At 40.6% G+C, this 57,671-nt stretch carries 45 protein-coding genes, 1 other RNA gene and 1 pseudogene (1 of these 47 running past the window's edge); 44 read left to right on the top strand and 3 right to left on the bottom strand.

Features of this window, described 5'->3' with window-relative positions; genetic code table 11:
• From G610_RS0116895 to smpB, 6 genes and pseudogenes are all read left to right on the top strand, one after another.
• A protein-coding gene (locus G610_RS0116895) for a hypothetical protein (protein WP_026525711.1) crosses the window boundary here: on the top strand, positions 1–514 show its 3' portion. Its footprint begins 371 nt before the window's first position; only the last 514 of its 885 coding nucleotides appear in the window; its start codon lies beyond the left edge, outside the window; the stop codon is at positions 512–514.
• Positions 515–657: 143 nt separating this feature from the next.
• Positions 658–2,205: a 2,3-bisphosphoglycerate-independent phosphoglycerate mutase gene (gpmI, locus tag G610_RS0116890; RefSeq protein WP_026525710.1), complete on the top strand. Its 1,548-nt coding sequence runs from the start codon at positions 658–660 to the stop codon at positions 2,203–2,205.
• Between the two features lie 88 nt (positions 2,206–2,293).
• Positions 2,294–4,102 (top strand): glycoside hydrolase, encoded by a 1,809-nt coding sequence (locus G610_RS21455; RefSeq protein WP_051198085.1) that lies wholly within the window; start codon positions 2,294–2,296, stop codon positions 4,100–4,102.
• Between the two features lie 58 nt (positions 4,103–4,160).
• On the top strand, positions 4,161–4,403 hold the full coding sequence (gene secG, locus G610_RS0116880; RefSeq protein WP_026494752.1) for a preprotein translocase subunit SecG: 243 nt from the start codon (positions 4,161–4,163) through the stop codon (positions 4,401–4,403).
• A gap of 107 nt (positions 4,404–4,510) precedes the next feature.
• Positions 4,511–6,478 (top strand): annotated as a pseudogene (gene rnr / locus G610_RS0116875) (ribonuclease R); the annotation flags it as partial.
• Positions 6,479–6,977: 499 nt separating this feature from the next.
• A complete protein-coding gene (gene smpB, locus G610_RS0116870; RefSeq protein ID WP_026525708.1) occupies positions 6,978–7,442 on the top strand; it encodes an SsrA-binding protein SmpB in 465 nt (154 codons plus the stop codon).
• Here the strand turns inward: smpB and G610_RS0116865 are convergent.
• Positions 7,435–9,282: a DUF6020 family protein gene (locus tag G610_RS0116865; RefSeq protein ID WP_026525707.1), complete on the bottom strand. Its 1,848-nt coding sequence runs from the start codon at positions 9,280–9,282 to the stop codon at positions 7,435–7,437. The two genes, smpB and G610_RS0116865, sit on opposite strands and share 8 nt — an antisense overlap.
• A gap of 176 nt (positions 9,283–9,458) precedes the next feature.
• Here G610_RS0116865 and ssrA point away from each other — a divergent pair.
• The 4 genes from ssrA (at position 9,459) to G610_RS0116850 (ending at position 12,471) form a co-directional block, all read left to right on the top strand.
• Positions 9,459–9,809: a transfer-messenger RNA gene (ssrA, locus tag G610_RS22820) on the top strand.
• 382 nt (positions 9,810–10,191) lie between these two features.
• A complete protein-coding gene (locus tag G610_RS0116860; protein WP_026525706.1) occupies positions 10,192–11,061 on the top strand; it encodes a hypothetical protein in 870 nt (289 codons plus the stop codon).
• 20 nt (positions 11,062–11,081) lie between these two features.
• Entirely contained in the window at positions 11,082–11,897 is an 816-nt protein-coding gene (gene proB, locus G610_RS0116855) for a glutamate 5-kinase (protein ID WP_026525705.1), read from the top strand.
• Positions 11,898–11,901: 4 nt separating this feature from the next.
• On the top strand, positions 11,902–12,471 hold the full coding sequence (locus G610_RS0116850; protein ID WP_026525704.1) for a GNAT family N-acetyltransferase: 570 nt from the start codon (positions 11,902–11,904) through the stop codon (positions 12,469–12,471).
• A 35-nt stretch (positions 12,472–12,506) separates the two neighbouring features.
• On the opposite strand, the gene G610_RS0116845 is transcribed toward G610_RS0116850, so the two are convergent.
• A complete protein-coding gene (locus tag G610_RS0116845) occupies positions 12,507–13,085 on the bottom strand; it encodes a hypothetical protein (RefSeq protein ID WP_026525703.1) in 579 nt (192 codons plus the stop codon).
• A gap of 160 nt (positions 13,086–13,245) precedes the next feature.
• Between G610_RS0116845 and G610_RS0116840 the strand changes: the two genes are divergently transcribed.
• The 17 genes from G610_RS0116840 to G610_RS0116760 all read left to right on the top strand — a co-directional run bounded on the left by G610_RS0116840 (position 13,246) and on the right by G610_RS0116760 (position 35,189).
• Entirely contained in the window at positions 13,246–16,104 is a 2,859-nt protein-coding gene (locus G610_RS0116840) for an FtsK/SpoIIIE family DNA translocase (RefSeq protein WP_026525702.1), read from the top strand.
• Positions 16,105–16,145: 41 nt separating this feature from the next.
• Positions 16,146–17,822, top strand: coding sequence for a formate--tetrahydrofolate ligase (locus tag G610_RS0116835; RefSeq protein WP_026525701.1), 1,677 nt, complete (start codon positions 16,146–16,148; stop codon positions 17,820–17,822).
• A 67-nt stretch (positions 17,823–17,889) separates the two neighbouring features.
• The gene (gene folD, locus G610_RS0116830; protein WP_026525700.1) at positions 17,890–18,756 is read left to right on the top strand and encodes a bifunctional methylenetetrahydrofolate dehydrogenase/methenyltetrahydrofolate cyclohydrolase FolD; all 867 of its coding nucleotides are present in this window, start codon (positions 17,890–17,892) and stop codon (positions 18,754–18,756) included.
• Positions 18,757–20,211, top strand: a complete 1,455-nt coding sequence (locus tag G610_RS0116825) for a chitobiase/beta-hexosaminidase C-terminal domain-containing protein (protein ID WP_026525699.1) — start codon at positions 18,757–18,759, stop codon at positions 20,209–20,211. It begins immediately after the preceding gene.
• A 100-nt stretch (positions 20,212–20,311) separates the two neighbouring features.
• Complete coding sequence (locus tag G610_RS0116820) at positions 20,312–21,187, top strand: sulfide/dihydroorotate dehydrogenase-like FAD/NAD-binding protein (RefSeq protein WP_026525698.1); 876 nt, start codon at positions 20,312–20,314, stop codon at positions 21,185–21,187.
• 44 nt (positions 21,188–21,231) lie between these two features.
• Entirely contained in the window at positions 21,232–22,623 is a 1,392-nt protein-coding gene (gene gltA / locus G610_RS0116815) for an NADPH-dependent glutamate synthase (protein ID WP_026525697.1), read from the top strand.
• A gap of 10 nt (positions 22,624–22,633) precedes the next feature.
• A complete protein-coding gene (locus G610_RS0116810; RefSeq protein WP_026525696.1) occupies positions 22,634–23,122 on the top strand; it encodes a hypothetical protein in 489 nt (162 codons plus the stop codon).
• Positions 23,122–23,601: a 23S rRNA (pseudouridine(1915)-N(3))-methyltransferase RlmH gene (rlmH, locus tag G610_RS0116805; RefSeq protein WP_026525695.1), complete on the top strand. Its 480-nt coding sequence runs from the start codon at positions 23,122–23,124 to the stop codon at positions 23,599–23,601. Before G610_RS0116810 ends, rlmH begins: the two co-directional genes overlap by 1 nt.
• Complete coding sequence (locus G610_RS0116800; protein ID WP_026525694.1) at positions 23,598–24,626, top strand: PhoH family protein; 1,029 nt, start codon at positions 23,598–23,600, stop codon at positions 24,624–24,626. Before rlmH ends, G610_RS0116800 begins: the two co-directional genes overlap by 4 nt.
• Positions 24,627–24,631: 5 nt before the next feature.
• Positions 24,632–25,909: a hypothetical protein gene (locus tag G610_RS0116795; protein ID WP_026525693.1), complete on the top strand. Its 1,278-nt coding sequence runs from the start codon at positions 24,632–24,634 to the stop codon at positions 25,907–25,909.
• Entirely contained in the window at positions 25,893–26,396 is a 504-nt protein-coding gene (gene ybeY / locus G610_RS0116790; protein WP_026525692.1) for an rRNA maturation RNase YbeY, read from the top strand. The genes G610_RS0116795 and ybeY overlap by 17 nt, the downstream gene beginning before the upstream one ends.
• Before the next feature lie 22 nt (positions 26,397–26,418).
• On the top strand, positions 26,419–28,035 hold the full coding sequence (locus tag G610_RS0116785) for a hypothetical protein (RefSeq protein ID WP_026525691.1): 1,617 nt from the start codon (positions 26,419–26,421) through the stop codon (positions 28,033–28,035).
• Positions 28,036–28,100: 65 nt separating this feature from the next.
• Complete coding sequence (locus G610_RS0116780; RefSeq protein ID WP_026525690.1) at positions 28,101–29,342, top strand: aminoacetone oxidase family FAD-binding enzyme; 1,242 nt, start codon at positions 28,101–28,103, stop codon at positions 29,340–29,342.
• Positions 29,339–31,672, top strand: coding sequence for a 5-formyltetrahydrofolate cyclo-ligase (locus G610_RS21450; RefSeq protein WP_081667573.1), 2,334 nt, complete (start codon positions 29,339–29,341; stop codon positions 31,670–31,672). Before G610_RS0116780 ends, G610_RS21450 begins: the two co-directional genes overlap by 4 nt.
• The gene (locus tag G610_RS0116770; protein ID WP_035797866.1) at positions 31,665–32,936 is read left to right on the top strand and encodes a glutamate-5-semialdehyde dehydrogenase; all 1,272 of its coding nucleotides are present in this window, start codon (positions 31,665–31,667) and stop codon (positions 32,934–32,936) included. Before G610_RS21450 ends, G610_RS0116770 begins: the two co-directional genes overlap by 8 nt.
• A 6-nt stretch (positions 32,937–32,942) precedes the next feature.
• On the top strand, positions 32,943–34,025 hold the full coding sequence (locus G610_RS22450; RefSeq protein ID WP_051198084.1) for a class II aldolase/adducin family protein: 1,083 nt from the start codon (positions 32,943–32,945) through the stop codon (positions 34,023–34,025).
• Between the two features lie 96 nt (positions 34,026–34,121).
• Positions 34,122–35,189 (top strand): lactonase family protein, encoded by a 1,068-nt coding sequence (locus G610_RS0116760; protein WP_026525688.1) that lies wholly within the window; start codon positions 34,122–34,124, stop codon positions 35,187–35,189.
• Positions 35,190–35,274: 85 nt separating this feature from the next.
• On the opposite strand, the gene aroC is transcribed toward G610_RS0116760, so the two are convergent.
• The gene (gene aroC, locus G610_RS0116755) at positions 35,275–36,375 is read right to left on the bottom strand and encodes a chorismate synthase (protein WP_026525687.1); all 1,101 of its coding nucleotides are present in this window, start codon (positions 36,373–36,375) and stop codon (positions 35,275–35,277) included.
• A gap of 203 nt (positions 36,376–36,578) precedes the next feature.
• Here aroC and G610_RS22445 point away from each other — a divergent pair, with 203 nt between their 5' ends.
• The 17 genes from G610_RS22445 to G610_RS21435 all read left to right on the top strand — a co-directional run.
• Entirely contained in the window at positions 36,579–37,670 is a 1,092-nt protein-coding gene (locus G610_RS22445) for a M15 family metallopeptidase (RefSeq protein WP_196809864.1), read from the top strand.
• A 67-nt stretch (positions 37,671–37,737) separates the two neighbouring features.
• Entirely contained in the window at positions 37,738–38,919 is a 1,182-nt protein-coding gene (tgt, locus tag G610_RS0116745) for a tRNA guanosine(34) transglycosylase Tgt (protein ID WP_026525686.1), read from the top strand.
• 79 nt (positions 38,920–38,998) lie between these two features.
• Positions 38,999–39,358, top strand: a complete 360-nt coding sequence (gene yajC, locus G610_RS0116740) for a preprotein translocase subunit YajC (protein ID WP_242829673.1) — start codon at positions 38,999–39,001, stop codon at positions 39,356–39,358.
• Between the two features lie 129 nt (positions 39,359–39,487).
• On the top strand, positions 39,488–40,588 hold the full coding sequence (gene leuB / locus G610_RS0116735; RefSeq protein WP_026525684.1) for a 3-isopropylmalate dehydrogenase: 1,101 nt from the start codon (positions 39,488–39,490) through the stop codon (positions 40,586–40,588).
• Positions 40,569–42,212 carry a glycosyltransferase family 39 protein gene (locus tag G610_RS0116730; protein WP_026525683.1) on the top strand — a complete coding sequence of 548 codons (1,644 nt, stop codon included), beginning with the start codon at positions 40,569–40,571 and terminating at the stop codon, positions 42,210–42,212. Before leuB ends, G610_RS0116730 begins: the two co-directional genes overlap by 20 nt.
• 49 nt (positions 42,213–42,261) lie before the next feature.
• Positions 42,262–43,926: a dihydroxy-acid dehydratase gene (ilvD, locus tag G610_RS0116725; protein ID WP_026525682.1), complete on the top strand. Its 1,665-nt coding sequence runs from the start codon at positions 42,262–42,264 to the stop codon at positions 43,924–43,926.
• 40 nt (positions 43,927–43,966) lie between these two features.
• The gene (gene ilvB, locus G610_RS0116720; protein ID WP_026525681.1) at positions 43,967–45,652 is read left to right on the top strand and encodes a biosynthetic-type acetolactate synthase large subunit; all 1,686 of its coding nucleotides are present in this window, start codon (positions 43,967–43,969) and stop codon (positions 45,650–45,652) included.
• Positions 45,653–45,673: 21 nt separating this feature from the next.
• Positions 45,674–47,167 carry a L,D-transpeptidase gene (locus tag G610_RS0116715; protein ID WP_035797865.1) on the top strand — a complete coding sequence of 498 codons (1,494 nt, stop codon included), beginning with the start codon at positions 45,674–45,676 and terminating at the stop codon, positions 47,165–47,167.
• Between the two features lie 191 nt (positions 47,168–47,358).
• Positions 47,359–48,441 carry a 3-phosphoserine/phosphohydroxythreonine transaminase gene (gene serC, locus G610_RS0116710; RefSeq protein ID WP_026494722.1) on the top strand — a complete coding sequence of 361 codons (1,083 nt, stop codon included), beginning with the start codon at positions 47,359–47,361 and terminating at the stop codon, positions 48,439–48,441.
• Positions 48,442–48,512: 71 nt separating this feature from the next.
• Complete coding sequence (locus tag G610_RS0116705) at positions 48,513–49,682, top strand: phosphoglycerate dehydrogenase (RefSeq protein ID WP_026525679.1); 1,170 nt, start codon at positions 48,513–48,515, stop codon at positions 49,680–49,682.
• Between the two features lie 8 nt (positions 49,683–49,690).
• Positions 49,691–50,926 (top strand): DUF1015 domain-containing protein, encoded by a 1,236-nt coding sequence (locus G610_RS0116700; RefSeq protein ID WP_026525678.1) that lies wholly within the window; start codon positions 49,691–49,693, stop codon positions 50,924–50,926.
• Between the two features lie 209 nt (positions 50,927–51,135).
• Entirely contained in the window at positions 51,136–51,795 is a 660-nt protein-coding gene (locus G610_RS0116695; RefSeq protein WP_026525677.1) for a hypothetical protein, read from the top strand.
• Positions 51,796–52,000: 205 nt separating this feature from the next.
• Entirely contained in the window at positions 52,001–53,449 is a 1,449-nt protein-coding gene (locus G610_RS0116690) for an aminotransferase class I/II-fold pyridoxal phosphate-dependent enzyme (RefSeq protein WP_026525676.1), read from the top strand.
• Positions 53,450–53,942: 493 nt separating this feature from the next.
• Positions 53,943–54,179, top strand: a complete 237-nt coding sequence (locus G610_RS0116675) for a hypothetical protein (RefSeq protein ID WP_026525675.1) — start codon at positions 53,943–53,945, stop codon at positions 54,177–54,179.
• Positions 54,180–54,601: 422 nt separating this feature from the next.
• A complete protein-coding gene (locus G610_RS0116670) occupies positions 54,602–55,567 on the top strand; it encodes a hypothetical protein (RefSeq protein WP_026525674.1) in 966 nt (321 codons plus the stop codon).
• Between the two features lie 127 nt (positions 55,568–55,694).
• On the top strand, positions 55,695–57,290 hold the full coding sequence (locus G610_RS0116665; protein WP_026525673.1) for an AAA family ATPase: 1,596 nt from the start codon (positions 55,695–55,697) through the stop codon (positions 57,288–57,290).
• Positions 57,291–57,440: 150 nt separating this feature from the next.
• A partial coding sequence (locus tag G610_RS21435; RefSeq protein WP_035797864.1) for a hypothetical protein occupies positions 57,441–57,671 on the top strand: 231 nt, incomplete at its 3' end.

Raw genomic sequence — 57,671 nt, 5'->3', positions numbered from 1 at the left:
AGTATTTGCTTTTTCAGAGCTTATGAGAACCGACATTGAGATTAGAAATGCTTATGACCATTCCATGATGGCTGGAATGCCCCAGAAGATGAGCAGACAGAAAAAGTATAAGCTTATCACAGATTTTCTTAGTAATGACGAGCTTTATGGTGAGCTGTCTGATATGCTGGTTCTTACTGCAATAGCGGTATTGCTTGATGAAGAGGATAATGCCACTTCGAAAACAAGGAAAACTATCATGGATAAGTTGTCCTATTTTGCTGATAGCACTATTGATGGTGAGCTTTTGGCAGAGGATAAGGGGCTTTATATGCTTTCCTATAGGACTATAATTGATGCACTTAATATGGTTTTGCAGAAGGATAAGGAAAAAAGAGAAGGCGGAGATTCCAATCTGATAAAAGTTATCGAATATAATGTTATCGATAACAGAAAGCATATGTCTGATGAAGAGATAAAAGAGATTCAGGACAGAATTACAAAATATGAAAATAAGCTAAAGAGTTTTGAATGATTTTTATGTTTTTTTAATGAGGCCAAAGCTACATAAAAGGGCTATTTCACTTGATAAATAAGCGGTTTATCAGTATACTACTTTGTGGAAACAGTTAAATTGCAAATTTAATATAATTTATTATTTATATGGAGGCATAAAATATGCAGGGTTCTAAACCAACAGTTTTACTTATTATGGACGGATTCGGAATTAACGACAATCCGGAAGGCAACGCCATTGCAATGGCTAATACACCGGTTCTTGACGGTCTTATGAAGGAGTATCCTTGTGTAAGAGGTAACGCCAGCGGACTTGCAGTAGGTCTTCCCGATGGTCAGATGGGTAACTCCGAAGTAGGTCATATGAATATGGGTGCAGGACGCATCGTTTATCAGGAGCTTACAAGAATCACAAAGTCAATCGAGGATGGCGATTTCTTCACTAACGAAGGACTTATGGCTGCAATCGATAACTGTAAGAAAAATGATTCAGCTCTTCACATGTATGGTCTTGTAAGTGATGGTGGTGTACACAGCCACATTACACATATCTACGGACTTCTTGAGCTTGCTAAGAGAAACGGTCTTTCAAAGGTATATGTTCACTGCTTCCTTGATGGACGTGACACACCTCCGGAATCTGGTATCGATTTCGTTCAGCAGCTCGAGGATAAGATGAAGGAGCTTGGCGTTGGCGAAGTAGCTTCTATTTCCGGAAGATACTATGCAATGGACAGAGATAACAACTATGATCGTGTGAAGATCGCTTATGATGCACTTACAAAGGGTGAGGGCAACAAGGCTGACAGCGCACACGAGTGCATGGTTCAGACATACAAAGATGGCAAGACAGATGAGTTCGTTATTCCTACAGTTATCATGAAGGATGGCGCTCCTGTTGCTACAATCAAGGACAATGATTCAATCATTTTCTTCAACTTCCGTCCTGACAGAGCAAGAGAGATCACTCACTGCTTCTGTGATGATGAATTTGATAAGTTCGACAGAGGAGCACGCATCAAGACTACTTATGTATGCTTCACAGATTATGATCCGCTTATCCCTAACAAGGAAATCGCATTCAAAAAGGTTCTTCTTACAAATACCTTCGGTGAGTGGCTTGCAGCTAAGGGCATGAAGCAGGCTCGTATCGCTGAGACAGAGAAATATGCGCACGTTACATTTTTCTTCAACGGTGGTGTTGAGGAACCCAACGAAGGCGAGGACAGAATCCTTGTAAACAGTCCTAAGGATGTTGCAACATATGATCTTAAGCCTCAGATGAGCGCACCTGAAGTTTGCGAGAAGGTTCTTGAAGCTATTAACTCAGATAAATATGATGTTGTAGTTACCAACTTCGCTAATCCTGACATGGTTGGTCATACAGGTGTTATTCCTGCAGCAGTTAAGGCTGTTGAGACAGTTGATGAGTGCGTTGGTAAGATCGTAGAAGCAGTTAAGGCTAAGAACGGAACAATGTTCATCTGCGCTGATCACGGTAATGCAGATATGATGATCGATTACGAGACAGGCGAGCCTTGGACTGCTCACACAACCAATCCTGTTCCTTTCATACTGGTTAACTATGATCCTGCTTATACTCTTAAGGAGAATGGCTGCCTTGCAGATATCATTCCTACTCTTATCGAGTGCATGGGTTATGAGAAGCCTGCTGAGATGACAGGAGAATCACTTCTTATCAAAAAATAAAACGTAATAAAAATTAAGGCGTGTGAAACAGACAACTGTGTGGATTTTCCGCACAGTTGTTTTTTCACTGCATGTATGGGGATTAGGTATGAAAAAAACAATAAGCTGCCTTTTAGCGGCGGTGATATTTTCTGTTGCTCTTGGGTGTTGCGGCACGAGGACAGATAATATTGATGATCAGAATTCCGGGGAAGTAACTGGTGATGCTACGAATTCTGATAACACAGATGGTGCTAGTGATGAATATAGCGTAAATGAAGGCGAAGGGGAGACCTCTATGAATAAAGAACCGGACAGAAATATTAAAGTGTCTCTGGAAGAACATTCTGTTTTCAATGATACCAATGAAGACGGATATGGAGAATTTCAGGGCTTTGGTACATCCCTTTGCTGGTGGGCCAACAGATTAGGCTACAGTGAAAAGCTGACAGACGCTGCTGCAAAGGCTTTCTTTAATAAGGACGAAGGCCTTGGAATGTGTATCGGAAGATATAATGTGGGAGGCGGAGATAATGTCGCTGAAGACGGCAAAGTATTTACTGCTGAGAATGTGGATATTGATGTTCCCCACAAGACACATATAAAGCGCTCTGATTCTGTGGTTCCGGGATATGCTGTTGATGTGACCAAAATCGACACATCAGAGCATGACATTTCATATTACGAAGAGAATTTCGACAGAGCCTTTGAGGATTGCGGCTATGCATGGAATTATAACTGGGACGCCGATGTTAATCAGATGAATGTGTTAAAGGCAGCCCTTAGGGAAGCTGGAGACGAGTTTATTGCAGAAGCTTTTTCCAACTCTCCTCCGTATTTCATGACAGTGAGCGGCTGTACTTCGGGCGGATTTAATCCTTCTGAGGACAATCTTAGAGAGGATTCAATTGAAGCCTTTGGCGCATACATGGCAGATGTCATTGAGCACTGGAAAAATGAAGGTGTTGTTAATTATCAAAGTGTAAGTCCAATGAACGAGCCAACCACAAGCTACTGGGAGTGCTATAGCCCAAAGCAGGAGGGTTGCCATATAAGCTCCGGCGATATGCAGTCTGAAGTTTTGGTTGCATTAAAGGATGAGCTTGATGAAAAGGGTATCGATATCATAATCAGCGGAACAGATGAGACCAGCATTGATTCGGCAATTCAGGCTTATAATGCATTATCTGATGATGCAAAAAGTGTTGTTTCAAGAATAGATACTCACAGCTATACAGGCAGTGAGAGAAAACAGCTCCGAAAGCTTGCTGAAAGTGAAGGCAAGAACCTTTGGATGAGCGAAGTGGACGGTGATTTCGTAGCTGGCAAAAATGCCGGGGAAATGGCTTCGGGTCTTGGCTTATCCAAATGGCTTAAAACTGATATGAATGAGCTTTTACCTGCAGCCTGGATTCTCTGGGATGCCGTTGATGTGCATATAGATGAGACGAACCCTTATGACTGGCATACAAGAGACCACTGCTTTGGAGACCTTGATCTTGAAGGTGGCAACAGCCTTTGGGGAATCGCCATCGGAGATCACAATGAAGAGGAGCTGATCCTTACAAAGAAATATTATGCACTTGGTCAGTACACAAGATATATAAGGCCCGGCTACTGCATTCTTGCAGGAGATAACTTCACTGTATGCGCTTATGATCCAAATGATAAAAAGCTTGTGATTGTGGCTACCAGCAATGCCAATAAGGATGAACGCTGGGAGTTTGAACTTACCGGATTTAAATCCATAGGAGAAAATGTAACTGCCATAAGAACCAGCGGAACTCTTGCAGATGGCGAAAACTGGGCTGATGTCACAGGTGATGCAGCCATAAGTGTAAACAGCGAAAATATGAGCTTTTCAGCAGATATTAAATCTCAATCTATCACTACTTTTATTGTTGATGGTGTTGATTAATCTGTGTTTTTATGGTAATTTATATTGGTATTTGTGAATTTGTTAGGAGGAAAATTTCGTGGCAGCTTTAAAGATTGTACTTTCTATTATATTTATACTTGATTGTGTAGCACTTGTAACACTTGTACTTGCTCAGGAAGGTAAGACACAGGGACTTGGTGCTATTCAGGGCTTTGCAGAGACAACTTACTGGGGCAAGAACAAAGGACGTTCCAGAGAGGGAATTCTCAAGAAGACAACTGTAGTTTTATCAGTACTTTTCGTAGTTCTTAGCGTAGTACTTAATATGCAGGTTTTCTAATTTAGTTGAATTGATTTTACGAAAGGCACTCTTTACAGAGTGCCTTTTTCATCTTATAAGAAATGCTTTGCGTTTCGATAACAGGAGATTTAATGTCTAAGAGGAAAATAGCAGCGAAGAAACAGAATATAACGGGAACCTTTATCTCAAATTCAAGGGGCTTTGGCTTTGTAGAGGTTGAGGACAGAGTTGATGATATTTTTATTCCCGAGGAGTATACAGGCACTGCATTTCAGGGTGATACCGTTGAAGTAGAGATTATCAGTACTGCCGCTCAGAGTGGCGGTAATCGCGATGAGGGAAGGATTGTTAATATCCTTGTTCGCGCTATTGATAAGATTGTTGGTACTTATCAGGATGGTCATACCTACGGATTCGTAATTCCTGATAACCTTAGATTTACTCAGGATGTTTTCATTCTTAAGGAGCATAGCAAGGGTGCTGTATCCGGTGATAAGGTCGTTGTTACCATGACCGATTACGGCGATCCCATAAAGGGCAGAAAGCCTGAGGGAAGAGTGTCGTCTATTATTGGTAATATAAATGATCCGGGCGTGGATATTTTATCTATAGTTGAGAGCTTTGATATACCCAGCGTTTTCCCTGAGAAAGTTATGAACCAGGCCGAGAAGGTAAAGGACCATATCATCGAAGCTGACATGGATGGAAGACTTGACCTTAGGGATACTGTGATGGTGACTATTGACGGCGAAGATGCCAAGGACCTTGATGATGCGGTATCACTTACTGTATCTGATGGAATATATCATCTTGGTGTCCATATAGCTGATGTTACCAATTATGTACAGGAAGGCTCTGCCCTTGACAGAGAGGCATTCAGGCGTGGTACCAGTGTGTATCTGGTAGACAGGGTTATTCCCATGCTGCCCCATAGACTTAGTAACGGGATATGCAGTCTTAATCACGGCGAAGACAGACTTGCTCTTAGCTGCCTTATGGATATTGACTGCAACGGTGCTGTTATTTCACATCAGATAGCTGAGACGGTTATCAATGTAAATGAGAGAATGTCATATACTTCAGTTGCTGCAATTTTGGAGGATGAGGATCCTGAGCAGATAGACAGATACAAGGATCTCGTCCCTATGTTTAAGGAGATGGCAGAGCTTTCCGAGATTTTGAAGAAAAAGAGAAGAAGCCGCGGTGCCATAGATTTTGATTTTCCTGAAGCAAAGATTCTTCTTGATAAGGATGGCAATCCCACTGAAATCAAGGTGAGGGAGTCCAATACGGCTACTACCATGATAGAGAGCTTTATGCTTGCTGCAAATGAGACAGTTGCTGAGCATTTTTATTGGATGCAGGCACCCTTTGTTTACAGAGTCCATGAACAGCCTGATATGGAAAAGATAGCTAATCTTAATTCCTTTATAAGTAACCTTGGATATCATCTTAGGTTTAAGGCAGATTCTATACAGCCCGCAGAGATTCAAAAGCTTCTTACCAAGATAGAGGGCACAGAGGAAGAGCCTGTAATCAGCAGAATTGCTCTACGTAGTATGATGCAGGCAAAATACAGTACAGAATGTCTTGGACATTACGGTCTTGCATGCACATATTATTGCCACTTTACATCGCCCATAAGAAGATATCCTGATCTTCAGATCCATAGAATTATTAAGGATTACTTAAGGGGCAGGATGAAGGATGAAAAGCTTGCCCACTATCAGGGAATACTTGAGGAGGTTGCAAAGCATTCCTCTGACACTGAGAGAAGAGCTGAGGAAGCTGAGCGCGAGACAGATAAGCTTAAAAAGGCTCAATTTATGGAATCTCATATAGGAGAGACCTTTGAAGGAACTGTGTCAGGTGTTACAGGATGGGGAATGTTTGTAGAGCTTCCCAATACCTGCGAAGGCCTTGTTCCTGCATCGTCAATGGAGGATGATTTCTATATCTATGACGAGAATAATTTTTGTCTTGTGGGTGAGAGAACAGGCAGGACCTATAAGCTTGGTCAGACTGTAAAGGTTAAGGTTTTTGATACTGACAGGCTCAGTAAGACCATTGATTTCAGGCTTGTTTCGGATGTGGAAGATGATGAAGCATACGATCCTTTCACGGATGATGATTATGAAGAGGACTACTACGAGGAGGATGAGAATGGCCGAATCCGCCTTGTAAAAGGAAAGTCTAAGAGATCAAAGGCAGATAAGAAAAGAAAGTCTTTAAAATCTGATAGACCTGAGAAAAAGACTCCCGCTAAGCTTCGTGCCGCAAAGGTATCAAGGCTTGCACTTGAAGCTGAGGATGTAGATGCAGACAGAGCTTCCAAGGCAGAGCGTAAGAAGAAATCCAAGTCTAAAGCAGAATCTAAGAAGAAAGCTGATTCCAAGGTGAAGGGTAAATCCAAGAAGGAAATTAAAGCCAAGGAAGAAGCAGGCTCTAAGGGCCGCAAGGTTTATAAGGTACATAAGTATAAAAAGTCCGCTACCTCCAAGGCTGCCAGATCAGCTCAGGGCAAGCGGAAAAAGAAATGATGAACTACAGGGTTATGTACATAATGGATTATTCCCTGTAATATTAAATAAAAAAACAGGTTGGTTAGGCTACATGGCAGAAGATAGTATTAAATTAATAGCAAATAATAAGAAAGCTTTTCATGAGTATTTCATAGAGGAAAAATATGAAGCAGGTATTTCACTTGCGGGAACTGAGGTTAAATCTCTTCGACAGGGCAAGTGCAGTATTAAGGAAGCCTGGGTCAGCATCGATAAGGGTGAAGCATATATCTGCGGCATGAATATCAGCCCTTACGAGAAGGGGAATATTTTCAACAAGGATCCTCTCAGAGTAAGAAAGCTTCTTCTTCATAAAACAGAGATCAGGAAGCTTGATCAGGCATCACAGGCTCAGGGCTATACTCTTGTACCTCTTGAAGTGTATTTTAAGCGTGGAAAAGTGAAGGTCCAGATCGGTCTTGCCAAAGGTAAGAAGCTCTACGATAAGAGAGATGTGGCTGCCAAGAAGGATCAGCAGCGAGAGGCTATGAGAGATTATAAGGTAAGCCTCAGATAGTATCATCTTTATCAGATTTAAAGCACATAAGTCCCATCAGCAGCATATTTGAATAGACAACAGGCAGAGCGTATCTGCCGCCGTTATTCATATAAGTAGGCCCGGCGAGACAAATGAGTATGGTTAAGATAGACGGAATCAGCAGTAAGAACTGCTTTCCGTCTTTTCTTTTTATGCTGCAAAAGAAAAGGCAGATTGGAATCCAGCACTGGATGGCGATATTCACAAAAGGGAATACTACGGGAAGGTTCTCAATCACTCTGATAAATGTTTTAAATCCGGGTTTGATGCCTGTAAGAGCTGCAGGCTCTTTAAAGGTAACATCCTTATCATTCCAGAGCATGGTATATACGCCCGATGTGGCATCAGGGGTACCCATCCTGGCATCGGGATAATAGAAGCCAATACCTGTTGAAATGAATGCATCAAAATAGCTGGCAGGGTATTTGAAAAATAATGAAAACCAGGAACCAAGATATTTTGATAGAGCATCACCTTCTGCATGATAGGTCTTTTTTACCGGGTCAGACAAAAATGCTTCATAATCTGATAGAAGAACGTCGTAATCAAGAACCTCTGAGATTTTCTCTACATCTTCTGATGAAAGCTCATCGCTATACATAGATACCACTCTTGCCGTCTGCTGAAAAGGAACGGAGAGTGCCTCTGCTTCAGAGCCTTTCTTTATTCCAAGGGCAGGCAAAAAAGCCGCAGAATATATAAAGTAAAATACTGCAGCAAGGGTAAGAGGGATGATTAGCATGGATTTTTTCTTGATTAGTCCGATTATCGCAAAGATTATACAGCCGCCAATGAGATAAATTCCGTTGTTTCTAAAGATAGTTACCGCGAAGGATATAAGGAATAAAGCTATTAGCTGCTTTTGGGTTTCGCCAAGGTATATGAGTCTTGCAAGGATGCATAAATAAAGAACAACGAAGCAGGTAAATAAAGTGTCCTTAACTACAGAAGTTATGTATCCGGGGTAAATCGGAACAACTGCAAAAACTATGGTACTTACGATAATCCATATTGAGGGCACACCCAGCTTTTTCAAAGTGTCTGTGCAATAAGCGAAGATGAGCGCACCTATAAGTGACTGAACCAGAACAAGAACAAATATTCCAAGGTTGGTGCTGCCAAAGAGTCTATCGCCTAAAAACACGAATATTCCCATAAAAGCAGTTGATGCAGGCGGCCAATGAGCTGTTACATTACCTGCCATGAATCTGGCAATCTGATGATAACCGTCATACTCAAAGCCTGCGGGAAGCCTGAGCAGGATATAGGGCAACCAGCATAAGAAATACAGGATAGTACAGTTTCTGAATGTATGATCGAAGAATTTTGGTAAAGCTTTTGCTTTTGAAGCAGTGCCTATAAAAACAAACAGGCGCTTTAAATATCTAAATACAGTAAGCATTAAAAAGTAGCAGCCTATATAGTAAACAGCAGCAAAAAGTATAAATCTTGAGCTGTACATATTCTCAAAAAATGCATCTGTAGTGATAATTGAAAATCCGGCTGTCATTAAAAGAGCAAAGAGCAGGGATGAAATCCTGTCGCAGATATTTGCTTTTGACGCTGCGAAAGATACTAAAACAGCAAGGCTCACACAGAAAAACACTGTCATTGTCTGAACTGAGTAAGGAAAAAGAAACTGAAGTGCATCAGCAAATGAGAAGCTTTCCATATTAAGAAGTTCAGCAAAGAGATTGGAATTCTGAGCCTGGAAAAACATAAATATGAAAAGTGCCTCAACTAGCCCTATGATAAGTGTTTTCTTATTTAACTGCTTTATACTTGAAAAAGTGGATCCTGTTTTGATATTTGTATTCACTGATTTCACCCTGAATGTATATATGATTATGTCAAACTTGCTTTGATAGAATTACGCATAAATTAAGCGGTTTTGACTAAAAAATTATATCATATTTTATACCACAGGTTCAGTTGATTTTCTGAGAATAAGCCGATATAATAGGCAGAGTAAATAGAACATTTACAATTAAATAGGGGTTAGTAAAGGTTTCGACAGGGATTCTGAAGCTGGAGAAGCTGTCCGCAGGATGGTGCGTTAAACCTCAAACTTAAATATAAACGCTGAAGATAATTTAGCACTCGCTGCCTAAGTGCAGCGCGTAGGCCTGAGTGCACCTGCACATTCAGTAACCTGCGTCGACTTTGCAGGAAACGACATAGCTTAAGCTTTGCGGTTATGGTCGTATCATGAAGCTACCGAACTTCTTAGGGTGTGAATTTCCGGTGAAGTGAGGGAATCGGGCTTGCCCACAATAATTCACTACGACAGTAGAAGGACAGGGGACGGGTTTTTGGACAGGGGTTCGACTCCCCTCTAATCCACTAAAAAAGAGGACGCAAGTCCTCTTTTTTGTTGGAGTAGAGAGGGAGTCGAACGACGAGACCACTGAGCAAATCTCAGTGAGAAAGCGCCAGTGGCGCTTTCGTGTCGAAGACCGGCCCGAAAGGCGGCTAAGCCGCCGGTGGGACTCCCCTCTAATCCACTAAAAAAGAGGACGCAAGTCCTCTTTTTTGTTGGAGTAGAGAGGGAGTCGAACGACGAGACCACTGAGCAAATCTCAGTGAGAAAGCGCCAGTGGCGCTTTCGTGTCGAAGACCGGCCCGAAAGGCAGAAAAAGTGTCTGAAAATTCCTTGCATTTTACATATCCTTGTGGTTAGAATGTATGCTAGGTACTAAATCTATTATTTTAGTAAAGGAGAAATGGTATGAAAGGTATGAAAATTTTTAAGGGAGCGGTTGCAGCTGTTTTAGCAGCTACATTCATAGTTAGTGGTAACCCGACAAGCACTATTGAAGCAAAGGCATCTTATGACGCATTTGTTGACGACGGAGTTAAGGTTGAGGTAAGAGAAGTAACTCAGGCTCTTAACAAAAAAGGCAATGTTATGTACAAGGATACAGGTAAGGATGTAAGCCAGGATTACATAACACTGACTCCCGGATTTTTCGCAAAGAACGTTCTTGAAGTAAAGATCAGCTCTGATGAGAAGAAGTATAAGATCAGAAACATAAACTGCTCAAGAAATCTTAAGTACAACAAGACAGCTACAATTTATGACTACAACAATGATTCAGTTACTTATCGTTTTTCTTTCTATCCTATGAAGGAGAAAAAGTATAACTTTAAGTTCACTGTAAACGGAAAAGAGTTCAAGGTTAAGTTCAATGCAACAACACCTGTAAAGAAGATTACTTTCGGTAACGAAACTCTTTCAACAAAGGCAGGCATGCTTGGTAGCATGAACTCAGTTACTGATGCTGTTAAGGGTAAGGTTAAGGTTCAGATGAACAAGGGTTATTCTCTTGAGTCTATCCAGATCGGCAGATATAAGAACGTTACCGACAAGGATACCAAGAACGTTGAGCCTGTTTTATATTTTGAGAACTTCAAAAATGGTAAGAAATTAAAGCTCAGCGAATCAGTTCAGACTACCAGAGAAGAAGATAAAGATGGTGAGTATATCGAGAACAGCTTATACGCAACCACAATTATCAGAGTAAATTATGTAGTCAAAGGCACTAAGGGATACGTTGATTATTATCTTAACAAGATAGTTAACTACGATAACGACTAATCCGGATTGTAAGGAAAAAAATGAGTCCTAAGAAAATCAGAAAAGAAAGAATAGTAGTAAAGGTTGGAACATCTACCATTACAAATGATAATGGTGGAATCAACATTCACCAGATAGATCTCCTTTGCCGTGCTCTGGCAGGCATTGAGAATCTTGGATATGACGTAGTTCTTGTTAGCTCCGGCGCTATTGCCGTCGGGGCTAATAAAATGCGCCTTTCTCAAAAGCCTAAGGATATGAGACTTAAGCAGGCAGCTGCATCTGTTGGACAGAGCGAGCTCATGCATCTCTATGATAAATTCTTTGGTGAATACGGAAGGCTTGTGGGACAGATCCTTTTGGACAATGACGATGTGGAGAATAAGGATCGAAGAGTGAATCTTCAGAACACCTTTGATGCACTTCTTGAGAATCACATTATTCCCATTGTAAATGAGAACGACTCTGTCAGCCATGCGGAGATTGAATCTGATCAGAAGCTGTTTTCAGATAATGATATGCTTTCTGCAATTGTTGCTGCGTTTTGCGGTGCATGCAAGCTTATAATCATGTCTGATATTGATGGCTTCTATGATAGTAACCCTTCAAAGAATCCTGATGCAAAGCTCATTAGTAGAGTAGAAGAGATAGATGAGAAAATCTATGCCCTTGCTGAGGGTGAAGGCTCCGGCTCCAACAGAGGAACCGGCGGAATGATAACTAAGCTCCAGGCAGCTGAGTATGCTACCAAGAGAGGGGTGGATGTTCTTATTACAAATGGTAAGAACACAGACAGTCTCTACGACATAATCAACAAGAAGCATGTAGGTACGCTTTTTGTAGCAAAGGAAAACTGATGTGATGGCAGTCACTATTGAAACTGAAAGACTCATTCTAAAAAAATGGACTGATTCTGACGCAGAAAAGCTATACGCCATGGCATGTGATCCTTTGGTGGGGGAAGGGGCCGGATGGCTTCCTCACTCAGATGTTGAGTATTCAAGAGCTATTATAAGATCTGTTCTGACCGCAGATGGTGAATTTGCCATAAGACTTAAGGATACTGAGGATCCAATCGGCAGTATGGGCTTTCGTATCGGCGATTCTCCCAAAAGAGGAATCGAAAATAAGGACGAAGCCGAGATTGGTTACTGGGTTGGCAGGGATTACTGGAACAGAGGTTTTGCCACAGAAGCTCTGACGGAACTTATCAGATATCTTTTTGAAGAGGTTGGTATCAGAAGAATCTGGTGCGGATACTTTGATGGAAATGTCAGATCAGAGCGTGTGATTACAAAATGCGGACTTAAATTTCATCACAGAAATGAGAATCGCTATAATTCAATGCTTAAGAAGAATTATAATGAGACCATGATGTGTATGAGCGCAGAAGAATATTTTGAAAATAAGAAAACTCTCAAGCAGCTGTAATGCTTGAGAGTTTTTTAATAGAAGATTCTATGTTATTACTGAGCCAGGATGTTGTTATTGAACTTATCATAAATCTCTGAAAGATAAGTCTTAACCATCTCGATATTAGCCATTTTACGAAGCTCGCTATTGCCCATGGCGATTGCAATCTCATCAGCAAGAAGGAGCATGTCATAAATTGCAAGCTTGAATTCGTTTCTGCTCATCTCTGAAATGTTGATGTTCATAAGAGGAGCACCAAGCTTCATGGTAACATTCTCATCAGCGATACCTGTCTGAACAATATTGGTATCAGGATCGAAGTTTACAAAAAGTATGAGTTTTTCCTTCTCGTGCTTCTTAAGAGTGATGGTAGTCTGGTGACTTGTCTCCATCCACTCGTAGAGATCAGCATCATCGGGGTGAAGAAGATAGTTAGTGAGCTCTTCACGATGCTTCTCAACATACTGAAGATACTTGCTGGCATTGGGACCGGTATAGGAAAGTTCAACCTTTAAACCATTATCTGTTTTAAGAAGGCGGCATTTTGATGCTACATCCTTAATTTTTAAAGTGGTTTCGGTATTGCCAATCTGTTTGAGAAGTCCGGTCTCAAGTTCCTGTCTGAATTCCATATAAAATCATTACCTCCATTTAGAAGTTTCATAATACATCTGTCTTTGAAACGTGATTAGTATAGCACAAAGATAATAAAAATGGTATATTATTTAATGTGCGCTTTTCTTAATTAAATAGCACATTTTATGAAAAAAGTTTTAAAAAGTATGGGTGGATATGGCTACAGGTAATACAAAAAGACCCGGAGGTCGTCCGAAGGGAACAAAGAATACAAAAAGATCATCGACTGCAAGGAGAACTGATACCAGGAATCAAAACGAGGTTTTGGACTATTCATTAAGTAGTGAAGTTTCTCTGATTCTGTTTGCTGCGATTACGGTCTTTTTATTTTTATGCAATTTTGGAATATGCGGTAGCTTTGGTAATGTGTTAAGCGGTATTATGTTCGGCGTTTTCGGCATTACAGCTTACATTATACCTCTTGTGATTTTTGCATCTGCTGCACTTTTATTATCAAACGGAACCAGTCCTGCAGCGCTTCGCAAGGTAATATCGGGACTTGTCCTGCTTCTTGTAATTGCAATGCTTTTGGAGCTTGTTACCGGAAGAGTTGAGGGTATGACTACCTTTGACGGAGCAGGCTTATATAAGGCTGCCAGTGAAGCCAGAAATGGCGGCGGATTCATAGCTGGAAGCATTGCATATTTTCTTTATCATAATCTGTCACTGGCAGGTACTCTTATCGTAATGCTGGTGGTTTTCCTTATCTGTGCAGGACTTTTCACACAGAAATCCGTAGTTCGCGGAATGAAGCGTGGCGGCAGAAGAGTCTACGAAAAGACGAAGCAGGGTGCTCTTGAATACAGAGAGTATATGGATGAGAGAGCAAGGCTTCGAGAGGAAGAAAGAGAGAGAATCGAAGAGGAAAAGCAGCTTCTTCTTGAACAGAAGGAGGATGAGAAGATACTTCGAATGGATAAAAAGGTATCCGGAGTAAGCATGGATACCCGTATAACTGAGGATGAAGAAGAGAGGGATGAATTCGAAGGACCGGAGATTCACCTGCTTGACGGCGATGGATATGATATGGATGAGGTTCCTGCTCCAGAGGATCGTCAGAATACTCATAATGTCTTTATTCCTGAAGAAGAAATCCATGATGACATCCACGAGATACGTTATAATCCTGATATAGTCACAGAGGAAGGTGCTGATGGTCAGTTTACACTTAAGGCTGACAAGATAGCAGCTGATGATACTCATAAGATAGAGCTTGCAGCTTTTGAAGATGAATATCAGGAAGAAGAGCATATTATTGATACTTATGCTCAGGATGAAGAGGATGTTGATGAAGAGGAGGATATTTTTGAGTCGGAGATAACTTCTCCTCTTGCTCCAAAGCGCCCCGTTGCGAGACTGTCTAAGGTTGCCGAGGAAGACTCCTTTGATAATGATGAGATCCCGATTCATTCAGAGAATTTTGCTCCTGATTATAATGGAGAATACAAGATACATTCAACGGATTTTGTGAAGAGTAAGAAGAGTGAAGAGAGAATGCAGCAGGCTAAGGAGAGATCTGTGGTAAGGCCGCCTGCTAAAAAATATGAATTTCCTCCAATCAAGCTTCTTACAAAGGGAGTGAAGGGCAAGGGCGATTCCGAGTCATATCTTAGAAATACCGCTAAGACACTGGAGGAGACTCTTGCAATGTTTAACGTAGTTGCCAAGATTACCCATATCTCTCAGGGACCTTCAGTTACAAGATATGAGCTTCAGCCTGAGGCCGGAGTAAAGGTTAGGAAGATCGTTGATCTGTCTGATGATATCAAGATGCATCTGGCAGCTACAGATATCAGAATTGAGGCGCCTATTCCAGGTAAATCCGCCGTTGGTATTGAGGTGCCCAATAAAGAGAATTCACCTGTTGCAGTAAGAGACCTTATCGACAGTGAAGAATTCAAAAAATCAAAATCCAATCTTACTGTTGCTGTTGGTAAGGATATAGCAGGTAAGATTGTTGTTACGGATATTGCCAAGATGCCGCACCTTCTTATCGCAGGTGCTACAGGATCCGGTAAGTCCGTATGTATCAATACTATTATAATGAGTATCATCTACAAGGCTGATCCTGAGGATGTAAGGCTCATCATGATCGATCCCAAGATTGTTGAGCTGTCTGTTTATAACGGAATTCCTCACCTTCTCATACCTGTTGTCACAGATCCCAAGAAGGCAGCCGCTGCTCTTAACTGGGCTGTTGCAGAGATGACTAACAGATATAAGAAGTTTGCAAATGCAAAGGTTAGAGATCTTAAGGGCTATAATGCACTTTGCGCTCAGAGTAATGACGAAGAGATGCAAAAGCTTCCCGAGATCGTTGTTATTGTAGATGAGCTTGCAGACCTTATGATGCAGTTTAAGAATGAGGTTGAGGATTCTATAGTAAGACTTACACAGCTTGCTCGTGCAGCAGGTATTTACCTGATAATTGCAACCCAGAGACCTTCTGTTGACGTAATCACGGGTCTTATAAAAGCAAATATACCAAGCCGTATTGCTTTTGCTGTTTCAAGCGGTGTAGATTCAAGAACAATCCTTGACAGCAACGGGGCTGAGAAGCTCATCGGTAAGGGCGATATGCTATTCTTCCCCAGAGGCTATAACAAGCCGGCCAGGGTACAGGGCTGTTTTGTTTCTGATGAAGAAGTGCAGGCTGTTACTGATTTTATTAAGAACCAGAATGTTGAGACTGAATATGGCGGAAATGTTCAGGAAGAGCTAAATAGCTTTGAGGTTTCTTCAAAATCCGCACCTTCAGCGGCAGGCGACAGTGCAGATGCAGGTTCTGATGTAGATCCTCTTTTTGCACAGGCAGGAGCTGCCATTATTGAAAAAGAAAAGGCATCCATCGGTATGCTTCAGAGACTATATAAGATCGGCTTTAACAGAGCTGCCAGAATTATGGATCAGCTCAGTGATGCAGGAGTTGTGGGACCTGAAGAGGGCACAAAGCCCAGGAAAATTCTTATGACAAAAGAAGAGTTTGAACAGTTCATGGAGTCAAATCCTTCTTAAATATAACCATGTATCCAGATGTTTATTGAGGAGGTTTCAAAATGGCATTTAAGTCAGACATCGAAATTGCAAGAGAGGCAGAGCTTTTACCTATCGGCAAGGTAGCAGAGACCATCGGTATTACCGAAGATGATCTTGAGTATTATGGAAAATACAAAGCTAAGCTTACGGAAGACTTTTTACAGAAGATATCAGACAAACAAAAGGGCAAGCTTGTACTTGTCACAGCTATCAACCCTACTCCTGCAGGAGAAGGTAAGACCACAACCAGTGTTGGTCTTGGCGATGCACTTAACAGACTTGGCAAAAAGACAATGATTGCTCTCAGAGAGCCTTCACTTGGTCCATGCTTTGGTATAAAGGGCGGTGCCGCAGGTGGCGGATATGCTCAGGTTGTACCTATGGAGGATATTAACCTTCATTTTACAGGTGATTTTCATGCAATTACATCTGCCAACAATCTGCTGGCAGCTCTCCTTGATAATCATATTCAGCAGGGTAATGAGCTTGGCATAGATACCAGACAGATAATCTGGAAGAGATGCGAGGATATGAACGACAGAGCCCTCAGAAATATAGTTGTTGGTCTTGGTTCCAAGATGGACGGCTTTGTAAGAGAGGATCATTTTGTAATCACTGTTGCATCTGAGATCATGGCGATTTTATGTCTTGCAAAGGATTTAAAGGACTTAAAGGAAAGGCTTTCAAGAATAGTAGTTGCATATAATTATGCAGGTGAGCCTGTAACAGCTAAGGATCTTAAAGCTGTTGGCGCAATGGCAGTTCTCCTTAAGGATGCCCTTAAGCCCAATCTTGTTCAGACACTGGAGCATACACCTGTATTTATCCATGGCGGTCCCTTTGCCAATATCGCTCATGGCTGCAATTCCATAAGAGCTACAGAAGCAGCGCTTCATTTATCTGATATCACAGTTACAGAGGCGGGTTTTGGTGCTGACCTTGGAGCTGAGAAATTCCTTGATATCAAATGCAGAATGCATGGACTTAAGCCTGACGCAGTAGTTCTTGTTGCTACCATCAGAGCTCTTAAATATAACGGTGGAATCCCTAAGGATAAGCTCTCAGATGAGAATCTTGATGCTCTTAAGAAGGGTATTGTGAACCTTGAAAAGCATATAGAGAATATCCAGCAGTACGGTGTTCCTGTTGTTGTAACTCTTAACAGCTTCCTTTCAGATACAGCTGCTGAGATAGAATTCGTTAAGAAGTTCTGCGAAGAGAGAGACTGCGATTTTGCTATTTCAGAGGTTTGGGAAAAAGGCGGCGCAGGCGGAGAAGAGCTTGCTAAGGCTGTAATCAACACTCTTGAAACAAAAGAGTCTCACTACGCACCTATCTATGCTGATGATCTCTCACCAGAAGAGAAGATTGAAACAATTGCAAAGAAGATTTATGGCGCATCAGGCGTAAGCTATGCCCCTGCAGCTAAGAAGCAGCTTAAGAAGATTGTAGATATGGGATTTGGAAATCTCCCTGTATGTATGGCTAAAACACAGTATTCACTTTCTGATGATCCTGCGCTTCTTGGAAGACCTGAAGGGTTTGAAATCACTGTACGTGATGCTTATGTTTCAGCAGGAGCAGGCTTTATCGTAGCTATCACAGGAAGTATCATGACAATGCCGGGACTTCCCAAGACACCTGCAGCATTCTCAATTGACGTTGATGATAACGGCAATATTGAAGGATTATTCTAATATAACAGCATGTAGAAGGAGCATTCTTTCTAAGCACAAATAATAAGAACGGAGCGGACATAATTCTATGGAAACTAAGATAATTGATGGAAAAGCAATATCTGCAGCAGTTAAGGATGAGGTTAAGGAAAAGACAGCCCTTTTATTTGAGAAGTTTGGCGTAAAGGCATGCCTTGCCGTAATTCTTGTAGGATCTGATCCTGCATCTGCAGTTTATGTAAGGAATAAGAAAAGAGCATGTGAATATGTGGGTTTTGAATCCTTATCCTACGAATTACCGGAAGAAACAACCCAGGATGAGCTCCTTGGTCTCATTGATAAGCTCAATGCAGATGATAAGGTTCATGGAATTCTTGTCCAGATGCCGCTTCCAAAGCATATAGATGAGAAGACTGTAATTGACAGAATAAGTCCCGCTAAGGATGTGGACGGCTTCCATCCCATGAGTGTAGGAGCTCTGTGCATTGGAGAACCCGGTTTTGTATCCTGCACACCTGCAGGAATCATTCAGCTTCTTAAAAGAAGCGGTGTAGAGATCGCAGGAAAAGAGTGCGTAATTGTGGGCAGAAGTAATATCGTAGGTAAGCCCATGGCACTTTTGATGCTTAGAGAAAATGCCACAGTTACGGTTACACATTCCAGAACCAAAGACCTGCCGGCAGTTTGCAGACGAGCAGATATACTTATCGCTGCAATCGGTAAAGCAAAGATGATAACAGAAGACTATGTAAAAGAAGGCGCTGTAATAATCGATGTTGGAATAAACAGAGATCCTGAATCAGGTAAGCTCTTTGGCGATGTTGATTATGAAAATGTATTTGATAAGTGCAGTGCCATAACTCCGGTTCCCGGAGGTGTAGGGCCTATGACCATAGCAATGCTTATGAACAACTGCCTTGAAGCAGCAATCAGATTATCAGGAGCGAAGCTGTAAATGAAATGTCCCAAATGCGGAGCCACAATTCCGGATGGACTTCTTTATTGTGAAATTTGCGGAGAAGAAATTAGTTTCGTACCGGAATTTGACCCAGAGGTTGAAAATCAAATAGATGCGACCCTATCTGATATGGCGGATAACCTTAACAGTGCGGATTTTGACACCAAAAGACTTCATCTTATTAAGTCAAACCAGCACAGTATAAGTCTGAAAGCCATGCTTCCTGCAATCCTTAAAGGAGCAACGATCTTTATCATTGCGCTTGTTGTATGTCTGATTATTATTAAGGGCATACATTCAGCTAAAAGCAATGAAGAGCAGGCCAAGGACTACTATGTTAACGGCAATTATGACAAGGCAATTGAGATGCTTATGTCTGCCATAGCAGAAGTGCCTGAGGATGATACAGAAAAAAGGTCTGAGCTTTTATTTGAGCTTTACGGATATCAGACAGAAGCAGGATATGAGGAGTCTGCAAGAGATACTCTTTTCGAGCTTACAAACGAGGAGCTCTATGATAAAGAAACTGTTTCTACCGCAGCAGGATATATCATAGATTATTACCTTGAAAATAAGGACTATGAATCCATAAGCTCTATGGTAGAGGGATTTGCGGATGCAGGATTAAGGTCAAAATACGCTGAGTATTTATCCGTAAAGCCCACAATTTTCCCTGAAGAAGGTGAGTATGAGAATTCACTGGAAGTGACCATGGGTAAGGATTCTCAGGGTGAGATCTATTATACGGTTAACGGTGAGGATCCAAATACTGACAGCATCATGTATGAGGCACCGCTTATTCTTGAAGAAGACGGTGAATACATCGTTAAAGCTGTATTTGTAAATAAGTATGGAATATTGAGTGATGTGGCAACGGCGGTTTACACACTGTTAAATACAGGACCGGCGGCGCCGGAGGTTCTTGAAGAGAGCGGAGATTATTCTCAGACAACAATGATTGCCGTTGTAAGTGAACCGGGCTGTTCAATTTACTACACAAATGACGGCTCAGATCCGGATGAGAATTCCACGCCTTATATTTCACCTATAAATATGCCGGTTGGAACTACCACCTACAAGTTTATAGCAGTAGATGAGAACGGAAAGTACAGCGATATTGTAGAGAGAACCTACCACCTTACATATTCAAGACTTGTATCTGTAGATCAGGCAAGAGCCAGCATTATACAGATTCTGCTGAAGCTTGATATCATTCTTGATGGTAACGGAAGTGTAAGAGGCGGTGGTCATTATGAGTATGTGTATGACGGCGATATAGAAATCGAAGGCTCCGGTGAATACTATGTATTCAAAGAGACACTTATGGCAAACGATGGAACCACAAAAGACACAGGACTTTTGTATGCGGTCAACACCCATGACGGTAAGGTTAACAGGCTTGGATACGACTCAAGTGGAAAATATACCCTTATCACTATCTCAAACAGATAAGAATTTAACACTTTAACGAGTCAAAGCTTGAAAATATCGCGGCTTTACTATATGATTTTTTATTAGGTATTGAAAAGAATTTAAATACAGGAGGAGAACAATGTTCAAAATTTTAGAGGCAAATGAGCTTGCAGCGAATATTCATCAGCTTATCGTTGAAGCACCTCGCGTAGCAGGCACATGTTTACCCGGACAGTTTCTTATTGTTCGCGCAGAGGAGGATGGAGAGCGTATTCCGCTGACCATCTGTGATTACGACAGGGAAAAAGGAACTGTCGAGCTAGTTGTACAGGCACTTGGAGCAGAATCAAGAAAGATTTGCCGCAAGAAGGCAGGCGATACCCTTGCCGACGTTGTTGGTCCTCTTGGAAATGCTTCCGATCTTTGCAGTGAAGATATCGAAGAGCTTAAGAAAAAGAAGATCGTTTTCATTGCAGGTGGTGTAGGTACAGCACCGGTTTATCCTCAGGCTAAATGGCTTAAGGAGCAGGGTGTTGAATGTGACGTTATCATCGGTGCAAAGAATAAGGATCTTGTAATTCTTGAAGATCGTTTTAAGAGCGTATGTAATCTTTATGTTACAACTGATGATGGATCTTACGGCAGAAGCGGTATGGTTACAAAGTGTCTCCAGGACCTCTATGATGAGGGTAAGAGATATGATCACTGCGTAGCTATCGGTCCCATGATCATGATGAAGTTTGTATGTAAGCTTACAAAGGAGCTTGAGATTCCTACTGTTGTCTCCATGAATACTATCATGGTTGACGGTACCGGCATGTGTGGTGCATGCAGACTTACTGTAGACGGTCAGGTTAAATTCGCTTGTGTAGACGGACCTGAGTTCGACGGACACAAGGTTGATTTTGATCAGGCTATGATGCGTATGAAGCTGTATGCAACTGAAGAAGGACGCCTTGCTCTTAAGGAGCAGGAAGGTGATACACACCATGGCGGTTGCGGAAATTGCGACTGAGAACCTGTTAACAAGTATTCAATAATTACAGATTGGAGATAAAGATGGCAGTAGATGTTTGGAAGAGAATACCGGTTCGCGAACAGGATCCCAAGGTTCGTGCAACCAATTTCGAAGAAGTATGTCTTGGATATAACAAAGAGGAAGCAGAAGATGAGGCAACAAGATGCCTTAACTGTCCTAATCCTCAGTGCGTAAAGGGATGCCCCGTTTCTATCAATATCCCTAAGTTCATCATGGAGCTTAAAGAGGGCAATGTAGAGAAGGCTTATCAGACTATCAGTGAGTCAAGTGCACTTCCCGCTGTTTGCGGACGTGTATGTCCTCAGGAGAGTCAGTGCGAAGGTAAGTGCGTAAGAGGTATTAAGGGTGAAGCCGTTTCAATCGGTAAGCTGGAGAGATACGTTGCTGATACAGCAAGAGAGATGGGCATTAAGCCCCAGGGCGCAACAGAGAAGAAGAACAAGAAGGTTGCAGTTATCGGTTCAGGTCCTGCAGGTCTTACCTGTGCAGGTGATCTTGCAAGAATCGGTTATGATGTAACTATTTTCGAAGCTCTGCATGAGGCTGGCGGCGTTCTTGTATATGGTATTCCTGAGTTCCGTCTTCCCAAGGAAGCAGTTGTTAAGAAGGAAATCGAGAACGTTAAGTCTCTTGGCGTAAAGATCGAGAAGGACGTTGTTATCGGTAAGTCTGTAACTATCGATTCTCTGATGAAGGATGAAGGCTTTGAAGCTGTATTTATCGGTTCAGGTGCTGGTCTTCCCAGATTCATGAATATTCCCGGTGAGCAGGCTCTTGGCGTATTCTCAGCTAATGAGTTCCTTACAAGAAGCAACCTGATGAAGGCATTTTCAAGTGACAGCACAACACCTATCATGCATCCTAAAAAGTGCGTAGTTGTAGGTGGTGGTAACGTTGCTATGGACGCTGCAAGAACAGCACTTCGTCTTGGTTCTGAGGTTCACATCGTTTACAGACGTGGCGAGGAAGAGCTTCCTGCACGTAAGGAAGAAGTTGAGCATGCTAAGCAGGAAGGAATCATTTTCGATCTTCTTTGCAATCCTGTTGAGATCCTTGAGGATGAAAACGGATGGGTTAAGGGCTGCAAGTGCATTCGCATGGAGCTTGGTGAGCCCGATGAAAGTGGAAGAAGAAGTCCTGTTGAGGTTGCAGGTTCTGAATTTGAAATCGAGTGTGATGCAGTAATCATGTCACTTGGTACAAGCCCGAATCCTCTCATCTCCAGCACAACAGATGGTCTTGAGATCAACCGTCGTAAGTGCATCGTTGCTGATGAGAACAACGGACAGACCTCCAAGGATGGCGTATTTGCCGGCGGTGATGCTGTTACAGGTGCCGCTACAGTTATCCTTGCTATGGGTGCAGGTAAGGCTGCAGCAAAGGGCATAGACGAATACTTATCATCAAAATAAAGAGGACACTATGGTTTATCAGAGTAGCAGTGATAAGGCAAAAGAGAATCATTCAACCGGCTGGATGCTGATAATAGTAGGTGGTTTGGGATTTGTAGGGGACATCATATTTTTTATGATGAACCCTATGAATATGCCCATGTTTAACAGATATTTATCCTGTGGCGTTATGGGAGCACTGTTTGTGCTCTTTTTCGTCATGGGTATTTTGTCTGTTAGGACCTATAAGATTTTCAGTGTGAAAGCAAAAGAAGAAGATAATGTGCTCAGACAGATCAGAGACTGGTGCGAGAGCGAGCTTTCAAAGGAAGTTATCGAAGAGGATATCGCCAGTGTAGGTGAGGATGAGTCAGTATTTTCAGGTGAAGGTACCATGTACTTTAAGAGATGTGAGTATATTAAGAATCGCATCAGAAGACAGTATATGAACCTTAATGAAGATATGCTTGATAGTTTTGTTGATGAATATTATACACAGGTTTACGGAGATGAGACTTGATAAGCATTGATATTTTATGCGTTGGCAGAATAAAAGAAAAATATTGGAATGATGCAATAAGCGAATATTCAAAAAGACTTGGCAGATATTGTAAGCTTAATATTATCGAGGTTCAGGATGAGAAAACTCCCGATAATGCCCCCGAAGCCATTGAGAATCAGATCAAGGCGAAGGAAGGTGAGCGGCTGTTAAAGGCCATAGACTCCAAGGCTTTTGTTTATGCGCTTGCAATAGATGGAAAGAAGTTTTCATCGGTGGCTTTGTCAGAGGCAATTGATAGTAAAGCCACATCCGGGTACAGCAAAATACAGTTCATTATAGGAGGATCTCTTGGTCTTTCCGATGAAGTGTTACGGGCTGCAAATGGGAAAATCAGTTTTTCCGATATGACATTTCCTCATCAGATGATGAGAGTCATTTTACTTGAACAGATATATCGTTCATACAGAATCATAAATGGAGAACCCTATCATAAATGAGTAATATTACTGAAAAGAAGATTTTGCTCAGCATTGAAGAAATGCAGAGCATTTTCGGACAGCATGATAAATATATACGTAAGATAGAAGATAATCTCGGTGTTGAAATTATAGATAGAAGCGGTGAGCTTCACATTATCGGTAAGGATAAGGATGTAAGCAAGGCCTATGGTATAATAAAGGAGCTTGCGGGCTTATCTGATTCCAATAATGATATTGAAGAGCAGAGCGTTAATTATGCTATTCAGCTCTCCGAGGATCCTTCAGAGGATGAGGAGAATGCACAGGGGAGCGTACTTAGTCAGATAGATGCTGATGTCATTTGCCACACAATCAGTGGAAAGCCTATTAAGCCAAAGACCTTAGGTCAGAAGAAATATGTGGATGCTATCAGAAAAAATATGATAGTATTCGGACTTGGTCCTGCCGGAACAGGTAAGACCTATCTTGGCATGGCTATGGCAATTACAGCTTTTCAGAAGGGTGAGGTTGAGAGAATTATTCTTACAAGACCTGCGATAGAAGCCGGTGAGAAGCTTGGATTTTTGCCGGGAGACCTTCAGAGTAAGGTAGATCCATACCTTCGGCCTTTATATGATGCTCTTTATCAGATTATGGGCGCTGATAATTTTGTTAAGAATATGGAGAAGGGACTTATTGAGGTTGCGCCTCTTGCATATATGAGAGGACGTACTCTTGATAATGCTTTCATTATTCTTGATGAAGCACAGAATACCACACCTGCCCAGATGAAGATGTTTTTGACAAGAATAGGTTTTGGTTCCAAGGTCATCATCACCGGTGATGCTACCCAGAAGGATCTTCCATCCGATACCAAATCAGGACTTGATGTGGCGCAGGCAGTCCTCAAAAAAATAGATGATATCTCATTCTGCAATTTGACCAGCCGCGACGTCGTAAGACATCCTCTGGTTCAGAAGATTGTTAAGGCCTACGAGGACTTTGAAAAGGGCAAAAAGAATGATTCAAGGATATCAGCTATAAAGAAACGGGAAAGACACTAATTCTTATGAGAGACAATGAAACAAAAGAAATAACAGAAACAAAAGAAGTAAAAGAGATTAAGGAAAACAAAGTATTAGAAGCAGTTTTTGACATAAGTGAAGGACCTATAAAAGTAATATTTGCATCTATATTTTTCGTAACAGGAATAATGGTGACACTGTTTTCATATCTGTATGGTCTTAAGGTGGAAGCCATCATCAGAAACGGAGTTACGGGTTTTCTCTGCGGTGGCATTTTAGTATATATGCTTGTGGATGCCAGTACCAGAGGCCTTTTTGCATATGATAACGGACAAAAGAGAAACAGATTTGTTATCTCGTATTATGTATCACTGATTTTAGCTATGTTTCTTCCGATGATAGCAATTGAAACATGGCCCTATATGTTCGTATTTTTATTGCTTGGTCTTTTCTCAACCAACGAGATCGGACTTTTTTCAGGATCCTTCCTTGTTATGTTTTCGGTTCTTCTGGAAAAAGAAGGCAATTACGCAGAGTTCTTTATTTACTTTATAGCGGGAGCGGTTATTCTTACGCTGCTTCGCGATCTTAATGAGACAACCAAAATCGGAGTCCCGGTTTTTATCTCAATGACTTTGCTGATGGTTCTTATCGTAGCTTACGATATTATGTTTCAGAACAGAACACTTAGCATAGCAATGCTGGTTGTACCTGTTGTTAACCTTCTGATATCAATTATTTTGATCATGGTTCTTCTGAATCTGTTCGGAGTATATGTAATCAGAAAAAGTAACGACAGATACATGGATATCAACGATACGGAATATCCGCTTTTGGTTCAGCTTAAGGAAACCGATAAGGATGCATATTTTAATGCTATTCATATTGCGTACCTGGCTGAGAGAATAGCTCTTGATCTTAACTTAAATGCCAGAGCCGTTAAGACCATGTCTTATTATTACAATATCGGAGTAATCGATGGCTCTAAGACCTGGGATGAGGTTAAGCATTTTTATATTGAGAACAATTTCCCCGAGGAAGCCATGGAGTATCTTGAGGAATATATTGTAAATGACAGGAGCAAACAGCTTTCAAAGGAAGCTGCTGTTATATATATGAGTGAGACGGTCATTGCATCCATCACTTATCTTTTCGGTAAGGATAAAAATGCCAAGATCAATTATGATGAACTCATAGAGAAGGTATTTGCTCATAAGATGAATAACAAGGAGCTTTATAACTACAATATTTCTCTTTATGAGCTTGACCACATGAAGGCTCTTATGAAGAAGGAGAAGCTTTATTATGATTTTCTTCGTTGAAAATGAAACAGATGCAAAGTTTGATTTTGATATTGAAGAAGTTGCAAAATCAGTGGCAGAAATGGCTCTTAAGAAGGAGAACTGTCCCTTCGATGTACAGCTGAGCCTTCTTATTACTGATGATGAAGGAATAAAAGAGATGAACAGGGATTTCCGCGGGATAGATGCTCCTACGGATGTTCTTTCTTTTCCCAATATAAGCTATGAGCAGCCTGGGGATTTTGAAACTGCACTTGGCGAGCAGGAAGTTGACATAACAGATCCGGACAGCGGACTTATCGTTCTTGGGGATATTGTGATAAATGAGAACAGAGTCAGAGAGCAGGCTGCTGAGTTTGGACACAGCGAAAAGAGGGAGTTTGCCTTCCTCGTAGCTCATTCCATGCTTCATTTATGTGGCTATGATCACATGGAGGAGGATGAAGCAAAGGTAATGGAAGAGAAGCAGGAAAAAGTTTTGGAGGCCCTTTCTATAACCAGAGATTGAGGCATTATTTTCGGGTGGAGTCATGGAAAAAAGTATGAAAATAAGACCTGATGTCGTTCTGGCATCCGGATTTTTATCTATATGTATGATGATGGTTCTGTGCGTTGTTTATTACAAGATTACGGGACCTGAAGGAGCGGGCTTTATGTCGGCTCCTATTGCCATGTTTCTTATGGGATATGGAGTTCTCATAATTGCATTTGAATCTGTTACCAAAGAGATGGTAAAGAGTCATCTTCACAGACAGCAGATGAAGATTGCAGGTGATAACGTTAAGAGGCTTATGCTTATAAGCTTTATTTGCGGACTTGTACTTGCGCTTTTATGTGCTGCTTTTTCCAGAGTATTCGCTCTGATGGTATTTCATTCATCAAGAAGCTTTTTTGTATTATTTACAATTGCCCCGATACTTTTATTTATGAGTGTTCAGGGTGTTTTAAGAGGATATCTTTGCGGAGCAGGATTTTCTGCGGTTTCAGTTTTCTCTAATCTGATACTCGTTGTTATTACCTTTGTTTTATCTATTATTTTTTCGGGAATCGGATATAAGTACGGACTTAAGGTCAATGCGCTTATGCACGTAGATGACATTGCATCTGCTTATGGCGCAATCGGAGCAGCCCTCGGTATTACAGTGAGCTGCTTTGTCAGCTTTTTGTTCATCGTAATTATGGTGCTTATTCACAGGGGAAGACTTCATGCACTTGCTGAAAACAGCGCTCCCATCAAGGATCCCGGACAACAGAGATTCCTTGGAGAGCTTATTCCTTTGTGTGTTGTTTTCGCTCAGGGCGGATTTCTTCTCTTCATGGATGAGTGTGTTTATCTTATGGTGGCTAACAGCGTTCATCCAAGTGAAAACAATATCAGTAACTGGGGCATCTATATCGGACAGGTAATAGCTATTACGGTATTTATTATATTTATCTGTACCGTACCTTTTTCAAAGTCCTGGTTTAGTATCTTTATCAGCATCATGAAAAAGGATTATAAGATGGCAAGGGCGAAGATTCAGAATCTTGTTCATTTTGAAGCAATGCTTGTATTTCCTGTGACAATTTGGTTCATGGTTCTTGCAGGTACCTTTACGGCACTTTTATTTGGAAAAACTAATCACTCTGCTGTTAATATCATTGCTATAACAGCACCACTGGCTATTCCGGGTGTATTTCTTCTGTTCCAGACATTTTTGCTTGTTCAGCTTAAGAACAGACTACTTGTGCTTTTTAATTCTGTTATCGGAATCGCTGCTCATATAGCAATACTAATAGTTATGTCCGCAGCCTTCAGCTTTGGTATACATGCATCTATAGCTGCATTTGCTGCGATGATAATCCTTGAGACAGTGCTTGGATTTTTCGAGATCAGAATGATGCTGGATTATAAGCAGGAGTTTTTAAGACCTATTTTCAAGCCGCTGCTTGCAGCAGGAATATCAGGTATTCTGACCCTTGCCATCGACAGACTTCTTGTTAATGTCATCGGTGAGGCTCTGACACTGGTAATAGCGCTTGTTTTATCATATTTACTTTATATGGTAATGCTGATTGTATTAAGAAGCGTAAACAGATATGAGATAGAACGTATGCCATTTGGCGATCAGTTTGCACTTATCTATGACAAATTAGAGAGTAGATAAAATTTTATATATGGCTTGCTGCCAGGAACCAGAGAATCAGCTGACTTTGAAGAATGGAGACGTATATGACATCAGCAAGAAGAATTCTTGTAGCCGGAGGCGGTGCTGCAGGTCTATGCGCTGCCATAGCTGCAGCCAGAGAAGGTGCGCAGGTAACTATAATTGAAAAAACGGACAGCTGTGGTAAAAAGCTGTCCATGACAGGTAACGGCAGATGTAATCTTTCAAACTTTGAGATGTCTGCCGATGCTTTTAATGAGGATTCCAAGGGCAGGATGAAAAAGTGGCTGGGTAGGTTTGGTGTACAGCAGACCGTTGAGTTTTTCACTTCTCTTGGACTGATAATTGATAACGAGGATGGATATCTATATCCAATAACAGGCCAGGCCACATCTGTTGTTAATGTTCTTGTAAAAGAATGTGAAAGGCTCGGTGTGACCTTTGTCTATAATGAACAGCTAAAAAAGATAATTCCTACAAGTTCAGATAATACCCCTTGTTTTAAGGTTATGACATCAAAGAATGAATATGAGGCTGACAGAGTAATCCTTGCTACCGGCGGCCTGGCAGGACCTAAGAGCTGTGGCGCCACAGGGGATGGATATTATATTTGCGAGCAGCTGGGAATGAAGGTTAAAGATACATATCCTTCTCTTGTTCCTCTTTTATCAGAGGATGAGACTCTTCCTGAAAAGAGCGGCGTCAGAGCCTATGCGACAGTTTCTTTCATGATAGGGGACGGTGTTTTTGCATCTGAATATGGAGAGGTTCAGATTACTTCCAATGGAATTTCCGGAATACCTGTAATGCAGGCTTCCGGCCTTGTTGCACAGCATCTGTCAAAGAACAGACCTGTGACAGCAACAATCAATTTCTTTCCATACTATGACAATGATCAGTTTGAACAGCTGATTGATAAGATGCTAAATCTTCCTGGAGACAGACGATTAGAAGATCTGTTATCCGGATTTTGCAATTCAAATATCAATGAGATGATCCTCAGACGTATGAAGCTTTCAGGAAGTATGAAAGCCAAAAATGTTGGTGCCAATATGCTTAAGTGCATCCTTAATACTTACAGGGATGTCCGCATTGAGATTAGTGGTGTCAGTGATTATAAAAAAGCTCAGGTTACAAGGGGCGGAATAAGCCTTGGAGATCTGAGCGATGAGCTAATGTACAATAAAATGCCCGGTGTTTATGTGGTCGGCGAACTTTGTGATGTTGACGGCAGATGCGGCGGCTACAATCTTCAGTGGGCATGGAGTAGTGGTTATATAGCAGGAGAGGCTGCAAGCTGTCTATGATTAGAATCAGTAACATTAAATTTCCAAATAATGGTTTTGAAAAGCTTCCCCAGGATAAAAAGGAGAGGCTTCTTAAGCTTAAGAGTAATCTTATCAAGAAGTCTGCTAAGCTTCTTCAGGTACAGCCATCAGACATTAAGAATCTGACCATTCATAAGCATTCCATAGATGCAAGGAAAAAGCCTGAGATTTTGGATATTTATTCTGTAAATGTTTGCCTTAGGGACGGTCTTAATGAAGAGAAAATTCTGAAGAGATCAGGCTGTAAGAATGCTCAGACGGTAAATGAGAAACGTTATAAATTCCCTGATGAGCGCAAAGCTGATGAGTCTTTAATGAGAAATGTAACTCCTCAGAAGCCTATCATTATAGGTTCCGGTCCTGCGGGACTTTTTTGCGCTTATGAACTTGCTAAGGCTGGATATAGCCCCATTGTCCTTGAGAGAGGAATGGACGTTGATGAGAGAGTTAAGGTTGTAAATGAGTTCTGGGAAACAGGCATACTAAATACCAAGTGTAACGTGCAGTTTGGTGAGGGTGGTGCCGGTACTTTTTCTGACGGCAAGCTTAACACCATGGTTAAGGATAAGGATGGAAAGGGTTATAGATGCCTTGAGATTTTTGTGGAAAATGGAGCATCCGAGGATATTCTTTATGATGCTAAGCCTCATATCGGAACAGATGTCCTTACCAAAGTTGTTAAGAATATGAGAAAAAGGATCATCAGCCTTGGTGGTGAATATTTCTTTGAAACAAAGGCTACAGAGCTTTTGTTTGAGGATGTTCCTTCAAGGAAGGGGAGCCTTAAATATGATAAAAAGATCTGCGGCGTAAGATGCGAGGATGGCAGGGAGTTTTACTCAGATATCGTGGTTCTTGCCATAGGTCACAGTGCAAGAGACACCTTTACGATGCTTCATAAAAAGGGTATTACCATGGAGCAGAAGGCCTTTGCTGTGGGACTTAGAGTTGAGCACAGACAGAGCATCATAAATAAATCTCAATACGGTATAGATGAGCCTGTAAGTCTTCCGCCAACACCCTATAAGGTAACAGCACAGTGCTCTTCCGGATATGGCGTATATTCATTTTGCATGTGTCCCGGCGGATATGTGGTTAATGCTTCTTCCGAGGAAGGCAGACTTGTAGTAAACGGAATGAGTTATTCAGGACGCGACAGTAAAAATGCCAACAGTGCCATAGTTGTAACTGTTGATACCAAGGATTTTGGTAGCAGTGACGTTCTTGCCGGTATGGAATTCCAGAAAAGGCTGGAGGAAAAAGCTTTTGCTACAGGAAATGGCAAAATTCCTGTTGAATATTTTGATGATTTTAAGAAAGGTACAAAAGCCTTAAAAGACGATGATGATGTTCTTGCATCAATAAAAAAGCATGCGAAGGCAGACAGAAATACGCCCTGCGTTAAGGGGGATTATGTATTTGCTCCTGTCCACAGGATTCTTCCTGAGAACATAAACAGCGCTATTGTTGAAGGTATGGAGCACTTTGGCAGGATGATAAAGGGTTTTGATGATGATGAAGCTTTATTCCTTGGCGTTGAGACCAGAACCTCATCCCCTGTAAGGATTAACAGAGATGAAGACCTTGAAGCTATTGGCATAAATGGTCTTTACCCCTGCGGAGAAGGTGCAGGCTATGCAGGTGGTATAACTTCAGCTGCCATGGATGGAATGAAGGTTGCAGAGCGCATCGGAACTCATTATCACAGCGCAAAATTCCTTCTTAGAAGGAAGATGATTGAGAGGAGAAATAAGCTCTCTATAGCTGAAAAAGAAAAATATGATGATGCCATTTTTCATAATCTGACAAGCTCAGATTCCTTTAAAAATGCAGAGGACATTCTTATTTTTTGCAGCACCGATGTTGAAGCAGATACCCACAGAATAATCGAGCATGCCTTATATCTTGGTAAAAAGGTGTATTGTCCAAGAATTCTCGACAGAAGAAAGCACCTTATGGAGTTTTTCAGAGTAGACAGTCTCTATGATTTTGAAGAAGGCTCTTATGGCATATCTGAACCTGTGAATTTGTCAGATGACAGAGTATATGATTTTACCGGCAGAAAGACCTTTATCGTTCTTCCGGGACTTGTTTTTGATAAAAAGGGAAATCGCATCGGCTATGGCGCCGGATTCTATGACAGATATATAATTCGCTTTTTTAATGGTAGCCATGATGGTATGATAGAGAGCAAAGCAATTGGATACGATTTTCAAGTGACAGATGATGATCTTACGCCATACATGAATAGTATGGACATCCCAGTAAGTGCCATCATCACCAACAGTGGGGAAATTAAAAATGAGTGAAAATGCTTCAGAAATCAAGACAGAGATAAAAACTATCGGAAAGAGAGCTTTCGATGCCAAATATGAGCTTATAAAGCTATCTACAGAACAGAAGAATAAGGTCCTGTGCGATGTGGCTGACGAGCTTGTAGCTTCTTCAGAAGAGATAATAGCTGCGAACAATATCGATACGGAAAATGGCAGAAATAACAACATGCATGAAGGTCTTCTTGACAGACTTATGCTGAATGAAGCCAGGATAAAGGACATGGCGGAGGGCCTTAAGCAGGTAGCTGAGCTTCCCGATCCTATAGGAGAGAAGCTCTCTGAGTGGACACTGGAAAACGGCCTTAATATCAAAAAGGTCAGCGTGCCCCTTGGTGTTATCGGCATAATCTATGAATCAAGACCTAATGTTACGGCAGATGCCTTTGCACTTACCTTCAAGGCGGGCAATGTTGTTATATTAAAGGGCGGTTCCGATGCCATAAATTCAAATAAGGCAATTACTGAGGTAATTAGAAGAGTAATAGACAGAAGCGGCTTTAATCCTGATTTTGTGCAGCTCCTTCCTTTTACAGACAGAAGCGCTGTTAATGAGCTTTTGACCATGAGGGAATATATTGACGTTATTATCCCCAGAGGCGGCGCAGGACTTATCAGAATGGTATGTGAGAATAGCAAGATCCCTGTAATTGAGACAGGAAGCGGTAACTGCCATATTTACATCGATGAGTATGCAGATATCGATAAGGCTATTCCCATCATAATTAATGCCAAGACTCAGAGAATAGGTGTCTGCAATGCTGCAGAGTCACTGGTTGTTCATGAAAATATAAAGGATAAATTCCTGCCAAGACTTAGCGAAGCTATGAAGGAGAATAAGGTTGAGCTTAGAGCGGATGAGTCATCCATAATCCTTCTTCCAGGTGCCGAGAAGGCAACAGAGGCTGATTTTGGTACGGAGTATCTTGATTATATTTTATCTGTAAAAACTGTTAAGAGCGTTGATGAAGCAATTGCTCACATTAACAGATATAATACCGGCCACTCTGAGAGCATAATCACAGAGAATAAGGAAAATGCTGATAAATTCCTTAAAGGTGTTGATGCTGCCTGCGTTTATGTGAACGTATCCACCAGATTCACCGACGGCTTCCAGTTTGGCTTTGGGGCTGAAATAGGAATCAGCACTCAGAAGCTCCATGCAAGAGGACCTATGGGCCTTAGGGAGCTCACATCTTACAAATATGAAATTATAGGAGACGGTCAGATAAGACCATAATCGTAAATGAAAACAAAAGAGGAAATAAGTAAGCTTCATGAGGACATCATCGATGTGGCCCTTACACTTTTAGAGCAAAAGCTCATAGTAAGAACCTGGGGCAATATAAGTGCAAGGATCGATGATGACCATTATCTTATTACGCCCAGCGGAATCAAATATGAAAATCTTACTCCGGAAATGCTTCCAATAGTTAGTATTAAAGATGGAAGCTTTGAAGGAGAGTACAAGCCATCAAGTGAGTACATGGTACATTCAGCTGTTTATAAAGCAAGAACTGATGCGGAATTTATCATTCATACACATCAGACCTATGCAACCTGCGTGGGGGCACTTGGAAAAAGTAAGCTGAAGGCTGAACATAAGGAGAAAAAGATAATTTTCCCTGTTGCTGATTATGCACTTCCGGGTACAAAGAAGCTTGCAGACAATGTATACACAGCTATCCAAAAAAATACAGATGCTAAGAGCCTTATAATGTCAAACCACGGAGCTCTGAGTTTTGGAAGGACTCCGGATGATGCCATAAATGAAGCTTTTAAATTAGAGAAGGCTTCTAAGAATTACATTTTCAATATTTGCAGAACAGAGATCGAATTTGGAATTGAGGATGGCTACAGCAGCTATATTGAAGACGGCGAAATTAAATATATTGATAAGGATACTCCAGAGAGAGTAAAGATCATTCACAAGGCTATTTACGCAAAGAGGCCTGATATACACTACATTTTCCATAATAAGTCGGAGGCTGTGATGACTCTTTCAAGAAGAGCCAATCATATGAAGCCGCTATTGGATGATTTTGCACAGATAATCGGAACGGGCGTCAGAATTCCCACATCACCTTCACAGAAGCTCCAGATCAAGAAAAAGGTAAATGTGGTCTTTGGATATAATGACGGTGCATACTGTCTTGGCGCTAATGAAGATGAGGCAAGAGCCTGCGCGATAGTACTTGATAAGGGCTGTATCGCCCATGTTGCCGTTACAAGATTTGGCGTAGGAAGATTCCTTTCTTATTTTGACTGTGCAAAGATGAATAGTAATTACAGAAAAAATTACAGTATGCTTGCAAATATAGAAAAATAAGCGAGAAATTGTAGAATTTAATATACAATTCTATTTTATGAAAATCAGATATATGCTAGAATATTGTTATAAATTTTAACCTATGAGGTGAGATATATGGCAAAAAGTACTAAAAAAGATTCATATGTTGCATATGTTGCCAGCTATACGTCAGGATCCAAGGACAGCTATGGAATCCGTATTTATGACGTGGATTTGGAAAAAGGTCGAATGACCGAAAAAGAGAAGGTTAATATTACCAATTCTTCTTATATTGCCCTTTCTCATGATCGCAAGACTTTGTATTCCATCACGGATGCAGGTGTTGAAGCATATCACATTGAAGCAGACGGCAGCCTTACTATTCTTAACAAGGCATCCATTAATGGTATGCGTGGCTGCTATATTAACATGGATCAGAATGATAAATTCCTGGTTTGCGCAGGTTATCATGATGGTAAAGTAACAATCTTAAGACTCAATGATGACGGAAGTATCGGTGAGATTACAGATGAGAAATTCCATAAAGGTCTTGGAACAATCGCAGGAAGGAATCATACCCCTCATGTTCAGTGTCTTAAAGTAACAAAGGATAATAAATATCTTCTTGCTGCTGACCTTGGAATGGACAGAGTAAATGTTTACAGATTTGATACAGAGAACGGTAAGATATCTGATATCGATGTCATCCACTGCGATCAGGAGTCTTCACCCAGACACATGCAGTTCTCTAAGGATGGCAGATTCCTGTATGTTGTTTTCGAGCAGCAGTGCAGTATAAATATTTATTCATATAAAGAACAGAACGGATTACCTTCATTTGAAGAGCTTCAGTCCGTACAGAATTCTGAAGAGCAGGATACTATCGGTGTTGCCAGCAGTGCGCTTAAGTTCTCTGATGATTACAATTATCTTGTAAGCTCTGTCGCCGGAGAGAACAATGCAATTATCTACAGTGTAGATAAGGAAACAGGACTTCTTACCAAGAAGATCGAGCTTCCTGTTTCAGGAGCATATCCTAAGGATGTGAGCCTTTTCCCTGATAACAGACATCTTGTATCGCTTAATCAGGAATCCAATACAATGACCTTCTTCAAGGTTGACTTTGACAAGAACACTCTTGTAATGAACGGTCCTGAGCTCTTAGTAGACAGACCTAACTGTATTGTATTCCACAAGCTTTAAAGATTATTAAAAGAAAATAAAGAGGTCATTCTTTAGCAAATCTAAAGGATGACCTCATTTTTTTATACTTATTTAATGAATCAAATCAGCTTTTGTAAAAATTTATAATTGAGTCTGCTTTTGAATGCATATTCTCTATGAGAAGATCGAGTATTGTAATAGCACACATTGACTCTGCCACGACAACCGCCCTTGGAACCACTACAGGATCATGGCGGCCTTTTATATTGATATCAATCTCAGAACCTGAGTTATTCACGGTTTTCTGATCCCTTGAAATGCTGGGAGTGGGTTTTACATGGGCTCTGATAATGATGTCGCTGCCATCACTCATTCCGCCAAGGATTCCGCCACTGTGATTTGTGCTTTTGCCTATATCTGAGCCGTTAATACAAAAAGCATCGTTATTCTCAGAACCTTTTAACTTTGATACCAGTGTGCCATCACCTATTTCCACAGCTTTGAATGCACCAATGCTCATAAGTGCGTGGGAGAGAAGGGCATCAAGCTTATCAAATACAGGTTCGCCGATTCCGGCAGGCATTCCCTTAATAAGAATCTCAATAACACCGCCTATAGAGTCGCCTTCTTCTCTGCATTTCTCAATGAGCTTAACTGCAGCCACATCAGCATCGGCATCAGGCATTGCAGTAACTGATTTATAAATCTGTTCCTCGCTGAATTTCGCAGGATTTATCTCCACATCACCGATTGATTTTGTATACGCCATTACGGTTATGCCCATTTGAGAGAGGAGTTTCTCGCAGATGGCACCGGCAGCAACGCGCCCGATTGTCTCTCTGCCTGAAGATCTTCCGCCGCCTCTGTAATCTCTAAAGCCGTATTTCTGATCAAAGCAGTAATCTGCATGTCCCGGTCTGTAATAGGAAGCTATCTCACTGTAGTCAGATGATCTCTGTGAGGTATTTCTTACAACCATGGCGATAGGAGTTCCTGTTGTCTTACCCTCAAAAATTCCTGATAAAATCTCAACCTCATCGTTTTCTTTTCTGGGAGTTGTAACAGAAGATGTGCCGGGTTTTCTTCTGTCTAAAAGCTTTTGAATATCATCTGTGCTTATCTCGACGCCTGCAGGAAATCCGTCAAGAATAGCTCCCAGAGCGACACCATGAGATTCACCAAAAGTAGTTACTGTAATGTTTTTACCAAAGCTTGATCCTGCCATTATCTGCTCCTGTCAAATAAAATTTTTCTTTATATTTTTACATAATTCATCTATGTTTACAACAAAAGGCTAAAAATATGACAAAAATGAATAAATATAATTTCGCTGCAATCATTTCTTAATTATTTCTTAATTTTTTTGTTGTTATTTTATTTCAACGAGTTATAATAACTATGTATATTATTTTCTATGAGGTTAAAGAGGTGCGAGCTAGAAACTTACAGATGGGACCGACCTTTCGGGATAAGGTCATAGACAGGGTCCGTTCTTTTAGCATTAAGCATAAGAGATTAAAGTTCATCGGCATGGCTTATGCAATGGTTGTCCTGACAGTTTATGATCTGGGACTTTACTTTGCGCATAATGCAAAAAGATTCAGCTGTCTTGCCAGCGTTTTGTTTTTCTTTGTGGCAAGCAGTAGTTTTACTTATCCTGAAGCGATAGCTTTGAATATAAGCTTTGTTTCGGATTTTAATGAAACAGAAAATGAAAGCGAGAATTATTACACATCTGATACACTTGCTGTGAGCGAGGGAGAATCTGATGCGGAGTTGGCAGAGCTTGTGGAGGTTGATCCTTCTATTATGACAAGCCCTGACGCAGTGGCTTCTGAGTATGAAGAGGCTACAGATGCACAGATTAGTTCCGAAGATATTGATTTTGATGATATCGAGGAAGAGAACATCGAGGAGATCGATGATTCTGAGGACAATGAATTCAGTGCAGATGACTGGAAGCTTATTTTGGTAAATAAGCAGCATCCGATTCCTGAGGATTACACATTCCCTCTTGGGGATATCAATTCTACGATGAAATGTGATGAGAGAGTTATAGCTCCTTTGAAGGCTATGCTCAAGGCTGCTTCTGATGACGGAATCAGACTTGTTATCTGTTCACCTTATCGTGACAGTGAGAGACAGGAAGGACTGTTTGACAGGAAGATCAATTACTACATGAAAGCCGGACTTTCCTATATGGATGCCTACAATATGTCATCTCAGGCAGTTACAGTACCCGGTTCATCAGAACATCAGATAGGTCTTGCTTTTGATATCGTTACAGGTGATTATTACGAGCTTGATGAGGGCTTTGGTGATACACCTGAGGGACAATGGCTTGCAAATAATAGCTATAAATACGGTTTTGTAGTAAGATATCTTCAGGGCAAGGAGAATATCACAAGTATCGAGTATGAGCCGTGGCATTTCAGATATGTGGGAACTGCTGCTGCGACTATAATGCATGATGAGAATCTCTGTCTTGAGGAATTTTGGGATAATTACTTGTATGACTAAAGTTATGGGGCTGCCTTTTTTCGGCAGCCTTTTATCTTGCTAAAAATGCATTTGAATGTGAGGAACTATGTACAAACTTATTAAAAAAGAAGGAAGAGCAAAGAGGGGCGAATTCCACACCGTTCATGGCGTGATTCAGACCCCTGTATTTATGAATGTAGCAACAGTTGCTGCAATTAAAGGCGGAGTATCCACTGAGGATCTTGAACAGATAGGCACACAGGTTGTTTTATCAAATACCTATCATCTGCATCTTCGTCCCGGAGATGATGTTATTTACAAGATGGGCGGACTCCACAAGTTCATGGATTGTAAGGTTCCGATCCTTACGGATTCCGGCGGATTCCAGGTATTTTCATTATCTGAAAACCGTAAAATCAAGGAAGAAGGCGTGTATTTCAGATCCCATATTGACGGGCACAAGCTTTTTATGGGACCTGAGGAGAGCATGAGGATTCAGTCTCATATCGCATCTACAATAGCAATGGCATTTGATGAATGTCCTTCTGCAAGAGCTGATCATGAATATGTGCAAATGTCCGTTGACAGAACCACAAGATGGCTTGAGCGATGCAAAAAGGAGATGGACAGACTTAATTCCCTTCCTGATACCATCAACAAAAATCAAATGCTCTTTGGAATAAATCAGGGTGCGATCTTTGATGATATCAGAATTGAACATGCCAAGAGAATTTCAGAGATGGATCTTGACGGTTATGCCGTAGGCGGTCTTGCTGTTGGTGAGACTCACGAAGAGATGTATCATGTGCTCGATACGGTTGTTCCTTATTTGCCTGAGGCAAAGCCTACATATCTTATGGGAGTTGGAACACCTGCCAATATTCTCGAAGCTGTTGACAGGGGAATAGACTTCTTTGACTGCGTATATCCCAGTAGAAACGGAAGACATGGACACCTTTACACTAAGAAGGGACACCTTAATATTTTAAATGCTAAATATGAGCTTGATGACAGACCGATCGAGGAAGGCTGCGGATGTCCTGCCTGCAGAAGATATTCGAGGGCTTACATCAGACATCTTCTTAAATCCAACGAGATGCTTGGTATGAGACTTTGCGTTTTGCACAATCTTTATTTCTATAATCATCTTATGGCTGATATCAGAAAAGCACTGGAAGATGGCAGATATGCATCCTTTAAAAAGGAGATGCTTGACGGCTTCATGGAATATGACAGTGAGATCACAGGCGAGCGCTACGATATAGCCAAAGGATGGAAAAAGGGTTAAAACTCTTGTTTTAAGTCTTCATTAATTGTAAGATACTAAATATGTTCAAAATATTACTAAATGGAATTGGGAGGATTATATGAACTTTAATAATTTAATGCTACTGGATGCTCAGGCTGCTACAGGTGGTAGCGGACTTATCATTATACTTGTTTACGTAGCTATTTTCGCAGCACTTTATTTCATCATGCTTCGTCCTCAGCGTAAGGAACAGAAGCAGAAGGCACAGCTTCTTTCACAGCTTGCTGTTGGTGACAGCGTTAGAACAACAGGCGGCTTCATCGGAACAGTTATCGATATCGATGAAGAGTCATCAACTGTTATCGTTGAGTTTGGTAACAACAAGAACTGCCGTATCCCTATGGTTAAGGAAGCAATCGTTGAGGTTGAGAAGCCTGAGGACGCAGTTGCAAGCGCTTCTAAGGATGAAAAGAAGTAATTTTGTAAAGAGAATCTGATACGGATTCGTATTATAAAGTATATAAGCCGGCATTATGTATTTTTGCCGGCTTTTTCATAAGTATTTGGTACATAGGCTTTTGATTATCATTTTTGGGGAGGAAATGGTATGAGACTTAATATAACTTGTATTCCCGGTGACGGAATCGGACCGGAGATTGTTGCTGAAGCAAAAAAGGTACTTGATATAACCTGCAAGAAATACGGACATGAAATAGTTTACACTGATGTTCTCATGGGTGGCTGTTCCATTGACGCTTATGGTGTGCCCCTTACTGATGAGACAATTGAAACCTGCAGGAATTCTGATGCAGTTCTTATGGGCTCTATCGGCGGAGATACTTCTACATCTCCCTGGTATAAGCTTGAGCCTTCACTCAGACCGGAAGCCGGTCTTTTGAAAATAAGGAAATCCCTTAATTTATTTGCAAATTTAAGACCTGCTTTCTTGTATGAGCAGCTTAAGGACGCTTGCCCTTTAAAGGATGAGACATCTGAGAAAGGGTTCGATCTTTTAATTATGAGAGAGCTTACAGGCGGACTCTATTTTGGTGACAGAAATACCACTGAGGTAGATGGAGAGCTTGTTGCAACCGATACCCTTGTTTACAAGGAAAGTGAGATCAGAAGAATAGCAATCAAGGCTTTTGATATCGCAATGCTTAGAAATAAGAAGGTTACAAGCGTAGATAAGGCTAACGTACTTGATTCTTCGAGACTTTGGAGAAAAGTAGTTAACGAGGTAGCAAAGGACTATCCTGAAGTAGAGCTTAGTCACATGCTTGTGGACAATGCAGCAATGCAGCTTGTTAAGGATCCTTCACAGTTTGACGTGGTACTTACTGAGAATATGTTTGGTGATATTTTATCTGATGAAGCCAGCATGATCACAGGGTCTATCGGAATGCTTCCCAGTAGTTCCCTCAATGAGACTAAGTTTGGACTCTATGAGCCCAGCCATGGAAGTGCCCCGGACATTGCAGGAAAAGATCTTGCTAATCCTATAGCTACAATACTTTCTGCAGCTATGATGCTTAGATACAGCTTCGGATTACAGAAGGAAGCTGATGCAATTGAGGAAGCAGTCAGACAGACTCTTGCAGATGGTTACAGAACCGGCGATCTTATAAGAGCCGGTGAGAATATTTCTGAAGATAAGAGATGCGGATGCCGCAGGATGGGAGATTTGATTGGCGAGAGAATCAAATGATAATGAATCGTATATAGGCTTATATAATTATCTGCCCACAGAACCTGTCGATATGGCGGTGGTTCTTACGCTGATACTTATGGCGTTTTATTATATTTGGCGTGTTGCTTATATTACTCCCTGGTACGACGAGCTTTATACTTACAATTATTTCATAAGCAGAGGTCCGATATATGCTGCTATTCACTGGCCACTTCCCAATAATCATGTAGGGTATTCAGTTTTATCTTCTATACTCGATCTATTTGGGAATCCTTATGTAGGCCTTAGAGGGATATCTTTTGTATGTGCGGTACTTAATCCTTTCATTGTATATAGAATATGCAGACGCTTTGTAAGTAACTGGATATCCTACGGAGCGATGCTTTTATACTTCACATGCCTCCTTGTAAATGATCTTTCTGTACAGGGAAGAGGATACACTCTTGCAACTACATGCTTTTTGTTTTGCATAAGAGAGATAATCGTTATCTGCAAATCAGAAAACATCGTGAAAATGGATTTTGTAAAATTTGCGATAACACTGATTCTTGGATTATATACAATTCCAAGCAGCATTTATTGGGTGATACCCACCTGTTTTGCCACAGGGCTTTTTCTTATAATAAACGGAATCCGTTCCAACGATGCCAAGGGTAAAAAGTGGAATAACAGATATTATAAAAAGCTGAGAAGCTTTATTACAGCAGGACTTATAGCAGCAGCTATTGTTTTTGTACTATATGCCGTTATATGGCTTGCTATAGGTTCCAATTTATTGGTGAAGGACGAAGCGAGTATTTATTATGGAATGAGCCATGTGAAGCTTATACTTGGACATCCATTTAAGGCAGCCATTAGAGGTATCGAGTATATGCTTTCTCAGCCATATATTCAGAGTGTTCCAAGGAATGGATATATTGGACAGCTGAATTTCTGGTTGCAGACTCTGGCCAGCTATATGTATCCTGTTAACCCTGGAGTTACAGCTTTAATTGTTTTTTTTGGACTTATAATTCTTGGGGTAGAGTGTATAAGGCATTTTGAAAACAGTCGTACAATCTTCAGTCTGCTTATAATAATGAATGCAAACGGATTTTTGATATTGCTGATATTGCAGGCTAAGTTACCTTATTACAGAGTGTTCAGTTATCTTGGTTTTATAACTGCTGCATGTTCTGCGGTAGTGGTCGAGCATCTGTATCTTAGGATAAATGAAATCTTTAAAGATAAACTTAAATCACTCGTGATTTATGAAATACTTCCGATAATACCGGTTATACTGATGGCGGTATTTTCGGTAATGATGTTTCTTAATACAGCATACTTTGCTCAGCTTGGCGACAGGGAGACCAGTTGTTACAACGCACTTTATGTAATGAATCCCAGCGAGAATAAGAAATTATGTGTTCTCGATTGTGATCAGGAATATCTTCTGAAATTCGGATGGGATATAGAATGCACCAACACAGATCCCTTGGACTGTGATTATGTCCTTGTTGACCGCAACATGATGAAGGAAGGTTATGATGGTCCTGATAATTGGAAATTCTATCAGACCTATGAGACACTTCCTTGGGATTACATAAATTCAGAGTTTTATATTTTTTATGAAAATGAAGATTTTGTCTTATATAAAAGATGAGATTTGATTTGCTAAAGTACTAATTTACAGAAAGGGTAGGTGAAATAATATGAATAGTGATCGCGTTATGGAAGGCTTACAGCAGGCACCTCACAGGAGTCTGTTTAACGCACTTGGTTTTACAGCAGAGGAGAGGAAAAAGCCCCTTATCGGTATTATAAGCTCACAGAGTGATATTGTTCCCGGTCATATGGAACTTGATCGAATTGCTCAGGCTGTAAAGCTTGGCGTAGCAGAAGCCGGCGGTATGCCTGTAATCGTTCCTGCAATTGCTGTATGTGACGGTATTGCCATGGGACATGTGGGAATGAAGTATTCTCTTGTAACAAGAGACCTTGTGGCTGACAGTACAGAATGTCTTGCAATGGCTCACGCTTTTGATGGAATGGTTATGATTCCTAACTGTGATAAGAGCGTTCCCGGAATGCTTATGGCTGCTGCAAGAATCAATATTCCTACCATATTTTGTTCAGGCGGTCCTATGATGGCAGGAAGAGTAAACGGCAAAAAGCGTTCACTGAGTTCAATGTTCGAGGCTGTTGGAACCTATTCAGCAGGCAAGATGACTGAGGATGAGCTTAATGAGTTCGAGGAGAAGGTTTGTCCTACCTGCGGTTCCTGCTCAGGTATGTACACAGCTAACTCCATGAACTGCCTTACAGAGGCTATCGGAATGGGCCTTAGAGGTAACGGTACAATTCCTGCAGTTTATTCAGCAAGAATCAGACTTGCAAAGCAGGCCGGTTACCAGATCATGGAGCTTATTAAGAGCGACATAAAGCCCAGAGATATCATGACCAAGGAAGCCTTCGAGAATGCCCTTGCAATGGATATGGCTCTTGGATGTTCCACAAATACAATGCTTCACATTCCTGCGATCGCACACGAGGCAGGAGTTGAAATCAATATGGAGATGGCAAATGAGATCTCTGACAGAACTCCTAACCTTTGTCACCTTGCTCCTGCCGGCCCTACCTACATGGAGGACTTAAATGAGGCTGGAGGTATCTATGCTGTTATGGCAGAGCTTAATAAGAAGAACCTTCTTCACACAGACCTTATTACTTGCACAGGTAAGACCGTTGGAGAGAACATTTCAGGCGTTAGAAACATGGATCCTGAGGTAATCAGACCTATTGAAAATCCTTATATGCCTAATGGCGGCATCGCTGTACTTAAGGGTAACATTGCTCCCGATACAGGTATCGTTAAGAGATCTGCAGTAGTACCTGAGATGATGGTGCATGAAGGCCCTGCAAGAGTATTTGACTGCGAGGAAGATGCTATTGCAGCTATCCTTGGCGGTAAAATCGTAGCAGGTGATGTTGTTGTTATCAGATATGAAGGACCTAAGGGTGGTCCCGGAATGAGAGAAATGCTTAATCCTACATCAGCTATTGCAGGTATGGGACTTGGAGCATCTGTAGCTCTTATTACAGATGGTCGTTTCTCAGGTGCAAGCAGAGGAGCATCTATCGGACACGTATCTCCCGAGGCTGCAGTTGGCGGACCTATTGCACTTGTTGAAGAGGGCGATATTATCTCTATCGATATCAATAATAATAAGCTCGATATGAAGGTATCAGATGAAGAGCTTGCGCAGAGAAGAGCTAAATGGCAGCCCAGAGAGCCTAAGATCACCACTGGATATCTCGCCAGATATGAGAAGATGGTTACCAGTGGTAACAGAGGAGCGATTCTCGAGATCAAATAAAATAAGTAATTACAAGAATTAGATAAAGGAGTACTGTTTTATGCAGCTTACAGGAGCACAGATAGTTTTGGAATGCCTTAAAGAGCAGGGCGTTGACACTGTTTTCGGATATCCGGGCGGAACCATACTTAATGTTTATGACGAATTATACAAACAGCAGGATGTTATAAAGCACATTCTTACATCTCATGAGCAGGGTGCTGCACATGCAGCCGATGGATATGCAAGAGCTACAGGCAAGGTAGGAGTATGTCTTGCTACAAGTGGCCCCGGTTCAACCAACCTTGTTACCGGAATTGCTACGGCTTATATGGATTCTGTGCCTATGGTTGCAATTACATGTAATGTTAATCTGCCACTTCTTGGAAAGGATACTTTCCAGGAGGTGGATATAGCAGGCATAACCATGCCTATTACCAAGCATGGTTATATCGTTAAGGACATAAAGAATCTTGCTGACACCATCAGAAAGGCCTTTGATATTGCAAGAAGCGGAAGACCCGGCCCTGTAATAGTTGATATTACCAAGGATGTTACTGCAAATAAATGTGATTATAAGCCCTATAAGCCTGTAGAGAAGGAAGAAGAGCTTAAGTTTAATTCTGATGACATCAAGACTGCTATCAAGATGATTGAGCATGCCAAGAGACCATTCATCTATGTGGGCGGCGGCGCAGTAATTTCTGGAGCAGATAAGGAGCTTCTTACTTTTGCTGAGAGAATCCAGGCCCCGGTTTGCGATACCCTTATGGGTAAGGGGGCATTTAACGGCCATCACAGCCTCTATACCGGCATGATCGGAATGCACGGTACAAAGACCTCAAATTTTGGTGTAAGTGAGTGCGATCTGCTTATTACTTTAGGCGCACGTTTCTCTGACAGAGTAATTGGTAATGCCAAGACTTTTGCAAGAAAAGCAAAGGTACTTCAAATCGATATAGATGCTGCTGAGATCAATAAGAATATCCATGCGGATTTTTCAATCGTCGGTGATCTGAAGGAAGTACTTTCAATTCTTAATGATAAGCTTACTCAGCTTAATCATGCAGAGTGGATCAGCCATATCAAGGAGTATGAGAAGAAATTCCCTCTTGCTTATGACAAGACTACTCTTAACTGCCCTTATGTTATAGAGACTATTGATAAGCTTACGGGTGGCGATGCCATCATTTCTACAGACGTTGGTCAGCATCAGATGTGGGCTGCTCAGTTCTATAAGTATAAGCATCCCAGAACCTTCCTGACTTCCGGCGGACTTGGTACAATGGGTTACGGCCTTGGAGCTGCCATCGGAGCTAAGGTTGGTATGCCTGATAAGACAGTTATAAATATTGCAGGTGACGGCTGCTTTAGAATGAATATGAACGAGCTTGCTACTGCCAGCAGATATGATATCCATATCATCGAGGTTGTGATCAACAACCAGGTGCTTGGCATGGTAAGACAGTGGCAGAATCTCTATTACAACCAGCATTATTCAAATACTATCCTTACGGATAAGGTAGACTACTGCAAAGTTGCTGAAGGTCTTGGTTGTATGGCTATCAGAGTAAAGAAGAAAGAAGAGGTAGAGCCTGCACTTAAGAAGGCTCTTGCAGCAAAGGGACCTGTTCTTCTTGATATTGCCATCGATCCCGATGAAAAGGTATTCCCTATGGTTTCACCGGGTGCTTCAATCAGTGAAGCCTTCGATGCAAAGGATCTTGCAGGAAAGGATAGAGCATAATTTGACTCTAAAAGGAAAGGTATGACAAAGAGGGGGATTTTATACATAATACTGTTTTTGTCAGTATTAGTATTTGCGGGTCTCTATGTTATGATGGGCTACTATTACGAAGGCAGCTTTTCATACGGGACCTGGATAAACAGAGTTTACTGTACGGGGAAATCTATTGATCAGGTAAATCGCGAGTTGAAGAATTCGTCGCTTTATAGTGGAATTCTTCTGACCGCCGAGGATGGCTCCAAATATTTTGTTGACGGTGCGACAATTGGCTACGAAGCAGATTATAAGGACGAGCTTCAAAACATACTTGATAATCAGAATCCTCTTGCGTGGGGAATAAATCTGTTTACTTCAAGAGACAGGGATATCATAGGAAATATCAGTATCGATGAGGATAAGCTCAGAAAGTCTCTTGAGAGATGGCCTATTTTTGAAGATACCGGTGAAGAAATATACGAATTAAGACACGGAGATGAGGGCTATTATCTTGTTAACAACGAGAGAAATAAGCCTGTCTTCGAGGCCTTTTTCAGAAAAGTAAACGAGGCTGTTCATAATAAAGAGTATGAGCTGGATTTAAGTAACGATCCTGAGTGTTATGTCAAAATGACTCCTACAGAAAATGATCTTGCGGTAAAAGAGCTCTATGAAAAGCTGGATGAACTTCAAAAACGCAGCATGTCCATCACAATGCTTGATAAGAGTATAAGCTTTTCAGGCAAGGAATTTGCTGAATACGCTGTGACCTTGCAGGATTTGGATAAGGCAAAGGATGAAGAATTATCAGAGGATAATCCATCACTTGGACGCTTTATCTATGATGGAAAGGTTGGTAAATTCCCTTACGATTACGGAGTTGAGAATGAATTTGTTGTGGATTCTAAGGGAAATCTTATAATAAGCTGCTCCAAATTATATGATTATTACTCCAAAAAGATCATGGAATTTGATACAGAGCATGATATTGCAGCATATCAAAAGACAGGTCAGGGCACAATATTTGTAAGTGGCAGTAAGGACGGACAGTTCTTTGATAAGGATAAGGAATTTGAGGATTTCTTAGAAGCCTTTGCTTCCGGTGAAAATTCAGAACTTGTTGTTGAAGCACCAAAGAAAAGCTTCGAGATCGATGCTAAAGAGCTTGGTAATGAATATATAATCATTGACATGGGCAAACAGCATCTTAGCTACTACAAAGATGGAAAATTATCCTTGGAATATGATGTTGTAACCGGAAATACAGGAGCAGGAAGAAGCACTCCGGTAGGACTTTTTCATGTTTACAATAAGCGATATCACACAATATTGCGTGGTGCAGACTATGCGTCTTACGTAAATTATTGGCTTGGAGTAAATAAAGGAGTAGGCATTCATGACGCAACCTGGAGAAAAGAATTTGGCGGTGAGATATATAAACATTCAGGATCTCATGGCTGTATAAATTCCCCGCTGGAAAAGATGGAAATCCTTTATAACAGTGTAGAAGTGGGCGTTCCGGTACTATTGTTTTATTAAAATAATAACCAATAATCTATCAAAATAGTTCCCGTTCGGGGACTATTTTTTGTATTTTTCATTCCTTAAAATAATAAAATAACATTAATTACCGAATACATAGTTGACAAAAAATAAAAATGAGAATAGAGTGGAATAAATAATTTAAAAATCAATTTTGTTTTTTGAAATTTTTTCAGGAGGAGAGAACAATGTCCAGAGTTTACAATTTTAGTGCAGGCCCCGCAGTATTGCCGGAGGAAGTTTTGAAGCAGGCAGCTGCTGAGATGCTTGATTATAATGGTTGTGGTATGTCCATCAACGAGATGAGCCACAGATCCAAGACCTTTGATCAGGTTATACAGACAGCTGAGCAGGATATCCGTGACCTTATGAATATCCCTGATAATTACAAGGTATTATTCCTTCAGGGCGGTGCCAGCCAGCAGTTCGCTGCAGTTCCCATGAACCTTATGCAGAATAAGAAGGCAGCATACATTGTAACTGGCCAGTGGGCCAAGAAGGCTATGGCTGAGGCTAAGAAATACGGCGAAGCTATCGAAGTTGCTTCAAGTGCTGATAAGACATTTTCTTATATCCCGGATTGTTCCGATCTGGCGATTCCAGAAGATGCAGACTATGTTTATATCTGCGAGAACAACACAATCTATGGAACAAAGTTTAAGAAGCTTCCTAATACCAAGGGTCATATCCTTGTATCAGATGTTTCCTCCTGTTTCCTTTCTGAGCCTGTAAATGTTAATGATTACGGCGTAATCTACGGTGGCGTTCAGAAGAATGTAGGACCTGCAGGTCTTGTAATCAGCATCATCAGAGAAGATCTTATCAGAGATGATGTTCCGGATTTCGTTCCTACAATGCTTAAGTGGAAGACTCAGGCTGATAACGGATCTCTTTACAACACACCTAACTGCTGGGCTATTTACATGTGCGGTCTTGTGTTCAAATGGCTTAAGGAGCAGGGCGGTCTCACAGAGATGAAGAAGAGAAATGAAGAGAAGGCTGCTATCCTCTATGATTTCCTTGATAATAGCAAGATGTTCAAGGGCACTGTAAGAGCTGAGGACAGATCTCTTATGAATGTTCCTTTCATCACAGACAGCGAAGATCTCAATGCGAAGTTCATTGCAGAAGCTACAGCAAACGGACTTGTAAGCCTTAAGGGGCACAGATCTGTAGGCGGTATGAGAGCAAGTATCTACAACGCTATGCCTAAGGAAGGCGTACAGAAGCTTGTAGACTTCATGGAGAGCTTCGAGAAGGCAAATTCATAAACAAGGATTGAATTAAAAAATAATCCGGTCATTAACGGAATAGAACAGTGTTTAACATGAGAGGAGACGAAATGTTCAAATATAAATGCTTAAATCCCATCGCAAAGATTGGTCTTAATAATTTCACAGAGCAGTACCAGGCTGTAGATAACATCGACGATGCAGATGGCGTTCTTGTAAGAAGTGCCAACATGAATGAAATGATTTTTTCTGAAAACCTCCTTGCTATCGCAAGAGCAGGTGCAGGTGTTAACAACATTCCCTGTGACAGATGCGCAGATGAGGGTATCGTTGTTTTCAATACTCCAGGTGCAAACGCAAATGGTGTAAAGGAGATGGTTATTGCAGCAATGCTTATCGCATCCCGTGATATCATCGGAGGCGTTGAATGGGTTAGAGCAAATGCAGGCGATCCTGAGATTGCAAAGCTTACTGAGAAGACCAAGAAGAAGTTTGCAGGTACTGAGATTGCAGGTAAAAAGCTTGGTATCATCGGTCTTGGAGCAATCGGCGTTAGAGTAGCAAATGCAGCAAGAAATCTTGGTATGGAAGTTTATGGATATGATCCTTATCTTTCAGTAGATGCAGCATGGAGCCTTAGCTCAGATGTTAAGCACGTAACTAATGTAGATGATATTTATTCAAAGTGCGATATCATCACAATTCATGTTCCTGCCCTGGATAACACAAAGGGAATGGTTAATGCTGAGGCTATTGCCAAGATGAAGAAGGGTGTTATCATTCTGAATCTTGCAAGAGATATCCTTTGCAATGAGACAGATATTCTTTCAGGTATCAACTCCGGTAAGATTAGAAAGTATGTTACAGATTTCCCGAACACTGTAACTGCAGGTCATGACGGATGTATCGTAATTCCTCACCTTGGAGCTTCAACAGAGGAGTCAGAGGACAACTGTGCGATTAAGGCTGTAATCCAGATGAAGGATTACCTTGAAAACGGTAATATCGTTAATGCAGTTAATATGCCTCGTTGCGAGATGGGAATCTGTACACTTCCCAGAATTACAATCATTCATAAGAATGTTGCCGGTATGATCGGTCAATTTACAAATGTTATGGGTAATGCCGGCTATAACATCGCAAACATGGTAAATAAGTCCAAGGGCGATTATGCGTACACAATGATTGATGTTGAATCTTCAATCTCCGATGATCTTGTAAAAGAATGCGAGAAAATTGACGGCGTAATAAGAGTTCGTGTTGTAAGAAAAGATGTATAGGTGAACAGATGGCAGATATCAGAGCATTTGCAGCATACAGACCAAGAACAGATATAGCAGACAGAGTGGCTGCACTTCCTTATGATGTTTATAACAGAGAGGAAGCAAGAGCAGAGGTCATGAGAGAACCTATGTCTTTCCTTGCGATAGACAGACCTGAAACTCAGTTTACTGAAGACTATGACATGTATTCTGAAGAGGTGTATCAGAAAGCACATGATATGCTTTGGGAGAAAATCCAGGACGGTACCTTTGTTCATGAGGAAAAGCCCTGCTATTATCTCTATGAGCAGACAATGGACGGAAGAGTTCAGACAGGAATTGTTGCTTGCAGCAGCGTGGATGACTATGAAAACAACGTAATCAAGAAGCACGAGAATACACTTGCGAAAAAAGAAGCAGACAGAATTCATCATGTTGATTCCTGTGACGCTCAGACAGGTCCCATTTTCCTTTGCTACAGAGAAAACGATGTCATTAGAAAAGTTATGAACAGAGTTAAGGCTGAGGATAAGCCTGTATATGACTTTGTTACCAAGGATGGTATAAAGAGCCGCGTGTTTATTATTGATAGAGATGATGAAGTATCTGCCATTGCTGACGCTTTTAAGGGAATGGATGCTATTTATATCGCAGACGGCCATCACAGATGCGCTTCAGCTGTTAAGGTTGCAAAAAAGAGAAGAGAGGCTGATCCCGAAGCTAACGGCAATAAGGAATATGATTTCTTCTTGTCAGTTCTTTTTCCTGACAGCGAGCTTATGATCATGGATTATAACCGTGTGATTAAGGATTTAAACGGAATGACCGAGGACGAATTCCTTGCAAAGATTAAGGAAAAATTCAATGTAACTCCGGAAAATTCAGCTGTTAAGCCTTCCAAGAAGTGCGAGATGGGGATGCTTCTTGGTGGCAAATGGTACAGACTAAATGCCCATGAAGATATAAAGAGCAGTGATGCAGTAGATGGTCTTGACGTAAGTATTTTGCAGAACAATGTACTTACACCGCTCCTTAACATAAGTGATCCAAAGAACGATCCCAGAATTGATTTTGTAGGAGGTATCCGCGGATTATCAGAGCTTGAAAAGCGATGTCAGAATGACTGCGTACTTGCATTTGCTATGTATCCCACAGATATCCATGAGCTTTTTGCCGTAGCAGATGCGGGAAGACTTATGCCGCCAAAATCCACCTGGTTTGAACCCAAGCTTCTCAGCGGACTTTTTATTCATTCCATTTGATTTAACCTAATGCTTAACGAAGTTTGTTTATCGCTTTATGAAAGATTTTATAAATTTTAAATGATATTTATAATTCATGCCACTTTTTTGTCAATGACAAATTAGCGGCATGAATTATTTTTTCAAAATATTATTATATAATTGTCTTATATAATTCATGTTGTCTCAATATTTTTGCTTCAAATAATACAGAAGGGAGAAATACTGATATGAAATTGTATAAGAAAATGATATGTGTGGTATTAAGTTTAATGACAGTGTTCATTGTCTTGGGTACGACTTCAATAGAGTCAAAAGCCGAGGTTAAGACAAGGTATATCGGAGAATGGCTATTTAAGCCATCATCAAAGTATTATAAACAGAAATTTATAGCTTCCAGACAAAGGGGATGGTTACAATTAGATCAGTATAATTCAACAAATGAAAATGTTGTGAAGATTTACTCACCATCATTAAATTTTTTTAGTAGCTGTGAAGGGTCTTACGAAGTACGTGCTGTTGGCCCCGGAAAAGCAACCCTTGTGCATTATGAGAAAATAGATGATGTTTGGAATAAAGTCTCTGAAGATCATTACTATGTTAAAAAATATCAAAATCCTTTTGCCTTAGTCAAAGTCGGAAACATCAATATTACCCGCTATTTTGATAAAACTAATACCCCCGGCTATTGGGATAGTAGCAAATTTAAAAGGATTGAAGGTAAAAAGAAAATAACGGTAAAACTTAAACCGCAATACAAATTTGCTAAAGGGGAAAAAGCTAAAAGGACTGTAAACATTACTAAAGCAGGAGGAATTTTTTTCAAAGTTGTAGACAGGAAACAGCCCAAATATGTATTTAATTTACATTATATTAGCTTGATAGATTAGATAAAAAATGGAATTGTAAAGTAGGCAAAGCTTATATCACCTGTAGATAATTTCTTAATACTTATGAAAAAATAGGGTATATTTATTGACATTAGGTACATTAATGATAAGATATTTTTGCCTATAAAAGACTTTAGAGGGCTTTGTGCCAAGAATGGCACATAGCCCTTTTTCTATCTTATATATAACATGGAGGACTGGCCTGTTGAATCTTGATCGTCAGAGAAGAGCGCCTGTTTATGAAGCACTTGAGAGATTTAGAAAACAGAGAGTGGTACCCTTTGATGTACCCGGACATAAACGAGGCAGGGGCAATGCGGAACTAGTGCGCTTTCTTGGAGAACAGTGCGTTGGTATAGATGTTAATTCAATGAAGCCGCTGGATAACCTGTGTCATCCCGTATCTGTAATAAAGGAAGCAGAAGAGCTTACAGCAGATGCATTTGGAGCTGAGCATGCATTTTTGATGGTTAACGGTACCACAAGTGCTGTTCAGGCCATGGTTTTGTCTTCCGTTAAGCATGGTGAGAAGATAATTATGCCCAGGAATGTGCATAAGAGTGCCATAAATGCGCTTATTCTGTGCGGCGCTGTTCCTGTATATATTGATCCCAAGGTTGATACCAAACTTGGAATTCCGCTTGGAATGGAGCTTTCTGATGTTGAGAAGGCTGTTAAGGAGAATCCTGACGCCAAGGCAATCCTTATTAACAATCCTTCTTACTATGGTATTTGTTCCAATCTTCAGGCTATAGTTGATCTTGCCCATGCACACGGAATGAAGGCTCTGGTGGATGAAGCGCATGGTACACATCTTTATTTTGGACCGAATCTTCCTCTTTGCGGTATGAAGGCAGGAGCTGATATGGCTGCCATCAGTATGCATAAATCCGGCGGAAGTCTTACTCAGAGCTCCATACTTCTTTGTGGTAAGAATGCAAATGTTGGATATATCAGCAGAATTGTAAACCTGACTCAGACCACAAGTGCAAGTTATCTTCTTATTGCAAGTCTTGATATTTCCAGAAGGAATCTGGCTCTTCATGGTCATGACAGCTTTGAGAAGGTTACGGGGATGGCTAAATATGCCAGAGAAGAGATAAATGAGATCCCCGGCTACTACGCTTACGGACACGAGCTTATAAACGGCGGAAGCATCTATGATTTCGATGAGACCAAGCTTGTAGTAAATACAAGAGGCGTAGGCCTTACAGGAATTGAGGTATATGACCTTCTTCGTGATGAGTATGATATCCAGATGGAATTTGGTGATCTTTCTAACGTTATGGCGTATATCTCTATTGGCGACAGGCTTCAGGATATTGAGAGACTTGCAGGAGCTTTATCTGATATCAGAAGACTTTATTCAAAACCTGAGCAGAGCTTTTTCTCAGCAGAGTATGTAACACCTATTGTGAAGGCAACCCCTCAGGAAGCTTTCTATGCTGAGAAGGAATCACTTCCGATAAAGCAGACTGTAGGAAGAATCTCAGCTGAATCTGTAATGTGTTATCCTCCGGGAATACCGATCATTTCTCCGGGCGAGGTTGTTACAGAAGAAATTCTTGATTATATAATTACTGCAAAAGAAAAGGGCTGTTCAATGCAGGGACCTGAGAGTGAGGATATATCAGAGCTTCAGGTAATTAAATGATTTTCGATATAGTTGTAATATTAAGGCCGGTAAAAAGTACTTCGTAAGAATCCGCACCTATAAGAAGACAGGTGTAAATAAGACTTATTCCAATTGGAGCAAAAAGAAGAGCATCAAGGCGAAATAAGTGGAAGAGCAGGAATACCAATTACGGTTTTCCTGCTCATTTTTTTTGAATTGTAATAAACGAAATTATAAACATTTTATAGCGTGGAATTAACTCTTGTTATAGCAAATAATAAAGTTTAAAACAAATTACAACTTTTTTCTGGTAGTGTCAAATGATTTATGGAAGGTCGGTCAATCATTAGCTGCTTTTTAGTTTTTTACAGTTGCTGTTTTGAATTACGTGGGTATCGTGAAAAACAATATTTATCCACGTAAGAAAATCAGGAAATGGTGAAGTGAATTACGGGGATGAATGGGAAAATGTGATATATTCACGTAAGAATGGCGGAAAAAAGGCTCAGGATTACGGGGATGCTTAGAGGAAATGAGATTTATCCACGTAAGAATGGCGGAAAAATGGCTAAAAATTACGGGGATGAAAAAAGAAAAACAATATTTTCCCCGTAATAAAACAGTAAGGGGGAAAGATATGCCATACACAAAAATAGGAACTCCACTATCTGAGGATACTCTCGATAAGTACATGGATGATGATTATAATTTTGACAAGTTTAAAGAGGAAGCCAAAAAGAATGGATTGCTTCTAAATAGTAAAAAGTAATATTGTTTGTCCAAAAGAAGAGGGGCAGTCGCACTAATCCCTTGGTGCAACTGTCCTTTTTGCTATGCTACGCTGCGAAGTGTAATATTCAAGTTGGACAATCGGTTTTTGCAGAGGAATTGCTCTTATTCTACATGTTCCTCTGTAAATGCTCATCAGATACTAGATTCTATAATATTCGCTCAATTTGAGGCACCTTTATTTATCACGATTAAATACACCATTGACAATTATTATCGTTTTTAATATTATCTTAAATGGTCAGATGACCGTTAAGGTATCCGGGTGATCACCCGCTATTTCCACTAATTGTTGTAAGACGTTTTCGAAATAGATTTACTTATATTTTTAGAATGATTCTGTCGTCTATGAATTCTGTACCTTTTGCTCATCTGATACTTATTATCAAGGAGGGCACTAAAGTGCATGAAAAATCAATTGTAACTACTAATGAAATTATCACATTTGAAGAGGCAAGGAATGTTGTCAGGTCAATGACACTGATTAACAACTTTCTTTTCAACTATGTAATGGAAGATGAAGATCGGGCAAAGGAGGTTGCAAGTATCATCATCAGTGCAGCAGTCGGATATGATGTAATAGTAGACAGTGTAAAGCCGCAAAAAGTTTTAACAGGAAATGACAAGGGTGACCATGGCATAAGGCTGGATGCATTTATTGACAATACCAAAACGCAATTAAACAGTGTTTCATCCGTATATGACATCGAGATGGAGGACAGGGAAGCTGACAGAAAAGATCTTCCCAAAAGACACAGATATTACTCTTCAATGGTTGAGTCTAAACTACTTAAGTCAGGTAAATTCTATAATACTTTACCTGATTATATTTCAATCACAATATTATCATATGATCCATTTTTAGCAGGAGATATGTATTATGAGGCGAAGACTACACTCGTAACTCACAAGGATATTGAATATGATGATGGTAGGAGATATATTTTCCTTTATAGCGGCGGAAATTATAATATTCCGGAATCTAATACACATGGCAAGAAACTGTCTGAAATGATAAAATATATAGTAACAGGAAAACTTGAAGACAATGCCGGCGAAGACACACAAAGGCTTAGAGATATCGTTGATACGGTCAAAGATAGATCGGAGGTGACGAAGAACTATATGAAAGAATGGATGAGACAACAAATACACGATCATGAATTGACAGAGCAGGTTACACAAGAAGTTACTGAAAGAGTTACAGAACAGGTCACTCAGCAGGTTACTCAAAAAGTTACCAATTCGATTAATAGCCTAAATACAATACTTATTAGTTTAGGGCGAATTGATGATTTAGAGAAAGCCACCAAAGACCCTGAATATCAGCAAAAGCTTATGAAAGAACTACTTCCTGGTTCTAAGTAGTATATATTGTATCCAACAGCTTAGGAGCCTCTTTTCGGGGCTCCTTTCTTTGCATATAACCAGTCATAGTGTTAATATTATCTATAGATATGGCGAAGAATGGCACAATTTGGCAAAGGGAATATACGTGAAAACATTTAATACAACAGCTGTGTGTGTTCCGGATAAAAATTATATGGTTGATCTTTCTGAAAGAGTTGGAGAAATAACTACGCAACTTGTTGATTGCGGAAAGTATTTCACAATCAATAGAGCTCGTCAATATGGAAAAACAACTACACTTACCGCGTTAGAACGTTACCTGTCACAGAAATATGATGTCATAAGTATAGACTTTCAGGATATTACCGGTGCAGATTATATTGATGAGAATCAATTTGTAAAAGGGCTTGCTGGTGTTTTATGTGATGCAAAAGACAGCATGAACGCAAAGTTACCGGATAAACATTATGATTTGTTAAATAAGCTTTCTGCTCAGGAAAATACTGCCAAGCTAAATGATATATTTAGAATTTTCGATACATTATGTAATGATTCCGCCAGACCAATTGTATGGATAATAGACGAAGTTGATACAGCAACAAACAATCAGGTCTTCCTTGATTTTTTGGGTAAATTGCGATCCGGATATTTAAAAAAGCAGAAAAATCCTCAATATAGAACATTTCAGTCCGTCATTCTTGCCGGAGTAACAGATGTTAAACATCTTAAGTCTAAGATTCGTAGCGAAGATGATTCAAAGGAAAATTGTCCTTGGAATGTTGCGACTGAATTCAATATTGATATGAGCCTTTCTGCTAAAGGAATAAAAGGTATGTTGGATGAATATGAATCAGACCATAATACCGGAATGGACACCGAAGAGATGTCTGGGCTAATCAGAGATTATACTAATGGATATCCTTTTCTTGTCAGCCGCATATGTGAACTTCTCGATACAGAAGTTGGTAAGAAAATAGAAAACCTTCATGATAGATGGACAAGGAATGGACTGGATGAAGCTGTTAAAATGATACTTTCTGAAGACAATACTTTATTCCAGTCATTGACAGGGAAGCTTAACAATCTACCTGAATTAAAAGCATCTCTTAAAAGTATTCTCATGGAAGGTACCAAACTCACCTGGAACCCTGACCAGCGTGATATAGTCCTTATGCAGATGTATGGCTTTGTCAGGAATGTAAATAACAGTGTAAGGATAGATAACAGAATATTTGAAACCAGACTTTACAACCTTTTCATATCTGAAGAAGAATTCAAAAATAATGTATTTTTCAGAGAAGGCGATCTTGCAAGGAATATTTTTGTAGAAGATGGAAAACTTAATGTTCGCCTTATTCTTGAACACTTCATTCAGACATATCATCAGATATATGGTCCTCTTGAGGATAAGTTTAAAGAAAAGGATGGAAGAGAGCAGTTTCTTCTTTATCTGAAACCAATCATAAATGGTACCGGCAATTATTATATCGAAGCACAGACAAGGGATCAGAAAAGAACAGATATAATAATCGATTATCTTGGTCAGCAGTACATTATTGAGCTAAAAATCTGGCATGGCGAAAGGTACAACGAAAGCGGCGAAAAGCAGATAAGTGAATATCTCGATTATTTTTGCTTATCAACCGGTTACATGCTCAGCTTCAATTTTAACAAAAACAAAGAAACAGGTGTGAAGCAGGTTCATATTGGCAACAAGCTTCTTTATGAGGCGACCGTTTAATATTTTTTAAGAATAAGGACATATAAGAAGTCTGGTTCCGATAAGGTATATTAGGGTAAATATAGATTCGGAGAAATAAAAAAAGGAAAAGCACCAGCCTTCATGTTAAGATTGAGTTTGCGACAAAAATCTAAAAAGGCGGTGCTTTCCATGTACAACAGTATACTACAGTTTATTCAGAATGATATCAAGGAGATTGAGAAAAATGTCAGAAGTCTCCTTGATGGAGAGAAGGATGCAGCAGATCTTTCAAACGATGTTCATGAGCGTGTGTTAAAGCTTGGATGCAGGCTTATCAGTGAGATATATGAGCAGATTGATGAGGAGATATTCAAGAGCCTTGTAAGAAAGAACAAGTATTATGTCGAGCAGAAGGATATG

The organism is Butyrivibrio sp. MB2005, from assembly GCF_000424285.1.
Taxonomy (GTDB): Bacteria; Bacillota; Clostridia; order Lachnospirales; family Lachnospiraceae; genus Butyrivibrio.
This window is presented reverse-complemented; position numbering and strand designations above follow the sequence as displayed.

Coding starts and splice junctions, on each gene's coding strand:
- gpmI (WP_026525710.1), top strand. CDS start 658: ATGCAGGGTTCTAAACCAACAGTTTTACTTATTATGGACGGATTCGGA.
- G610_RS21455 (WP_051198085.1), top strand. CDS start 2,294: ATGAAAAAAACAATAAGCTGCCTTTTAGCGGCGGTGATATTTTCTGTT.
- smpB (WP_026525708.1), top strand. CDS start 6,978: ATGGCAGAAGATAGTATTAAATTAATAGCAAATAATAAGAAAGCTTTT.
- G610_RS0116860 (WP_026525706.1), top strand. CDS start 10,192: ATGAAAGGTATGAAAATTTTTAAGGGAGCGGTTGCAGCTGTTTTAGCA.
- proB (WP_026525705.1), top strand. CDS start 11,082: ATGAGTCCTAAGAAAATCAGAAAAGAAAGAATAGTAGTAAAGGTTGGA.
- G610_RS0116850 (WP_026525704.1), top strand. CDS start 11,902: ATGGCAGTCACTATTGAAACTGAAAGACTCATTCTAAAAAAATGGACT.
- G610_RS0116845 (WP_026525703.1), bottom strand. CDS start 13,085: ATGGAATTCAGACAGGAACTTGAGACCGGACTTCTCAAACAGATTGGC.
- G610_RS0116840 (WP_026525702.1), top strand. CDS start 13,246: ATGGCTACAGGTAATACAAAAAGACCCGGAGGTCGTCCGAAGGGAACA.
- G610_RS0116835 (WP_026525701.1), top strand. CDS start 16,146: ATGGCATTTAAGTCAGACATCGAAATTGCAAGAGAGGCAGAGCTTTTA.
- folD (WP_026525700.1), top strand. CDS start 17,890: ATGGAAACTAAGATAATTGATGGAAAAGCAATATCTGCAGCAGTTAAG.
- G610_RS0116825 (WP_026525699.1), top strand. CDS start 18,757: ATGAAATGTCCCAAATGCGGAGCCACAATTCCGGATGGACTTCTTTAT.
- G610_RS0116820 (WP_026525698.1), top strand. CDS start 20,312: ATGTTCAAAATTTTAGAGGCAAATGAGCTTGCAGCGAATATTCATCAG.
- gltA (WP_026525697.1), top strand. CDS start 21,232: ATGGCAGTAGATGTTTGGAAGAGAATACCGGTTCGCGAACAGGATCCC.
- G610_RS0116810 (WP_026525696.1), top strand. CDS start 22,634: ATGGTTTATCAGAGTAGCAGTGATAAGGCAAAAGAGAATCATTCAACC.
- G610_RS0116800 (WP_026525694.1), top strand. CDS start 23,598: ATGAGTAATATTACTGAAAAGAAGATTTTGCTCAGCATTGAAGAAATG.
- G610_RS0116795 (WP_026525693.1), top strand. CDS start 24,632: ATGAGAGACAATGAAACAAAAGAAATAACAGAAACAAAAGAAGTAAAA.
- ybeY (WP_026525692.1), top strand. CDS start 25,893: ATGATTTTCTTCGTTGAAAATGAAACAGATGCAAAGTTTGATTTTGAT.
- G610_RS0116785 (WP_026525691.1), top strand. CDS start 26,419: ATGGAAAAAAGTATGAAAATAAGACCTGATGTCGTTCTGGCATCCGGA.
- G610_RS0116780 (WP_026525690.1), top strand. CDS start 28,101: ATGACATCAGCAAGAAGAATTCTTGTAGCCGGAGGCGGTGCTGCAGGT.
- G610_RS21450 (WP_081667573.1), top strand. CDS start 29,339: ATGATTAGAATCAGTAACATTAAATTTCCAAATAATGGTTTTGAAAAG.
- G610_RS0116770 (WP_035797866.1), top strand. CDS start 31,665: ATGAGTGAAAATGCTTCAGAAATCAAGACAGAGATAAAAACTATCGGA.
- G610_RS22450 (WP_051198084.1), top strand. CDS start 32,943: ATGAAAACAAAAGAGGAAATAAGTAAGCTTCATGAGGACATCATCGAT.
- G610_RS0116760 (WP_026525688.1), top strand. CDS start 34,122: ATGGCAAAAAGTACTAAAAAAGATTCATATGTTGCATATGTTGCCAGC.
- aroC (WP_026525687.1), bottom strand. CDS start 36,375: ATGGCAGGATCAAGCTTTGGTAAAAACATTACAGTAACTACTTTTGGT.
- tgt (WP_026525686.1), top strand. CDS start 37,738: ATGTACAAACTTATTAAAAAAGAAGGAAGAGCAAAGAGGGGCGAATTC.
- yajC (WP_242829673.1), top strand. CDS start 38,999: ATGAACTTTAATAATTTAATGCTACTGGATGCTCAGGCTGCTACAGGT.
- leuB (WP_026525684.1), top strand. CDS start 39,488: ATGAGACTTAATATAACTTGTATTCCCGGTGACGGAATCGGACCGGAG.
- ilvD (WP_026525682.1), top strand. CDS start 42,262: ATGAATAGTGATCGCGTTATGGAAGGCTTACAGCAGGCACCTCACAGG.
- ilvB (WP_026525681.1), top strand. CDS start 43,967: ATGCAGCTTACAGGAGCACAGATAGTTTTGGAATGCCTTAAAGAGCAG.
- G610_RS0116715 (WP_035797865.1), top strand. CDS start 45,674: ATGACAAAGAGGGGGATTTTATACATAATACTGTTTTTGTCAGTATTA.
- serC (WP_026494722.1), top strand. CDS start 47,359: ATGTCCAGAGTTTACAATTTTAGTGCAGGCCCCGCAGTATTGCCGGAG.
- G610_RS0116705 (WP_026525679.1), top strand. CDS start 48,513: ATGTTCAAATATAAATGCTTAAATCCCATCGCAAAGATTGGTCTTAAT.
- G610_RS0116700 (WP_026525678.1), top strand. CDS start 49,691: ATGGCAGATATCAGAGCATTTGCAGCATACAGACCAAGAACAGATATA.
- G610_RS0116695 (WP_026525677.1), top strand. CDS start 51,136: ATGAAATTGTATAAGAAAATGATATGTGTGGTATTAAGTTTAATGACA.
- G610_RS0116675 (WP_026525675.1), top strand. CDS start 53,943: ATGAGATTTATCCACGTAAGAATGGCGGAAAAATGGCTAAAAATTACG.